Origin of the sequence: Streptomyces spinoverrucosus (genome assembly GCF_006539505.1) — a bacterium.
Lineage (GTDB): Bacteria > Actinomycetota > Actinomycetes > Streptomycetales > Streptomycetaceae > Streptomyces > Streptomyces spinoverrucosus.
In genome coordinates, this window is record NZ_BJND01000002.1 from 57131 (window position 1) to 97770 (window position 40640).

40 protein-coding genes (1 of these 40 cut by a window edge) are annotated in these 40640 nt (G+C 70.9%); 25 read left to right on the forward strand and 15 right to left on the reverse strand.

The window, feature by feature from the left end; translation table 11 throughout:
- Nucleotides 1-85, forward strand: partial view of a hypothetical protein gene (locus tag SSP24_RS00280; protein WP_141306480.1) — the 3' portion only. It extends 1289 nt beyond the left edge of the window; the window shows 85 of its 1374 coding nt (coding positions 1290-1374); the start codon falls outside the window, past its left edge; its stop codon occupies nucleotides 83-85.
- An 86-nt stretch (nucleotides 86-171) separates the two neighbouring features.
- Here the strand turns inward: SSP24_RS00280 and SSP24_RS00285 are convergent, their stop codons facing one another.
- The 3 genes from SSP24_RS00285 to SSP24_RS00295 are packed head-to-tail and all read right to left on the reverse strand — an operon-like array spanning nucleotide 172 to nucleotide 2081.
- Nucleotides 172-351: an alpha/beta fold hydrolase gene (locus SSP24_RS00285; RefSeq protein WP_218037058.1), complete on the reverse strand. Its 180-nt coding sequence runs from the start codon at nucleotides 349-351 to the stop codon at nucleotides 172-174.
- A 40-nt stretch (nucleotides 352-391) separates the two neighbouring features.
- On the reverse strand, nucleotides 392-1375 hold the full coding sequence (locus SSP24_RS00290; RefSeq protein ID WP_141306481.1) for an SDR family oxidoreductase: 984 nt from the start codon (nucleotides 1373-1375) through the stop codon (nucleotides 392-394).
- 34 nt (nucleotides 1376-1409) lie between these two features.
- A complete protein-coding gene (locus tag SSP24_RS00295; RefSeq protein ID WP_141306482.1) occupies nucleotides 1410-2081 on the reverse strand; it encodes a dienelactone hydrolase family protein in 672 nt (223 codons plus the stop codon).
- Between the two features lie 203 nt (nucleotides 2082-2284).
- Between SSP24_RS00295 and SSP24_RS00300 the strand changes: the two genes are divergently transcribed.
- The gene (locus SSP24_RS00300; protein WP_141306483.1) at nucleotides 2285-3433 is read left to right on the forward strand and encodes an amidinotransferase; all 1149 of its coding nucleotides are present in this window, start codon (nucleotides 2285-2287) and stop codon (nucleotides 3431-3433) included.
- On the opposite strand, the gene SSP24_RS00305 is transcribed toward SSP24_RS00300, so the two are convergent.
- Nucleotides 3371-4357 carry a GlxA family transcriptional regulator gene (locus tag SSP24_RS00305; protein ID WP_229864818.1) on the reverse strand — a complete coding sequence of 329 codons (987 nt, stop codon included), beginning with the start codon at nucleotides 4355-4357 and terminating at the stop codon, nucleotides 3371-3373. The two genes, SSP24_RS00300 and SSP24_RS00305, sit on opposite strands and share 63 nt — an antisense overlap.
- A gap of 474 nt (nucleotides 4358-4831) precedes the next feature.
- Between SSP24_RS00305 and SSP24_RS00310 the strand changes: the two genes are divergently transcribed.
- On the forward strand, nucleotides 4832-5461 hold the full coding sequence (locus SSP24_RS00310) for a hypothetical protein (RefSeq protein ID WP_141306521.1): 630 nt from the start codon (nucleotides 4832-4834) through the stop codon (nucleotides 5459-5461).
- 96 nt (nucleotides 5462-5557) lie between these two features.
- Nucleotides 5558-6367, forward strand: coding sequence for a universal stress protein (locus tag SSP24_RS00315; RefSeq protein ID WP_141306485.1), 810 nt, complete (start codon nucleotides 5558-5560; stop codon nucleotides 6365-6367).
- Nucleotides 6368-6413: 46 nt separating this feature from the next.
- Here SSP24_RS00315 and SSP24_RS00320 read toward each other — a convergent pair whose 3' ends face one another.
- On the reverse strand, nucleotides 6414-7463 hold the full coding sequence (locus tag SSP24_RS00320; RefSeq protein WP_141306486.1) for a lactonase family protein: 1050 nt from the start codon (nucleotides 7461-7463) through the stop codon (nucleotides 6414-6416).
- 271 nt (nucleotides 7464-7734) lie between these two features.
- On the opposite strand from SSP24_RS00320, the gene SSP24_RS00325 reads away from it, so the two are divergent.
- From SSP24_RS00325 to SSP24_RS00345, 5 genes are all read left to right on the forward strand, one after another.
- Complete coding sequence (locus tag SSP24_RS00325; protein WP_141306487.1) at nucleotides 7735-8784, forward strand: NAD(P)-dependent alcohol dehydrogenase; 1050 nt, start codon at nucleotides 7735-7737, stop codon at nucleotides 8782-8784.
- Nucleotides 8785-8832: 48 nt separating this feature from the next.
- Nucleotides 8833-10662, forward strand: coding sequence for a glycoside hydrolase family 15 protein (locus tag SSP24_RS00330; RefSeq protein WP_141306488.1), 1830 nt, complete (start codon nucleotides 8833-8835; stop codon nucleotides 10660-10662).
- Nucleotides 10659-12092 carry a glucose-6-phosphate dehydrogenase gene (locus tag SSP24_RS00335; protein ID WP_141306489.1) on the forward strand — a complete coding sequence of 478 codons (1434 nt, stop codon included), beginning with the start codon at nucleotides 10659-10661 and terminating at the stop codon, nucleotides 12090-12092. The genes SSP24_RS00330 and SSP24_RS00335 overlap by 4 nt, the downstream gene beginning before the upstream one ends.
- A gap of 41 nt (nucleotides 12093-12133) precedes the next feature.
- Nucleotides 12134-12625 carry a gluconokinase gene (locus tag SSP24_RS00340; protein ID WP_167529471.1) on the forward strand — a complete coding sequence of 164 codons (492 nt, stop codon included), beginning with the start codon at nucleotides 12134-12136 and terminating at the stop codon, nucleotides 12623-12625.
- Between the two features lie 105 nt (nucleotides 12626-12730).
- A complete protein-coding gene (locus tag SSP24_RS00345) occupies nucleotides 12731-13156 on the forward strand; it encodes a DUF7144 family membrane protein (protein WP_229864816.1) in 426 nt (141 codons plus the stop codon).
- Nucleotides 13157-13437: 281 nt separating this feature from the next.
- Here the strand turns inward: SSP24_RS00345 and SSP24_RS00355 are convergent, their stop codons facing one another.
- The 4 genes from SSP24_RS00355 to SSP24_RS00370 all read right to left on the reverse strand — a co-directional run bounded on the left by SSP24_RS00355 (nucleotide 13438) and on the right by SSP24_RS00370 (nucleotide 17431).
- Nucleotides 13438-14460, reverse strand: a complete 1023-nt coding sequence (locus SSP24_RS00355) for a hemolysin family protein (RefSeq protein ID WP_141306491.1) — start codon at nucleotides 14458-14460, stop codon at nucleotides 13438-13440.
- Nucleotides 14457-15824, reverse strand: a complete 1368-nt coding sequence (locus tag SSP24_RS00360; protein ID WP_141306492.1) for a hemolysin family protein — start codon at nucleotides 15822-15824, stop codon at nucleotides 14457-14459. The genes SSP24_RS00355 and SSP24_RS00360 overlap by 4 nt, the downstream gene beginning before the upstream one ends.
- 278 nt (nucleotides 15825-16102) lie before the next feature.
- Nucleotides 16103-17038 carry a M56 family metallopeptidase gene (locus tag SSP24_RS00365; protein ID WP_141306493.1) on the reverse strand — a complete coding sequence of 312 codons (936 nt, stop codon included), beginning with the start codon at nucleotides 17036-17038 and terminating at the stop codon, nucleotides 16103-16105.
- Nucleotides 17039-17044: 6 nt separating this feature from the next.
- Nucleotides 17045-17431 carry a BlaI/MecI/CopY family transcriptional regulator gene (locus tag SSP24_RS00370; protein WP_141306494.1) on the reverse strand — a complete coding sequence of 129 codons (387 nt, stop codon included), beginning with the start codon at nucleotides 17429-17431 and terminating at the stop codon, nucleotides 17045-17047.
- 122 nt (nucleotides 17432-17553) lie between these two features.
- Between SSP24_RS00370 and SSP24_RS00375 the strand changes: the two genes are divergently transcribed.
- From SSP24_RS00375 to hypE, 11 genes are all read left to right on the forward strand, one after another.
- On the forward strand, nucleotides 17554-17787 hold the full coding sequence (locus SSP24_RS00375; RefSeq protein WP_141306495.1) for a twin-arginine translocase TatA/TatE family subunit: 234 nt from the start codon (nucleotides 17554-17556) through the stop codon (nucleotides 17785-17787).
- 86 nt (nucleotides 17788-17873) lie between these two features.
- A complete protein-coding gene (locus SSP24_RS00380; protein ID WP_141306496.1) occupies nucleotides 17874-18359 on the forward strand; it encodes a cation:proton antiporter regulatory subunit in 486 nt (161 codons plus the stop codon).
- Between the two features lie 6 nt (nucleotides 18360-18365).
- Nucleotides 18366-19607, forward strand: a complete 1242-nt coding sequence (locus SSP24_RS00385) for a cation:proton antiporter (RefSeq protein ID WP_141306497.1) — start codon at nucleotides 18366-18368, stop codon at nucleotides 19605-19607.
- 164 nt (nucleotides 19608-19771) lie between these two features.
- Nucleotides 19772-20524 carry a DUF4142 domain-containing protein gene (locus SSP24_RS00390; protein WP_141306498.1) on the forward strand — a complete coding sequence of 251 codons (753 nt, stop codon included), beginning with the start codon at nucleotides 19772-19774 and terminating at the stop codon, nucleotides 20522-20524.
- A gap of 157 nt (nucleotides 20525-20681) precedes the next feature.
- Complete coding sequence (locus SSP24_RS00395) at nucleotides 20682-22406, forward strand: hydrogenase maturation protein (protein WP_141306499.1); 1725 nt, start codon at nucleotides 20682-20684, stop codon at nucleotides 22404-22406.
- Nucleotides 22403-22945, forward strand: coding sequence for a hydrogenase maturation protease (locus tag SSP24_RS00400; protein WP_141306500.1), 543 nt, complete (start codon nucleotides 22403-22405; stop codon nucleotides 22943-22945). The genes SSP24_RS00395 and SSP24_RS00400 overlap by 4 nt, the downstream gene beginning before the upstream one ends.
- Nucleotides 22946-23083: 138 nt before the next feature.
- Entirely contained in the window at nucleotides 23084-23779 is a 696-nt protein-coding gene (gene hypB / locus SSP24_RS00405; RefSeq protein ID WP_141306501.1) for a hydrogenase nickel incorporation protein HypB, read from the forward strand.
- Nucleotides 23776-26133: a carbamoyltransferase HypF gene (gene hypF, locus SSP24_RS00410; RefSeq protein ID WP_141306502.1), complete on the forward strand. Its 2358-nt coding sequence runs from the start codon at nucleotides 23776-23778 to the stop codon at nucleotides 26131-26133. Before hypB ends, hypF begins: the two co-directional genes overlap by 4 nt.
- Before the next feature lie 10 nt (nucleotides 26134-26143).
- Nucleotides 26144-26443, forward strand: a complete 300-nt coding sequence (locus tag SSP24_RS00415) for a HypC/HybG/HupF family hydrogenase formation chaperone (RefSeq protein WP_141306503.1) — start codon at nucleotides 26144-26146, stop codon at nucleotides 26441-26443.
- Nucleotides 26440-27591 (forward strand): hydrogenase formation protein HypD, encoded by a 1152-nt coding sequence (gene hypD, locus SSP24_RS00420; RefSeq protein ID WP_141306504.1) that lies wholly within the window; start codon nucleotides 26440-26442, stop codon nucleotides 27589-27591. The genes SSP24_RS00415 and hypD overlap by 4 nt, the downstream gene beginning before the upstream one ends.
- A 19-nt stretch (nucleotides 27592-27610) precedes the next feature.
- Nucleotides 27611-28651: a hydrogenase expression/formation protein HypE gene (hypE, locus tag SSP24_RS00425; protein ID WP_174864557.1), complete on the forward strand. Its 1041-nt coding sequence runs from the start codon at nucleotides 27611-27613 to the stop codon at nucleotides 28649-28651.
- A gap of 284 nt (nucleotides 28652-28935) precedes the next feature.
- Here the strand turns inward: hypE and SSP24_RS00430 are convergent, their stop codons facing one another.
- The 3 genes from SSP24_RS00430 to SSP24_RS00440 form a co-directional block, all read right to left on the reverse strand.
- Nucleotides 28936-29166 (reverse strand): hypothetical protein, encoded by a 231-nt coding sequence (locus tag SSP24_RS00430; protein ID WP_141306506.1) that lies wholly within the window; start codon nucleotides 29164-29166, stop codon nucleotides 28936-28938.
- Nucleotides 29150-29401 (reverse strand): DUF6400 family protein, encoded by a 252-nt coding sequence (locus SSP24_RS00435; RefSeq protein WP_141306507.1) that lies wholly within the window; start codon nucleotides 29399-29401, stop codon nucleotides 29150-29152. The genes SSP24_RS00430 and SSP24_RS00435 overlap by 17 nt, the downstream gene beginning before the upstream one ends.
- Before the next feature lie 107 nt (nucleotides 29402-29508).
- Nucleotides 29509-30903 (reverse strand): diacylglycerol/lipid kinase family protein, encoded by a 1395-nt coding sequence (locus SSP24_RS00440; RefSeq protein ID WP_229864815.1) that lies wholly within the window; start codon nucleotides 30901-30903, stop codon nucleotides 29509-29511.
- 268 nt (nucleotides 30904-31171) lie between these two features.
- On the opposite strand from SSP24_RS00440, the gene SSP24_RS00445 reads away from it, so the two are divergent.
- Nucleotides 31172-31612 carry a hypothetical protein gene (locus tag SSP24_RS00445; protein WP_229864814.1) on the forward strand — a complete coding sequence of 147 codons (441 nt, stop codon included), beginning with the start codon at nucleotides 31172-31174 and terminating at the stop codon, nucleotides 31610-31612.
- A 178-nt stretch (nucleotides 31613-31790) separates the two neighbouring features.
- Nucleotides 31791-32951, forward strand: a complete 1161-nt coding sequence (locus SSP24_RS00450) for a S1 family peptidase (protein ID WP_141306510.1) — start codon at nucleotides 31791-31793, stop codon at nucleotides 32949-32951.
- Between the two features lie 70 nt (nucleotides 32952-33021).
- On the opposite strand, the gene SSP24_RS00455 is transcribed toward SSP24_RS00450, so the two are convergent.
- Nucleotides 33022-35631, reverse strand: a complete 2610-nt coding sequence (locus SSP24_RS00455) for a PA14 domain-containing protein (protein ID WP_167529469.1) — start codon at nucleotides 35629-35631, stop codon at nucleotides 33022-33024.
- Between the two features lie 145 nt (nucleotides 35632-35776).
- Here SSP24_RS00455 and SSP24_RS00460 point away from each other — a divergent pair, with 145 nt between their 5' ends.
- The 3 genes from SSP24_RS00460 (at nucleotide 35777) to SSP24_RS00470 (ending at nucleotide 39041) form a co-directional block, all read left to right on the forward strand.
- On the forward strand, nucleotides 35777-36865 hold the full coding sequence (locus SSP24_RS00460) for a LacI family DNA-binding transcriptional regulator (RefSeq protein WP_141306511.1): 1089 nt from the start codon (nucleotides 35777-35779) through the stop codon (nucleotides 36863-36865).
- Nucleotides 36866-37125: 260 nt separating this feature from the next.
- Nucleotides 37126-38301 (forward strand): Cmx/CmrA family chloramphenicol efflux MFS transporter, encoded by a 1176-nt coding sequence (locus SSP24_RS00465; RefSeq protein ID WP_141306512.1) that lies wholly within the window; start codon nucleotides 37126-37128, stop codon nucleotides 38299-38301.
- A gap of 131 nt (nucleotides 38302-38432) precedes the next feature.
- Complete coding sequence (locus SSP24_RS00470; RefSeq protein WP_141306513.1) at nucleotides 38433-39041, forward strand: hypothetical protein; 609 nt, start codon at nucleotides 38433-38435, stop codon at nucleotides 39039-39041.
- On the opposite strand, the gene SSP24_RS00475 is transcribed toward SSP24_RS00470, so the two are convergent.
- The gene (locus SSP24_RS00475) at nucleotides 39035-39241 is read right to left on the reverse strand and encodes a hypothetical protein (RefSeq protein ID WP_141306514.1); all 207 of its coding nucleotides are present in this window, start codon (nucleotides 39239-39241) and stop codon (nucleotides 39035-39037) included. The two genes, SSP24_RS00470 and SSP24_RS00475, sit on opposite strands and share 7 nt — an antisense overlap.
- Nucleotides 39242-39276: 35 nt before the next feature.
- Nucleotides 39277-40640, reverse strand: a 1364-nt coding sequence (locus SSP24_RS00480; protein WP_141306515.1) for an IS200/IS605 family element transposase accessory protein TnpB, incomplete at its 5' end; no start/stop codon positions are given.

A 40640-nucleotide genomic window follows, 5' to 3' on the forward strand; every position in this document is an offset into this window, starting at 1 on the left:
GCTGGACGAGTTCCTCGCCGAGCAGCGGCACACGGACGCCTGCCGACTGGTGGGGATCGAAACCGTCGGTACGGCCGCGAGCTGAAAGGTCCGCTCAGGGCGTCTCTTGCGAACCTGCCCCGGGGCAGCAGCGTCGTGACCTCCTCCGCCCAGGCTCGCAGCACGAGGGGATCACGGCTGCCGCGCACGCCGCTCCCGCGTGCGTCGCGCAGGGGTGGAGTCCGCGACCAACGGCGCCGGGCCCCGGCCGGTGGCCCGCAGCCAGTCGGCCAGCGCCAGTGACAGCCCGTGCACATCCAGCGGCCCGGGCGGGCCCGGCGTACGCCCGAAGCCGGGCAGGTCCACCGCCACGGCACACCACCTGGCGTCAACTCGTGTGCGTGCCAGTCCCTCACCGGGAGGCGGCTCGGCGGCAGGTGCCCACGGCCACGCCCACGCCGACGACGGTGGCCGCGAGGGCCAGGCGGCGGACCGCGGTCCTGCGCCGCCCGCCCCAGCCGCCGCCGACCGAGCCGGTCCCGGGCGCCGGTACGTGCAGGTTGCCGTGCGTCGCCGGGGCCGGGTCCTCGGTGAGGTGAGCCCGGTCCACCTGGCGCGCCGCCGCCCGCTCCATCCACCCGGGAGCCGTCCGCGACTGCAACGCGATGGCCCGCCCCATCGGGCCGACCACCACCTCACGCCGTGGTACGCGGACGACGTCCACGATGGCGTGGGCGACCCGCTCGGCGCTGTACACCGGCGGCATGGCCACGACCTTGCGGCCCGTGTAGTTGGCCGCGTGCTGGAACAGCGGGGTGTCGATGCTGGCCGGCAGCACCGTGCACACGTGGATCCTCCCGGCCTCGCCCGCGATCCGCAGCTCCTGCCGCAGGCTCGCGCCGAGCGCCCGGACGGCGTGCTTCGACATGACGTACGCGTGGGTGTACGGCTGACTGACCAGCCCGGCCACGGACGAGACGTCGACGAGGGTGCCGCTGCCCTGCTTCCGCATGGTGCGCAGCGCTGCCCGCGCCCCGTGCACGTATCCCATGACATTGACGTCGATGACCTTGCGGAAGTCCTCCAGCGGCACCTCCTCGAACGGCCCGAACACGCTGACGGCCGCCGCGTTGACCCACACGTCGATCCGCCCGAACCGCTCGACCGCGCGCCGGGCGAGAGCGTCGACCGCCGCGACGTCCGTGACATCGGTCGGAACGACCAGCGTCTGGGCGCCCCGGTGCCGCTCGCACTCCCGTGCGGCCGCCTTCAGGGCCTCCTCGCCCCGGGCGGCCAGCACCACGGCACAGCCCTTACGGGCGAACGCTTCGGCCGTCGCCCTTCCGATACCGCTCGACGCCCCCGTGACCACCACTACCGCATCGCGCACGCGCATCCTGCCGCCTCCTCGGGAATGACCGGGCCGGAGTTCATTCGCCCTGCTCCGACCCCCTCTCAGCACGTAGACGCTCGTCGCACCACCGCCGGGCGGCGTCGGCGACGTCCTCAAGCGCCCCGGGCTCTTCGAACAGGTGGGTGGCGCCCGGCACGACGTGCAGTGAGTGCGGGGCGTTGAGTCGTCGGGCCGCCTCCTCGTTGAGCCGCAGCACCTCCCGATCCTCGCCCCCGACGATCAACAGCACCGGCGCCCGTACGGCGTCCAGGGCGTCGTCGGCCAGGTCGGGCCGTCCGCCCCGTGACACGACGGTCAGCACACGCTCCGGGCGTTCACCGGCGGCGACCAGGGCCGCGGCGGCACCCGTGCTGGCGCCGAAGACGACGATCGGGAGGCCTCGGGTGTCGGGCTGCGCATTCAGCCAGTCGATCGCGGCGACCAGACGGCGGCCCAGGAACGGAATGTCGAAGCGGTGCTCGCCCGTCAGCGCGTCATGCCGTTCTTCCCGCTCGCTGAGCAGGTCCATCAGCAAGGTGCCCATTCCGGCGGTGCGCAGCTCGGCGGCGACCATCCGGTTGCGCGGGCTGTGCCGGGAACTGCCGCTGCCGTGTGCGAACAACACCACCGCCCGCGCGGGCGTCGGCACGACGAGATCGCCCGGGAGCATCGCGTCGTCGGTGGGTACCAGAACCATCTCGGAAATCATCGACACCAACTTCTTCCCCGGCCCGTCGGCCTTGCGAATCGATGGATCCACTTCTCCCCGACCGCGTACCCGCCTCGCCGCACGACGATCGCCACCTGCGCAACCGTCGTCTCTCGGAGATCCGGACGGCTACTTCCGTCCACTTTGGGTAACATGATGAACATATTGAGTTACTACCACCCTGTGATCGAAAGCGGTTGAGCATGGCGGTAGCGCAGAGGACCGGCATATCAGCGGCGGCGGGGGACGCCAACGCCGCGGCGGACGAACCGCTCGTCTCGCCGGTGAATTCACACAACGAGTGGGATCCGCTGGAGGAAATCATCGTCGGGCGTCTCGAAGGCGCGACGATCCCTTCCGGACATCCGGTCGTGACCTGCAACATCCCGCCGTGGGCAGCGCGATTGCAGAAGCTCGCCGCCGGTTTCAAATATCCGGACATCCTGATCGAGCGGGCGCAGCAGGAACTCGACGAGTTCATCACCCTGCTGGAGTCGCTCGACATCACCGTCAGGCGCCCGGACGCGGTCGACCACAAACGACGCTACGGCACCCCCGACTGGTCGTCGCGCGGTTTCTGCAACACCTGTCCGCGCGACAGCATGCTGGTGATCGGCGACGAGATCATCGAAACGCCGATGGCCTGGCCGTGCCGGTATTTCGAGACCCACTCCTATCGCCCGATCCTCAAGGACTACTTCCGGCGCGGTGCGCGCTGGACGGCGGCGCCGAAGCCGCAGCTCACCGACGAGCTGTTCGAGCCGGATTTCCGTATCCCCGACTCGGACGAACCCATGCGCTACATCCTCACCGAGTTCGAGCCCGTGTTCGACGCGGCGGATTTCATACGCGCGGGACGAGACCTGTTCGTCACGCGGAGCAATGTCACCAACCGGATGGGCATCGACTGGTTGCGCCGCCATCTCGGGCCCGGCTATCGCATCCACGAGATCGAGAGCCGCTGCCGTACGCCCATGCACATCGACACGACCTTCGTCCTGCTCGCACCCGGCAAGGCACTGGTCAATCCCGAATACATCGACGTCGACCGGCTGCCCGACGTCCTGAGCTCGTGGGAGATCCTGGTCGCCCCCGAGCCCAGGCCCATCGACGAGCGCCTGCTCAAAATCACGTCGATGTGCGGCAAATGGCTCAGTATGAACGTGCTGATGGTCGACGAGAAGCGGGTCATCGCCGAGCGGCATCACACCGACATGCTGCGCGCGCTCGAGACCTTGGGCTTCGAGCCGATCCCCTGCGACCTGCTGCACTACGCACCGTTCGGCGGCTCATTCCACTGCGCGACACTCGACGTCCGGCGTCGCGGCACGCTCGAATCGTATTTCCCCTGATGAATCCTGCGGGCGTGTGGTCGTGAAGCGTCTGCGGTATTCGGTCGGGGTGGTGCCCAGGTGGCGAGCGAAGGCACGGCGGAGGGTTTCGTCGCTGCCGAGCCCACTGTGGTGCGCTGCCGAGGTCACGCTGTGCCCGTCGAGGAGGAGTTGCTGCGCGCGATCGAGGCGGACGCGCTCGACCCAGCGAGCGGGTGTGGTGTTCAGTTCGGCCTGAAACAGCCGGGTCAGGTGCCGGGCGCTGACGGCGGCGGACGCGGCCATGGTGGGCAGGCTGTGGTCGGCGGCCGGGTCGGCGAGTATTGACGCGGTCAGCGAGCGCAGCAGGTCGCTGCGGGCCGGCGGGGTCACCAATGCCGTGGAGAACTGCGACTGCCCGCCCGGGCGCTGCATGAAGACGACCAGTTCGCGGGCAGCCGACCGGGCCGCTTCCGCTCCGTGGTCGTCCTCGACCAGCGCGAGGGCCAGATCGATGCCCGCGCTGATGCCCGCGGAGGTGACGTACCGGCCGTCCCGGATGTGGAGGGCGTCCGGCTCGACCCGCACCCGGGGGTAGCGGCGGGCCAGCGTCTTGGCGTGCCGCCAGTGTGTGGTCGCCCTGCGCCCGTTGAGCAGGCCCAGCTCGGCGAGGACGAAGGCGCCGCTGCAGACCGACGCCACCCGCGGCGTCCGCTCGGCGAGGACGGCGGCCGCTGCCAGCAGCTCCTCGCCCGGTGACTGTTCGGCGAGCAGGTCGGCTCCGGCGACCACGAGCGTGTCGATCGGCCCGACGTCGGCCGCCGCCATGGTCCGGGCCAGTGCCAGGCCCGAGGAGGTCGTGACGTCACCGCCGCGTGGGGAGGCCAGCACGGGCGTGTAGCGGTGACCGAGCCGTCCCGCCTGGTGCAGCACCTCCAAGGGGCCGCTGACGTCGAGCAGGGTCACCCCGCCGAAAACAGGAAGGCAACCCGATGTGTCATGTCCGAATCTGTGGGTTGTGTGGCGGCAAGGACATGGCAACAGGGTAGGCCACCGGGCGACTTTGAGGGAGATCACCGATCGCGCAAGGGAACGATCGAGTAGGGAACGCGAAACCGCAGCTCACGGCAGTCACTGGAGAGCCCGTTGCGATTAACGTCGCGACGACGGGTTCGGGAGGAGGCTGCTGGAAGAAGGGACAGCTCCGCTGCCACCTCGCCCGGCGGCCCACCTCACGTTCGCCGATCGGTAAATTCGGGGCATCGCCACCGGCGCCATGGGCGAACCCTCCAGGTGCGGATCACACAGCTGCCCGAGCCGATGGCCGACTCCGGCTCACCCGGACGCGCCGATCCGAACGGCCCACAGTCAACTCGCAAGCCGCACGCGCAGCGCCGACGATGAGTGCGATTGACCGCGCAAGGCGTAAAGGATGACAAGATGCCCCTCAGCCACCTCGGTCGCGCCGGCAAGGCCCACCATCGAGCCATCGTGTCCGCACTCAGCTGTGTCCTGGGGGCCGGGGCCCTCGTCGGGTGCGACGGCGGCGGCCAGGACACCGGCTTCTCGCCACGGCCCACCCCCACCAGTCCCGATACGGCAGCCTTTTCCGGAATGCCGCCGTCGGCCCTGGCTTCCGCAGCAGCCTCCGCGATCGCCTCCGCTCACGCCTCGGCCTCGGCAGCGGCCTCCTCCGCATATGCCCGCGCCTCGGAGTTCGAAGCATCCGTTGAGGCCGAGGCCGCCCGCGCCAGCGCCGCCGCGGAGAAGGCGCTCAAGAACGTCACGGGGCGCGGCAACGCTCTGTCCGAGGTCGGCATGACGGGCCTGCCCAGGAACCAGACCAGCGGGCTGCTCGCGGTCCTGGTCACGATCACCAACAAGACCGACCACAAGGCCTCGTACGCCGTGCAGATCGACTTCGAAGACTCCAACGGAAAAGTTGTCGAGACCGAATTTGTCGGCGCGGAGAACCTCGCCCCTGGCAAGAAGGAACAACCCATCGCCTTCAGCCGACAACCCCCGGAGGCAAAACTGACACCCCGCCTTGCCAAGGCGCAGCGGTACTGACCTGCGAGGCGACAGCGCGCCTCGCACGCCTGTCCAGGTGGCAGCAACGTATCGCCGGAGTGATGCTGGGAGGCCGAAGCAAGTGATGGAGGAGCGGTGGGCAACCTGGTCGTCGTCGGAGCGGACGGCTCGTCGTCGAGTCTTGCCGCGGCGGAAGCGGCGGCCCGGGAAGCCCGGCGGCGTCGTGCGGAGCTGCGTGTGGTGTACGCCTTCAGCTGGCCGGTCAGGCCCATGTATGCACCGCTGGACCCGTCGCCGTTCAATCGCCTGGTGCACGATGCCGCGCAGCGTGCCCGGAGCGTGGCGCCCGAAGTGGAGGTCACCGAGGCCGTGGTGACCGGTGACGCGGTGTCGGTGCTGGAGGCCGAATCGCGTGCCGCGGACCTGGTGGTGGTCGGCTCCCGGGGTATGGGGGGCTTCATCGGCATGCTGCTGGGGTCGACGGCGGTGTCCCTCGCCGCCCACAGCCGGTGTCCGGTGCTGGTGGTCCGCGAGGAACCGGCCGACGCCGGGCCGATCGTGCTGGGTGTCGACGGCTCCCCTGGTGGTGAGAAGGCGGTCGACTTCGCCTTCTCGGAGGCGGCGCTGCGGGGAGCTGAGATCGTCGCCGTGCACGCGTGGCTGCCGGACTATGCGCCGGTCGGTACGGGCGTCGAGAGCGCGGAGCGTCTGCTGGCCCAGGCGCTCGCCGGCCGTACGGAGAGGTATCCGGACGTCACCGTCAGACATGAAGTGGCGAGCGGCGAATCCCGCGAGGTGTTGATCGAGGCGAGCAGGACCGCGCAGCTCGTGGTCGTCGGAGCCAGGGGGCGCGGCGGTTTTGCCGGGCTGCTCCTGGGTTCGGTGAGCCAGGCGGTGCTGCACCACGCGCACTGCCCCGTCGCCGTCGTCCGCGGCAGGGCGTGACCAGAGCTTGCGTGGTGAGGGTCGCCCGTCGCGTGAGGTCCCGCCGTTAGACGAAGACGATGGTGGATGCCGCCGGGACCGACAGGGAACCAGCGCGGTGGGGGATGCCTGTCGTGGAGTCGACGTCCAGCCATGTGACGTCGCCTGAGCGCTCGTTCGCCGCATACAGGCGCGTGCCCGACGGGTGCAGGACCAGATCGCGCGGCCATCGACCCCCGCACGGCACCGACGCGACGAGGTCCGCCTGCTCGCCGACCGCGTCGAGGGTCAGGACGGCGATGGTGTCGGTGCCGCGTACCGCCGCCCACAAGTGGCGGCCGTCGTATGAGACGACCGGCGCCGAGGGAGAGACGGCATGGGGGGTGCCGTCCGGGAACAGCGATGTCGCCTTCACCGGCTCGAGCACCCCGGCGGTGGCGTCCCATCGGCACACGGTGACGGTGGGCTCGAGCTCGCCGAGGACGTACGCGTGATCTCCGGCCGGGTGGAAGGCGAGGTGACGCGGACCGGTGCCGGGCCGCAGTGCGGTCTCCCTGTGCAGCGTCAGCTTGCCCGCTGGTACGTCCAGGGAGCAGATCCGCACCGAGTCGGTGCCGAGGTCGACGCTGAGCACCCAGCGTCCCGAGGGATCGGGAAGCACCTGGTGCGCGTGCGGGCCCGTCTGGCGGGCGGGGTCCGGGCCAGTGCCCTGGTGGCGCAGCACGTCGCTGGCGGGCTGTGGGGTGCCGTCGGCGGCGAGCGGCAGCACGGTGACGCTGCCGGATTCGTAATTGGCGGTCAGCAGGTGCCCGCGAGCGACCGCGAGATGGGTGGGTGACTCCCCGTGCACGGCCACGGGTGCGCACATCGGGCGGGGCACCGGACCGGCGATGTCGTAGGCGGCGACCGCTCCCTGTGCCGTCTCGGAGACGGCGTAGAGGACCGGGCCCGCCTCCGGGTGCTCGACGGTGAGATACGACGGGTCGGCCACGGCATCGACGACGTCGGTCCCGGTCAGCGCTCCGGTCGCCGGATCCACGGTGGCCGCCATGATTCCGCGCCCGCCCGCCGAGGTGAACGACCCGATGAAGGCTCGCTCTGTGCTTTTGTCACCCACAGCGTCCTCCGCCCTTGCTCGCTCGCGAAACCGACGCTAGCCAGGTGTCGCCGGTGCGGCATCACGCGATGCGGCGTGTGGGCGGCAGGTTCAGCAACATGGCTGTGGGGGATGCGGAGGTGGTTTGCGCCTTGGTCGGGTCGCGAGCCGGCTCGGGCCTTGGGACAGTTGTAAGAGTGAGCGGCTGATGCCGGCCGCCGGATGCCAGGAGCCGATTCGGGGCGTGCATGGCGTTGTTGCGGCAACGGTGCGCCAGGAAAGGGGCAGACAAGTGAAGGCATTCGTGATGAAGGAGATCGGGCGTGTGGGCTTCATGGAGAAGCCCGATCCGCAACCGGGTCCGGGCGATGCCGTCGTACAGACGACCAGGGCTCTGATCTGCACGTCCGATTCCCACACCGTCCAAGGTGGCATCGGTCCGCGGGAGAACCTGACGCTGGGCCACGAAGCGGTGGGCATCGTGCATGCCGTGGGAGACGAGGTGAAGGACTTCCGGCCCGGCGACCGGGTGCTGGTCGGTGCCATCACCCCCGACTGGGGTGACCTGGCCTCGCAGAACGGGTATCCGTCGCAGTCCGGAGCGCCGCTCGGGGGGTTCAAGTTCGCAAATTCCAAGGACGGGGTCTTTGCCGATTACTTCCATGTGAACGAGGCCGACGCCAATCTCGCGAAAATCCCCGACGCCATCAGTGATGAAATGGCGGTCTACTGCGCCGACATGCTGTCGACCGGCTTCATGGGGGCGGAGAAGGGGAACATCCCGATCGGCGGAACCGTGGCTGTTCTCGCCCAGGGGCCGGTGGGTCTGATGGCGACCGCAGGGGCCAGGCTCCGTGGCGCCGGCCTTGTCATCGGGGTCGAATCGGTTCCCGACCGGCAGAAACTCGCGCGCATGTACGGTGCCGGCGAGATCGTCGACTTCACCAGCGAGGACGTTGTCGAGCGGATCCTTGACCTGACGCGGGGCGAGGGAGTCGACACCGCCATCGAGGCGCTGGGCGCGGATGTGACGTTCCAGACCGCAGTAAAGATCACCAAGCCCGGGGGCACGGTCTCCGTCATCGGATATTTCGGAGAGGGAGAATTCGTGCGCATTCCCCGCGTCGAATGGGGCGTCGGCATGGCCGACAAGACGATCGCGACGGGACTGTGCCCTGGCGGCAGGCTGCGCATGGAGCGACTGCTGCGGGTGCTGGAAGCACAGCTTGTCGACCCCTCGCACATGACGACCCATGAGTTTCGCTTCGACGACATGGAGCGGGCTTTCGAAGTTTCCGACAAGAAGCTCGACGACGTCGTGAAAGTAATGATCACCTTCTAGCCGGGTGTTCCGGTGGCCGACTGACGGCGCTGCGGGAAGAGAGACGGCATGTACGATCCCGACCCCCCCTTCCGGCCGGTTCACAGGCGGAAGGGATACCTGCCGCTGGAAGATCTCGGCCTCATCGGGGACGGTGCGACGGCTGCGCTGGTCGGCCTGGACGGATCCATTCCGTGGATGTGCCTTCCTCGATTCGACGACGAACCCCTGTTCTGCGGATTGCTGGATCACACACGCGGCGGGCATTTCACCCTGGCCCCGGAGGACCTGGTCGAGGCGCGGCAGCGTTACGAACCCGACACCGGCATCCTGACGACCGAGTTGCGCAGCACCACCGGCCTGGTCCGCGTCACCGATGCGCTGGCCCTGCGCTCCGGGGCCGACCTCACCGACGACGCCCCTGCCGACCGGGCCGAGCTCGTCCGTACGGCTGTGGTCCTGAACGGGAGGGTACGCCTGCGGATGGACCTGGAGCCCCGGGGCGGCGGGCAGGCGCAGGCCTTGTTCAGCGGGCTGGAGGTACGACCGTCCCGGCGTCCGGACCTGCGTCTGCACCTGCGCTCCAACCGTCCCCTGACCGCTCTGCACGGCACCCATGACCTCCGGCAGGGCGAACGCCTCGATCTCGTGCTGTCCTGGGGGCGCTTCCATCGCCACCACCGGTTCGACGTGGACGCGATGCTGCGGGGCACCGCCGACGCGTGGCGCCGCTGGATGCAGCACTTCGAGTACGACGGTCCCGAGGAACCGCTGGTCCGACGCGCGGCCATCACACTGAAACTGTGCGACGACTGGGACAACGGGTCGCTCGTCGCGGCCCCCACCTCCTCCCTGCCTGCACCGATCGGCGGTATCCGCAACTGGGATTACCGCTATGCCTGGATCCGGGACGCCGCGTTCGCCGTGTTCGCGCTGCGCCGCATCGGCTTCGGCGGTGAGGCCGACGCCTTCCTGGGTTGGGTTCTCGACGCCTTCGAGTACAGCCGGCGCCCCCGGATCATGTACGCCCTCGGCGGCAGCCCGGTGCCGGACGAGGTGGAGGACCACGAACTGGAGGGCTACCAGCGCTCCGCCCCGGTGCGCTGGGGCAACGGAGCGGCCGACCAGCGTCAGCACGACGTCTACGGGGAGATCCTGGACTGCGCCGACCAGTGGCTTCGCTCCGGCGGAGACATCCAGCCGGCGCTGTGGGCCAACCTGGCCAAGCTGGCCGATGCAGCTCAACAGGCGTGGCGACAGCCGGATCAGGGGATCTGGGAGGTGCGCAGCGAAGGCCGGGTGTTCACGTACTCGGCCGGGATGTGCCAGGTGGCCCTGGACCGGGCTGCGACGATCGGCGAGAGGCACGGCCTGCCAGGAGACGTCGCCAAGTGGCGAGACTCGGCCGACGAGCTGCGCCGGCTCATCCTCGACAGGGCCTGGGACGAGGAGGCACAGACCCTGAGCGCGCATCTCGACGGCGGCGGCGCTGTCGACGCCAGCCTGCTCGCGCTTCCGCTGCGCCAGGTCGTCCCGGCCGATCACCCGCGGATGGTGGCCACCGCCAGGGCCGTAGCCGAACGCCTGTCGGCCGGAGACGGCCTGCTCTACCGCTATCTGCACAAGGAGTCACCCGATGGCCTGGCCGGCGACGAGGGCGCCTTCGTGCTGTGCAGCTTCTGGCTCGTCGACAACCTCATCGGCCAGGGCAGGATCGACGAGGCGGAGGAGCTGTACGCCTCGCTGTGCGCCCGCGCGAGCCCCCTGGGACTGCTGTCGGAACAGATCGACCCGTCCACCGGAGGGTTCATGGGCAACTTCCCTCAGGCATTCAGCCACATCGGGGTCACTGCCAGCGGTGTGAACCTCGCCCGAGCGAAAGCAGGCGTCAACGCGTGATCAACCGGCTCGTGATCTTCGGCGCGACAGGTGACCTCAGCGCACGCTACCTGCTGCCGGCACTGGTCGCGTTGCGTGCGGAAGGGCACCTCGGCGACCGGTTCCAGTTGACCGGCGCGAGCCGGGAGGACTGGGACAGCGAGCGATACCGGGCATGGGTGACCGAGCAGATCGATCGCCATGGTGGGCATCATCCGGCCGACGCCAAGGCGGCGATCGCGGGCACGGCCCGCTATCAACGGGCCGACGTCACCGACCCGGCCGACCTCGCCTCGGTCATCGCCGGTGAGGGGCCCGTCGCCGTCTACCTCGCTCTGCCCCCGGCTCTCTTCCCCCGCGTGGTCACCGCGCTGCACCAGGCGGGCCTGCCGGCTGGCAGCCGGATCGTGCTGGAGAAGCCCTTCGGCGAGGACCTGGCCGGCGCGCAGCAGCTGAACCAGCTGCTGGCCGACCTCCTCCCCGAGCAGGCCGTGTTCCGAGTCGACCACTTCCTGGCCATGACGACCGTCCAGAACGTGCTCGGCAGCCGACTCGCCAACCGTGTCCTGGAGCCCATCTGGAACAGCACCCACATCGCCGAGGTGGACATCGTCTGGGACGAGACCCTCGCACTGGAAGGCAGGGCCGGCTACTACGACACCGTCGGGGCGCTGAAGGACATGGTGCAGAACCACCTGTTGCAGTTGCTCTGCCTGGTGGCCATGGAACCGCCCCTCACCCTCGGCGAGCGCGACCTCCGCGACCGGAAGGTCGACGTGCTGCGGTCCGTGCGGCTCCTCACCGAGGACGACGTCGTACGCCGCACACGCCGTGCACGCTACCTGGCCGGCCGGATCGCAGACCACGACGTCCCCGCCTACGTCGACGAGGAAGGCGTCAACCCACAGCGCCGTATCGAGACTTACGCCGAGGTGGAACTGGAACTGGACAGCTGGCGCTGGTCGGGAACAACCTTCCGGCTCCGCAGCGGCAAAGCACTCCGTGCGGACCGCAAGGAGGTCGCGGTGCGCTTCCGGTCCGTGCCCCACCTGCCCTTCGGCCACAGCGGAGAACCCCGCCCCAACGTGCTCCGCTTCGGCCTCGAACCGGAAGGCCTGACCCTCGACCTGACAGGCATCGGCGCCCACACCAACACCCTCGCCCCGCTGTCGCTGACGGCGCGGATGGAACCGCCCCACCTCCCCGCCTACGGCCGGCTGCTGCTGGACGTCCTGACCGGGGACCCCGCCATGTCCATCCGAGGCGACGAGGCCGAAGAGGCCTGGCGCGTCCTGACACCCGTGCTGAGCGCATGGGAGAGGGATCTGGTTCCGCTCGAGGAGTACCCGGCCGGCTCCGACGGGCCACCTCCCCGGCCATACGGAAGCGGGCAGCAGCGACGGGGTGACCTGTTGCACGCCGAAGCGGCGCCCCCGGGTGGTGCGCCCTGAACTCTGTGGTGTCCCGCAGCGCCGAGCGTCGAATCCCGTGCATCGTGGTCACAGGTGTCGCCGGGATCGGCAAGAGCACGGTGGCTCGCCTGCTCGCGGAGAGGCTGGGCGTGCCCTTCGCGGAAGGCGACGACTTCCACTCCCCGGCCGACATCGCCAAGATGTCCGCCGGCACTCCGCTTGATGACGCCGACCGTCAACCCTGGCTGGAATCCATCGGTCGCTGGCTGCACGAGCGCGACGCAGCGGGCACCGGTGCCGTGGTCGCATGCTCCGCACTCAAGCGACGCTACAGAAACACGCTGCGAGCGGCCTGCCCGGGCGCCTTCTTTCTGCACCTGACAGCCGACCGCGAGCTACTGGCAGACCGGCTCAGCCGGCGCACCGGCCACTTCATGCCGACGTCGCTCCTCGACTCGCAGCTCGCCACGCTCGAACCCCTCGAACCGGACGAGCGAGGAGCCGAGCTCGACGCAACGCCGGCTGCCGACACCGTCGTCGACATGGCCGCAGACCTGCTGCTGCGTCAGTAGCAGGGCACGGCCCCGTCACCCGGACAGCCTGGTGCAGTCGCGCCGCGAAGGCAGCAAAGCGAGGCTGAGGCTCTCAGGGAAACGCCGTTCGGAAAGGTCGTGACCATGGCGGAGACACCCGGCGGGGTCCGGCAGCGCACGACAGAGCCCCGCAGCAGCGACCGGGTGACAGGCCCGTCCCTTTTCGCCGGCTGGGCGCTGGAGTTGAGCGGGTCGCTGAGCATTCTTCTCGGCATCACCGGCATCGCACGCGACACCATCTTCAGCGCACCCCGCTACACCTACCGGTTCGACCTGACGACCTGGGGCTGGCTCCATCTGGTGATCGGGATCGCGCTCGTGGCCGCCGGCCTGGGAGTCCTGCTCGGCAAGAGCTGGGGCACAGGGGCCGGTGTGGCGCTGGGCGCGGTGAGCCTGGTCACCCAGTTCATGTTCATTCCGTACTATCCGCTGTGGTCGATCAGCGTGATGACGCTCGACCTCCTCGCCATCTGGACATTGAGCAGGTTCAGCGCGCCTTACGACACGTGAACACCGTGAGCAAGGCCTCTCCACCAGCGGCGAGGTCAGAACGCCTGGAACTCTTCGAAGGGCGGCTCGAACGAGGGGTCGGGCAAGCGAAGCGCCTTGCAGCGGGTCACTGGTCCGGCCTGGGGATCGGCGCCAACGGTCGTCGCCGTTCCACTGGGATCTTGCGCAGGAAGTAGAGATCGACGAAGACTTCGTGAAATCGGTGACTGCCGATTGGACCATTCGGTTTCTCAACGGTCGACAGACAACCGCGGGCGGCCGTCGCAAAGACGGCCGCCCGGTCAGGCCGTCGCCGGTGCCGGGCCGACCAGCTCCGAGAGCACGTCCTCCATCGTCACGAAGCCGAGGACGGTACCCGTCGCGCCGGTGACCGCGGCCAGGTGGCTGCCGTCGGCGCGCAGCGCGGTGAGGGTGTCGTCCAGCGGGGTGTCGATGCGGACCCGGGTGACCCTGTGCAGCGCGGTGCTCGGGAACGGCTGGTCGCGGTTTGTGACGCCCAGGGTGTCCTTGATGTGCAGATAGCCCAGCAGGCTGCCGTTCGGGCCGGTGACCGGGAAGCGGGAGTAGCCCGCCTCCGCCGCGATCCGCTCCAGCTCGGCCGGGGTGACCGTGTGGCCGACCGTGCGCATCCGCGGCACGGGGACCAGGATCTCGCCCACCGGGCGGGTCCCCAGCTCCAGCGCGTCACGCAGCCGTTCCCCGTCGGCGGGCGACAGCAGCCCGGCCTCGCTGGAGTCGACGACCATCCGGGCCAGTTGGTCGTCGGTGAAGACCGACTCGACCTCGTCCTTCGGCTCGACGCGCAGCAGCTTCAGCAGGGTGTTGGCGAAGGCGTTGATACCGAACACCGCCGGACGCAGGCCGCGCGTGACGGCGACCAGCGGCGGTCCGAGCAGCAGGGCGGTCGGGACCGGCGCCGCGAGGGCGATGTTCTTCGGGATCATCTCGCCGATGAGCATGTGCAGATACGTCGCCACGGTGAGCGCGATGACGAACGCGATCGGATGCACCAGCCCGTGCGGGATGTGGGCCGCCTCGAAGGCGGGCTCCAGCAGATGCGCGATGGCCGGTTCCGCGACCGCGCCCAGCACCAGCGAGGAGGCGGTGATGCCGAGCTGGGCGGTGGCCATCATCGCGGAGAGGTGCTGAAGGCCCCACAGGGTCATCCGGGCCCGCGTGTTGCCCGCTTTCGCGCGGGGCTCGATCTGGCTGCGGCGTACGGAGATCAGGGCGAACTCGGCGCCTACGAAGAAGGCATTGGTCAGCAGGGTCAGGGCGCCGATGGCGAGTTGCAGCACGGTCATCGGGACGCCTCCCCCATCGCATTACTCCTCGCTGCCGCGGGGACCGCCTGGACCGGGAGCCGGGCGGGTGCGGTGATGCGGACACGGTCGGCGCGGTGGTGGTCGACGTCGAGGACGTCCAGGCGCCAGCCGTCGTCCAGGTCCAGGACGTCTCCCTTGGCGGGGATGCGTGCGAGACGGGTGGCGACCAGACCGGCCACGGTCTCGTACGGCCCCTCAGGGGCCGTCAGTCCTATCCCGGCGAGCCGGTCGATGCGGACGGAGCCGTCCGCCTCCCATGCCGGGCGCCCGTCCGGGGCAGCGGGGGTGGGCAGCAGGTCGGGCACTTCCACGGGGTCGTGCTCGTCGCGGACCTCGCCGACGACCTCCTCAACGATGTCCTCCATCGTCGCCACGCCCGCCGTGCCGCCGTACTCGTCGATGACCACGGCCATGGTGCGGGTGGCGCGCAGCCGCTCCAGGAGCCGGTCGGCGGTCAGGCTGTCGGGCACCAGCAGGGGCGCGGTGGCCAGCTCGGTGATCGGGGTGACCGCCCGCTTCGGCGGTGCCAGCGCGAGCACGTCGCGGATGTGGACGGTGCCGATGACGTCGTCCAGGCTGTCGCGGTAGACCGGGAAGCGGGACAGGCCGGTGGCGTGGGTGAGGTTCGCGGCGTCGGCGGCCGTGGCGTGTGCTTCGAGGGCCTTGACGTCGACGCGCGGGGTCATGACGTTCTCGGCGGTCAGCTCGCCGAGGTGCAGGGTGCGCACGAAGAGCTCGGCGGAGTCGGCTTCCAGCGCGCCCTCGGCGGCGGAGTGCTGGGCGAGCGCGACCAGCTCCTCGGGGCTGCGGGCGGAGGCCAGCTCCTCTGCGGGCTCCAGGCCAAGGCGGCGTACGAAACGGTTCGCCGTGTTGTTCAGGTGGCCGATGAACGGGCCGAAGGCGGCCGTGAAGCCGCGCTGCGGGCCCGCCACCACCTTCGCGACCGCGAGGGGTCGGGAGATCGCCCAGTTCTTGGGTACCAGCTCGCCGACCACCATCAGCACCACGGTGGACACGGCCACGCCGAGCACGGTCGCGACGGAGGACGCCGCGCCGCCGAGGCCGACCGCCTCCAGCGGGCCGCGCAGCAGCGCCGCGAGCGACGGCTCGGCGAGCATGCCGATCACCAGCGAGGTGACGGTGATGCCGAGCTGGGCGCCGGACAGCTGGACCGTCAGGCGGCGCACGGCCTTCAGCGCGCCCTCGGCGCCGCGCTCACCCGCGGCGGCGGCCCGCTCCAGGTCACCGCGCTCGACGGTGGTCAGGGAGAACTCGGCGGCGACGAACACCGCGCAGGCCAGTGTGAGCAGGAGGGCCAGCAGGAGCAGCAGGATCTCGGTCACCGTGCCACCCCCGTTTCCTCACTCACATACGGCGGGCGGGGCATGGCACGGCTGGTACTGGGAGGCTCACCCATTGCGGGACCGTGGCTCCTTTTCGTTCTCGGTACGTCGGACGGGAGGGCGTCGGATCAACGCTCCCCTATGGTAAAGGACAAGCAAAGCACGCTGGTCAAGTCAAGGGCCGCGACACCGCCTTCGATGCCTGCGTCCACCCTATGCTTCTACTCGCCTGTAGAGAACGTCCGAGCGTCGCCGGATGTTCCACGTGACGGACGTGATCAGAGCGGTGTCGCCGCGTGCAGGATGAAGACCAACGTCACCGCGGAGTTGGCGGACGACATCGCGGACACCGCCGTACCGGCGGCCGCCGTCCACGCCGCCACTCCCACGCCGGTGAACACCGACGGCCAGGTGCGTGTCGCGGGCGCCGGGCCCAGCAGGGCGGCGACTCTGCGCGGCACCGGGCCGGGTGCGGCGAAGCCCGCGAGTGTGGGTACCGGCGCCCCCTGAGCGACCAGCGCCGCCTTCCCGATCGCGCGCGCCACGGTCCGGCGGTCGCCGACGGCCCGGGCCGCCTCTTCGTCAGCCCAGCGTTCCGTCGTGTACGACACCGCCGTACGCAGCGGGCGCAGGAAGGGGTTGGCGCGCGCCGCCAGCTGCGCTACGAGCAGGAACCGGTGATGACGAGCGGCCAGGTGCGCCCGCTCGTGCGCGAACAGGGCGCGGCGCTCGGCGGGTTGCAGGCCGTGCAGCAGTGCCGTGGTGACGACGATCCGGTCACGGGTGCCGCGGCCGGGCAGGGCGTACGCGTAGGGCGCGTCGTCGGGGAGTACGGCGACCTCCGTGGCGGGCAGTGCGGCAAGTGCCCGGTGGGCGCGGCGGCGTACCCGCGCGTGGCGCCACAGCGTACGACCGCACACCACAGCCACCGCCAGCAGCGCGGGGATGGCCGCCTTGCCGGCCACCTCGTCGTAGGGGACGGCCGCGCGGACCTCCGGGTCGGACCAGCCGTCCGGCAGCGGGTTGCCGGGCAGTTGCGCGGTGCCGACCACCATCAGCAGCCCGAGGCACACCGTGCTGCACACCGCCATCACGCCGGCCACGCCCGTCAGCAGCCGGGTGGCGACGCGCGGGTGGAGGTGGTGCTCGGCGAGCCGGGCGACCGGCCAGGCCGTGAGCGGCAGCACCAGCGGCAGGAAGACGAACACCCCCATGAGGCTTCAGTCTCCCCCTTCGTCCTTCGCCCGACCCAGCAGCTCGCGCAGCAGCCGCTCGTCCTCCGGGTCGAGGGCGGTGACGAAGCTCGCGAGCACTGCCTCGCGGTTCTGCTCGGCGTCCAGCACCTTGCGCATCTTCCGGGCCGCGAGGCCCGCCTCGTCCGAGGCCGGCGTCCAGGCGAAGGACCGACCGGCACGCTCCCGGGTCACCGCGCCCTTGGCCAGCAGCCGGGTCAGGATCGTGATCACCGTCGTATAGGCGAGGTCGCCGCCGAGCCGCTCCTGCACCCAGCCGGCGGTCGCGGGCCCGTCCGCCTCCCGCAGGGCGGCCAGGACCTGCACCTCCAGCTCGCCCTGCCCCCGTCGCCGGGGACGCCGGTGATCCGTCACGCCCTGTCTCCCTTCCCCTGCCGCGCACTTCACGGGCGGTCCATCGTACGGACACCCGCCCCTCTCCCACGTACCCTATGCTTCTACAGTCCTGTAGATTCGACCAAAGGGGCGGCACTCACATGTTCGGACTCAGTGAACTCGCGATCATCCTCATCATCGTCATAGCGGTCCTCGCCGCCAAGAAGCTGCCCGAACTGGCCCGCTCGGCGGGCAAGTCGGCGCGAATCCTGAAGGCGGAAGCCAGGGCGATGAAGGAACAGGAGACTCCGGCCGGGGAGCAGGCGGCCGCGCCGCGCGTGGTCCAGGGAGAGACGATCACGCCCACAGCCCAGGATTCGGCTCGGCGGCAGTGAACACACCAACCCCTGCTTGAAGGCGAACGGCACCTTGTCACCGGTTTCCGGCGCGAACCCTACGATGGTTCTCAGAGGTGGTCGCCATGGATGCTCCACGCCTCAGCAGTACGCCGCTTCCGGGCATCGGTGTCCGTTACGACCTGACCACTCACGAGCACCGGCATCTGTCGGTGGTCGCGCACCGCGACGGGGAGCGGACCCTGAGCGCGTACCGCAAGGACGACCCGGACGACTGCGCCCTGTCCGTGCGGCTGACGGCGGAGGAAGCGGCCACGCTCATCGACGCGCTGCTGCCCGCGCCCCACCTGCCGAACCTGCTGTCCACCACCGAGCTGGGACTGGTGGCCGAGCGGATCGAGCTGTCCGGGAACTCGCACTGGAACGGGCGGCTGCTCGGCGAGACCCGGATCCGCACCACGACCGGCGCCTCGATCGTGGCCGTCCTGCGCCGGACCGAGGCGATCTCCTCCCCCACACCGGACTTCCGGCTGGCCGGCGGCGACACGCTGATCGTGATCGGTACCCGCGAGGGCGTGGAGGCCGCCGCCGCGATACTCGGGCGGGAGTGAACCGCCGTGCAGTCCTCGGCCGTGTTCCTGATCGAGTTCGGAGCGATCATCCTCGCCCTGGGACTGCTGGGCCGGTTCGCCGGGCGGCTGCGGATGTCGCCGATACCGCTGTACCTGCTGGCCGGGCTGGCCTTCGGCGAGGGCGGGCTGCTCCCGCTGGGCGCCAGCGAGGAGTTCGTCGCCGTCGGCGCCGAGATCGGCGTCATTCTGCTGCTGCTCATGCTGGGCCTGGAGTACACGGCCGGCGACCTGGTCTCCAACCTCCGCGCGCACTACCCCGCCGGGCTGGTCGACGCCGCCCTCAACGCCCTGCCGGGTGCCGCCCTGGCGCTGCTGCTCGGCTGGGGTCCGGTCGCAGCCGTCGTACTGGCGGGCGTCACCTGGATCTCGTCCTCCGGTGTGATCGCCAAGATCCTCGGCGACCTGGGGCGGCTGGGCAACCGTGAGACCCCGATCGTGCTGAGCATCCTGGTCCTCGAAGACCTCTCCATGGCCGTCTACCTGCCGATCCTCACCGCCCTGCTGGCGGGTGTCGGCCTGGTGGCCGGAGGTATCACTCTGGCCATCGCGCTCGGTGCCGCCGCCGTCGTGCTGGTCCTCGCGGTGCGGTGCGGCCGCCACATCTCCCGTTTCGTCTCCAGCGACGATCCGGAGAAGCTGCTGCTGGTCGTCCTCGGGCTGACCCTGCTGGTCGCCGGGCTCGCCCAGCAGGTGCAGGTGTCCGCGGCCGTGGGTGCCTTCCTGGTCGGCATCGCGCTGTCCGGGGAGGTCGCCGAGGGTGCGCACAGTCTGCTCGCCCCGTTGCGGGACCTGTTCGCCGCCGTCTTCTTCGTCTTCTTCGGCCTCAGCACCGACCCGGCGAGCATCCCGCCCGTCCTGGTGCCCGCCCTCGCCCTGGCCGCCGTCACCGCGCTGACGAAGATCGCCACCGGCTACTGGGCCGCCCGACGGGCGGGCATCGCCGCGAAGGGCCGTTGGCGGGCGGGCGGCACGCTGGTGGCGCGCGGCGAGTTCTCCATCGTCATCGCCGGACTCGCCATCACGGCCGGGATCGAGCCCTCCCTGGGCCCGCTGGCCACCGCGTACGTTCTGATCCTGGTCCTGCTCGGCCCGCTCACCGCCCGCTGCACGGAGCCGGTCGCCACCCGACTCGCGCGTCGGCGCCGTAGGTCCGCGTCGACGTCCGAGGCCGGGAAGAACCCCACCCCCGCGCACCTGAACGACCAGGACACCGTCGGCCGGGCATGACCGACTGGGCCGTACGGCCGCGTGCTTCAGGTCGCGACCGTCGAGATGTTCGGGCCTGTGACACACAACACACGTCAGCGGGCAAATTTTGACCAGCGCAATGATGGATCCGACCGGCTCATCCGTACCTCCTGACGTACCAACCGCTCGCGTCAGGAGGCTCCATGCCCGTCTCACCCAGCAAGTTGGGGAGCATCTTCGTGTTCGGTGCGCTGGGTCTGACCCTCGCCGCCCTCGCGTACCCGGCCATGCTCGGGATCGAGAACACCGCCGGCTCGCAGGACCGGATCATCGCCAACACGCCCTACGGTCCGCTGACCGAGGCCGACCGTGACTTCGTCGTCAAGGTCCGCTCGGCGGGGCTGTGGGAGTACCCGCTCGGGGAGATGGCCATGGAGCGGGGCACGACTCCGGAGATGAAGGAGGCCGGCGCACACCTCATCGTCGGACATGCCGGACTCGACGCCACCTGCCGCAGGATCGCCCCCGAACTCGGCATCACCCTGCCCAACCAGGCGACACCGCAACAGCAGCAGTTCGTGGCGACCGTGGACGCGGAGACGGGCCAGCAGTTCGACATCACGGCGGTCAACATCATGCGTGTGACCCATGGCCAGATCTTCCCGGCCATCGCCAAGATCCGCGCCAACACCAAGAACAGTCTGGTCCGTACGCTGGCCGACCAGGCCAATGACACCGTGCTCGACCACATCACCGTGCTGGAGAAGACCGGCATGGTCAACTACGAGCAGGTCCTCCTCCAGCAGACCACGCCGCCGAAGCTGCCCAAGGACCAGTTGACCCCGCCACCGCCGCAGCCGGGCTCTCCCGTGCTGGCCCTCAAGCCCCGCCCGGACCTCAACGTGAACACCACGTCGCCTACGCCCAGTCCGTCGGCCGCGGGGGAGGTGCGGTGACCGCTTCCTGAGCTGGAGTTCTTCCAGTTCAGCGTTCACTCTCCCCATAGCGCACTCGGTCCGGCCGCCGCCCATATGGCGGGAACCCCAACCCCAACGAGTGACCGGCGGGATTCGCGTCGACGTCCGTGATGGCGCCTGTATGACCATCGCAGGCATGCTCATCCTGCTCATCGGCAGCGCCTACAACAGCCTCACCCAGCGCGTGCACGCCGAGTTGCGTGAGCGTGGGCACGGCGTCGCCGTCGAGGTGACGCCGTGCGGCGACGACGTGCGGGCGGCCGTCCGGCGGCACGCCCCGGACCTGGTCGTGGCGCCGATGCTGAAGGCCGTCGTACCGCGCGACGTGTGGTCGAGCCACACCTGTCTGATCGTCCACCCCGGCCCCGTCGGCGACCGGGGGCCCTCCTCGCTGGACTGGGCCATCCACGACGGCGTCGAAGAGTGGGGCGTGACCGTGCTCCAGGCGGACGAGGAGATGGACGCCGGGCCGGTGTGGGCGACGGCCGTATGCCCCGTCCCGTGCGTGGGCAAGAGCGATCTGTACCGGAACGAGGTGTCCGACGCGGCCGTCGAGGCCGTGCTGCTGGCCGTGCAGCGGTTCGCCTCCGGCCGGTATGTGCCGCTGGAGCAGGGCACACTGCCGAGGGCGCCCGGTGCGCGAACCAGGCCCGTGATGCGGCAGCAGAACCGCCGTATCTCCTGGGCCGACGACTCCACCGACACCGTGCTGCGCACCCTGCGCGCCGCCGACTCGCAGCCCGGCGTGTTCGACGAGTTGCTGGGCGGGGAGTGGTACCTGCACGGCGGTCATCCCGAGTTCCGGCTGCGCGGGCGGCCCGGGGAACTGCTGGCGACCCGGGCGGGTGCCATCTGCCGGGCCACGACCGACGGCGCGGTATGGATCCCCGAGCTGCGGGAGCGTACGGCGGCCGGTGCGCCGCGCGCGTGCAAGCTGCCCGCCGTGACCGCGCTGGGCGAGCGACTGCCCGCGCTGCCGACCGCGCAGGACGCCACCTGGTCCGACATCCGGTACCGGGAGGACGGGCCCGTCGGTGTCCTGTCGTTCTCGTTCCCGGGCGGGGCGATGTCCACGGACCAGTGCCGGCGCCTGCTGGCCGCCTACCGGGCGGCGTGCGAGCGGCCGACGTCCGTGGTGGTGCTGGGTGCCGGGCGGGACTTCTTCTCCAACGGGATCCATCTGGGGGTCATCGAGGCCGCCGCCGATCCGGCCGCGGAGTCCTGGGCCAACATCAACGCGATGAACGACCTCGTCGAGGCGGTGCTCACCACGACCGACCGCGTCGTCGTGAGCGCCGTCGGCGGCAACGCCGCGGCGGGGGGCGTGATGCTGGCGCTGGCCGCCGACGAGGTGTGGTGCCGTTCGGGCTCGGTGCTCAATCCGCACTACCGGCGCATGGGGCTGTACGGCTCCGAATACTGGACGTACAGCCTGCCCCGCCGGGTCGGTACGGCCATGGCGGAGCGGCTCACCCAGGAGGCGCTGCCGGTCACCGCCGCCCGGGCCAGGGACATCGGGCTGATCGACCGGGTGATCGAGTGCGCTCCGGCACGGTTCACGGCCGAGGTCACTCTCCTGGCCCGTCGGCTGGCGGCGTCCCCACTCGTCCAGTCGCGCCTCGCCGCGAAGAAGGCGGAGTGCGAGCGCCGGGAGGCCGTCACTCCGCTGGCGGCCGTCCGGGAGCGGGAACTGATCCGCATGCGGAGGATCTTCTCGGACCCCGGCGCGCCCTATCACGCGCTGCGCAGGGCCTTCGTACGCAAGGAGCGGGCACCGGCCGGGCCGGATCCTACGAACGAGTCGAGGGCCGTACTGGACCCGGCGGCCACGGACATCGACGGGATCCGGGAGGACGCGTGAACGCCACCACCCCACCCGGGCCGCGCACCCTGGTCGCCGGGGTGGGCAACCTCTTCCTCGGCGACGACGGCTTCGGCGTCGAGGCCGCCCGCCTGCTGTCCGGGCAGGAACTGCCGCCCGGCGTCGAGGTCGCCGACATCGGCATCCGCGGGGTGCACCTGGCGTACCAACTGCTCGACGGGTACGACACCCTCGTACTCCTCGACGCGACGGCGCGCGGCGGGCAGCCCGGGACGCTGTATGTGATCGACGCGACCGAACCGGGGAGCCGGCAGCCGCCGACGAGCCTCCCCCTCGACGGCCACCGGATGTCACCCGACGCCGTCCTGGCCCTGCTGGACACCTTGTGCGCGGGCACCCGTGCGGTGCCGCCGCGGCGCACGCTGGTGGTGGGGTGCGAGCCCGCCGCCGTCGAGGAAGGCATCGGCCTCAGCCCAGCCGTCGCCGCCGCGCTGCCGGAAGCGGTGCGCCTGGTCGTCGGTCTGCTGCGCGATCCGGCGACCGGCCCGGTGCACCGAACGGGCCAGGCATTCGTGTGACCGCGGCGCGCCGCTCGGGCGGCCGTCGGACCGCCGCCGTGTAATGGGCGCCCGCGTGCCCATCACCGAGGTGCGCCGGGCCGACCGGACCGACACGCCCGAACGGCCCCGCGCCACCCACCTCAAGGAGAGCTGACCATGTGCCGCACAGTCGACCTCCGGCAGGCGGTGCTCGCCAAGAACACGATGGCGGCCCGCGTCCTGCGTACCGAACTGACGGCCCGGGGCACGACGGTGGTCAACCTCCTGTCCAGCCCGGGCAGTGGCAAGACGGCCCTGCTGGAGCGGGAGCTGCTGCTCGCCCGGCAGCGCGGCATCCCGACCGCCGCCCTCACCGCCGACCTCGCCACCGAGAACGACGCCGCGCGGCTGGCGCGTTCGGGTGTGCCGGTCAAGCAGGTGCTCACCGACGGGCTGTGCCATCTGGAGGCGGACATGCTCGCCGGACATCTGCACGAGTGGCTGCCCGACGACACCCGCCTGCTGTTCGTGGAGAACGTCGGCAACCTGGTGTGCCCGGCCTCGTACGACCTCGGCGAGTCGCTGCGGGTGGTGCTGGCGTCGGTCACGGAGGGCGAGGACAAGCCGCTGAAGTACCCGACGGCGTTCGGGCTGGCCCAGCTGGTGCTGGTCACCAAGTCCGACCTGGCCGGACCGGCCGAGTTCGACGAGGTCGCCTTCCGGGCGCATGTCCAGCAGGTCAACCCGGGCGTCGAGGTGGTGCTGACGTCCGTACGCAGTGGTGAGGGCGCCGGTGTCCTGGTCGACCGGGCGCTGGCGGCGGCCGAGGGGCAGTCCGTCCACGCACCGGTGATGGCCCGGGCCGAGGCGTGAGCACGACGCCGGAGGTCCGCGCGGTCCCGGACGTCCGTACCGCCGCCGTGCGGCGGGCCCGGGTCGTCGTACGGGGTGTGGTGCAGGGCGTGGGTTTCCGGCCGTACGTGTACGGGCTCGCCACGGATCTACGGCTCGCCGGTCACGTCACCAACACCGGTGACGGCGTGCTCGTCGAGGTGGAGGGCGCGCCGGAGGCCGTCGATCGGTTCTGTACGCGGATCGCTTCCGACGCCCCGCCGCTCGCGATGGTGGAGGCGGTGGAGGCCACCGACCTGCCCCCGATCGGCGGCAGCGGCTTCACCATCGTTCCCTCGCGCAGGACCGGTTCCGTCCGGACCCTGGTCGCCCCCGACACCGCGACCTGCGCCGACTGCCTCGCCGAACTCACGGACCCCGCCGACCGGCGCCACCGCCACCCCTTCATCACGTGCACGCACTGCGGGCCGCGCTTCACCATCGTGACCGGTCTGCCGTACGACCGTGAGCACACGACGATGGCGGGCTTCCCCCTGTGCCCCGAGTGCAGCCGCGAGTATCACGACCCCGCAGACCGCCGCTTCCACGCCCAGCCCGTCGCCTGCCCCGACTGCGGGCCGCGCCTGAGTCTGGCCGTGGCCTACGGCGAGGCCCCCGGCGGCGACCCCGTCGAGGCGGCGCAGAACCTGCTCGCGGCGGGGGCCGTTCTCGCGGTCAAGGGCGTCGGCGGCTACCACCTCGCCTGCGATGCGACGAATCCGGACGCGGTCGCCGGGCTGCGCCGTCGCAAGGCACGCGGGGACAAGCCGTTCGCGCTGATGGCCGGGGAGGTCACGGACGTCGAGCACCTGGTGCACGTCGGGCCCGTCGAACGGGAGTTGCTCACCGGCCGGGTGCGGCCGATCGTCCTGATGCGGCGGCGGCTGGGCGTCCGGCACGCACCGCCGGTGCCCGCCGACGCCGTGGCGCCCGGCAGCCCGGACCTCGGCGTCATGCTGCCGTACACGCCGGTGCACCACCTGCTGTTCGGGAGCGAGAGCGCTCCCCGGCTCCTGGTGATGACGAGCGGCAACCTCTCCGGCGAGCCCATCGTCACCGACGACGGCGAGGCCCTCGAACGGCTCGCGGGCTTGGCCGACGCGTGGCTCACGCACGACCGGCCCATTCACGTGCCGTGCGACGACTCCGTCGTGCGGGTGTGCGACGGCGAGCCCTTGGTGCTGCGCCGCTCGCGCGGATACGCGCCGCTGCCGGTCAGCCTGCCCGTCCCCGTGTCCGCCGCGCTCGCCGTCGGCGGCGACCTGAAGAACGTCTTCTGCCTCGGCCAGGGCGACAAGGCCTGGCTGTCCGCGCACATCGGGGACATGGACGACCTCGCCACACAGCGGGCGTTCGACCGCGCGGAGCGGCAGCTGGAGTCCATCACTGGCGTACGACCGGCCCTCCTCGTCACCGACACGCACCCGGCGTACCGGTCGGGCGCGTGGGCGCGGCGGCAGGCGCGCGGGCGCCCCGTGGTCCGGGTCCAGCACCATCACGCGCATGTCGCCGCCGTGATGGCCGAACATGGCCTGGAGGCGGGCAGCAGGGTGATCGGGGTCGCCTTCGACGGCACCGGGCACGGGGACGACGGGGCGGTGTGGGGCGGTGAGTTCCTGCTCGCGGGCTACGACGGCTTCCGCCGGTTCGCGCACCTGGCGTATGTGCCGCTGCCCGGTGGGGACGCGGCGGTGCGGCGGCCGTATCGCATGGCGCTGGCGCATCTGCACGCGGCGGGCGTCACGCTCGGCCCGGACCTGCCGTGCGTCGCCACCTGCCCGGCCGGGGAACTCGCCCTGATTCGACGGCAGTTGGAGCGGGGGCTGAACTGTGTCCCCACCTCCAGCATGGGGCGGCTCTTCGACGCCGTGTCGTCTCTGGCGGGGGTCTGTCACCACGTCGGTTACGAGGCGCAGGCCGCGATCGAGTTGGAGGGGGCCGCCGTGTCCGCCGGTGTCGTCGAGGACGACGACCCGCGGTACGCCTTCCGGCTGGCAGACGCGGAGCCCGTCACCGCCGATCCCGGGCCCTTGCTGGCGGCGGTCGCCGACGACGTACGGGCGGGGGTTCCGGTGGGCGTGATCGCGGTGCGCTTTCATCTGGCCGTCGCCGGGCTGGTGCGGGCGGTGTGTGGTGCGGCGCGTGAGGCGACGGGGCTCACGACCGTGGCCCTGAGCGGCGGAGTGTTCGCCAACACGCTGCTCTCCTCGGCCTGTGCGCGCGGGCTGCGCGCGGACGGGTTCACCGTCCTGCGGCACCACCGGATCCCGCCGAACGACGGCGGGCTGGCCCTCGGTCAGCTCGTCGTGGCGGCCCGACCCGCATCAAGTGAGTGAGGAGACACGTATGTGCCTGGCAGTACCCGGCAAAGTGCTGGGCATCGAGGAGCGGGACGGCACCCGCATGGCCAGCGTCGATTTCGGCGGTGTGGTCAAGGAGGTGTGCCTGGAGTACCTGCCGGACCTTCAGGTCGGTGAGTACGCCATCGTCCATGTCGGGTTCGCCCTGCAACGGCTGGACGAGGAGTCGGCCCGCCGGACGCTGGAGCTGTTCGCGAACCTCGGCATGCTCCAAGAGGAGTTCGGCGATCCGTGGGAGCAGGCCGCGCAGGCGACGCAGCCCGAGGCCGGGGAGGTGCGGCAGTGAAGTACATCGACGAGTTCCAGGATCCCGAGCTGGCGGCGCGGCTGCTGGAAGACATCAGGGCCACGGTGAGCAGGCCGTGGGCGTTGATGGAGGTGTGCGGCGGTCAGACGCACACCATCATCCGGCACGGCATCGACCAACTGCTGCCAGAGGAGGTGGAGTTGATCCACGGGCCTGGCTGTCCGGTGTGTGTGACACCGCAGGAGGTGATCGACAAGGCGCTGGAGATCGCGTCGCGGCCCGAGGTGATCTTCTGTTCCTTCGGTGACATGTTGCGGGTTCCGGGGACCGGGCGTGATCTGTTCCAGGTGCGCGGGGAGGGCGGTGACGTGCGGGTGGTGTACTCGCCGCTGGACGCGCTGCGGATCGCCGAGGAGAACCCGGACCGGCAGGTCGTGTTCTTCGGCATCGGCTTCGAGACGACCGCCCCGCCCAACGCGATGACGGTCCATCAGGCCCGCAAGCGCGGCATCCGCAACTTCAGCCTGCTCGTCTCGCACGTGCGGGTGCCGCCCGCGATCGAGGCGATCATGCAGTCGCCGGACTGCCGGGTGCAGGGCTTTCTGGCGGCGGGCCATGTGTGCAGCGTGATGGGGGTCGAGGAGTATCCGGCGCTCGCGGAGCGGTTCCGGGTGCCGATCGTGGTGACCGGGTTCGAGCCGCTGGACATCCTGGAGGGCGTACGGCGGACCGTGCGGCAGCTGGAGCGCGGCGAGCACACCGTCGACAACGCCTACCCGCGTGCGGTCCGGCCCGAGGGCAACCCGGCGGCGCGGGCGATGCTGGACGACGTCTTCGAGGTCACCGACCGGGCCTGGCGCGGCATCGGCGTCATCCCCGACAGCGGCTGGCGGCTCTCCGAGCGTTACCGGGACTTCGATGCCGAGGACCGCTTCCAGGTCGGGGACATCACGACACGGGAGCCTGCGGAGTGCCGCAGCGGTGAGGTGTTGCAGGGGCTGCTGAAGCCGCACGAGTGCGAAGCGTTCGGTACGACGTGCACTCCGCGTACGCCGCTGGGGGCGACGATGGTGTCCAGCGAGGGGGCCTGCGCGGCGTACTACCTGTACCGGCGGCTGGACCTGCCGGAGCGGGCGACGCCGGTGACCGTGACGGCCCCGAGCCAGGAGGGCAGCTCCCTTGTCTGAGACCAGCGCCGAGCCGGACATGCTCTCCTGGACCTGCCCGGCGCCCCTGCGGGACCGGCCGCGTGTGGTCATGGGCCACGGCGGGGGCGGTGCCATGTCGGCCGAGCTGATCGAGCAGGTCATCGTGCCCGGGCTCGGTGGGCAGGAACCGGCTCCGCTGACCGACTCCGCGACCGTCGAGCTCGGCGGGGCGCGGCTCGCCTTCTCCACCGACTCCTTCGTCGTACGGCCGCTGTTCTTCCCCGGCGGCAGCATCGGTGACCTCGCCGTCAACGGCACGGTCAATGACCTCGCCATGAGCGGGGCCGACCCGGCCTTCCTCTCGTGCGGGCTCATTCTGGAGGAGGGAGTCGAGATCGACACCGTCGCCAAGGTGGCCGAGGCGCTCGGTGCCGCCGCACGGGCCGCCGGGGTCCGGGTCGTGACCGGCGACACCAAGGTCGTCGAGGCCGGGCACGGCGACGGGGTCTACATCAACACCTCCGGAATCGGCCTGATCCCGGCCGGCGTCGATCTGCGCCCGGAGCGGGTCGTCCCCGGGGACGTGGTCATCGTCAGCGGGTTCGTCGGCGTGCACGGCGTGGCCATCATGAGCGAGCGGGAGAACCTGCGGTTCGAGGTCGAGATCGTCAGCGACTGTGCGCCGCTCGGCGGGCTCGTCGAGGCGATGCTCGCCGTCACACCGGACCTGCATGTGCTGCGCGACCCCACCCGCGGGGGCCTGGCCGCCTCACTCAACGAGATCGCCACGGCCGCCGGGTGCGGGGTCGTCGTCCAGGAGCGTGCCGTGCCGGTGCCGCCTCCCGTGGCCAGCGCCTGCGCCATGCTGGGCCTCGACCCGATGTACGTGGCCAACGAGGGCAAGCTCGTCGCCTTCGTCCCCCGCGAGCACGCCGACGCGGTCCTCGCCGCGATGAGGGCCCACGAGCGGGGATCCGAGGCGGCGATCATCGGTGAGGTGGTCGCGGACCACCCGGGCATGGTGGTGGCCCGCACCGGGCTCGGCGGGACGCGGGTGGTGGACATGCCGCTGGGCGAGCAGCTGCCGCGGATCTGCTGAACGGCCCGAGGTGTAGGTGCAGCCGGGCATGGCCGTGCCCCGCACCCGGCTCGGCGGGACGCCGGTGGTGGACATGTCGCTGGGCGAGCAGCTGCCGCGGATCTGCTGAACCCCGGGCGCTGCGTCAGCCGGTCGGGGCGCGTCGGCCCGGGCGGGTGTCGAGGGTCCAGGTATAGGTGCAGCCAGGCATGGCCGTCGCCCGCACCCGGCTCGGCGGGACGCCGGTGGTGGACATGTCGCTGGGCGAGCAGCTGCCGCGGATCTGCTGAACCCCGGGCGCTGCGTCAGCCGGTCGGGGCGCGTCGGCCCGGGCGGGTGTCGAGGGTCCAGGTATAGGTGCAGGCGGGGCACTGGAGGTGGACGCGGGGGCCGTCGTTGCCTATGAGGTAGCGCCAGTGCGTCGGGCAGGTGCGGCGCGCGGCGCAGGTCACGCAGTCGCGGGCGTCGTCGCAGGCTGGGCAGGGCACCCAGGCGCGGCGGGCCCGGTCGGCCTGCGGATCAATGGGCAGCCGCATCGCCCGCGTCCCGTTCCGGCAGCACACCGGCCGCCACCAGCATGGCGTACGTCCGCTCCTGTTCCTCGCTGAGGTCGGAGTACAGCAGGGCGTGGGCCGCCTCCTCCGACCGCAGCGCGGCCACCGGGTCCCAGTGGGGCCCGAGCGCCGCCACCACCTCGGCCCGCCGGCGGGCTTCCTCCCGCGTCAGGTCGATGGTGAACGGCACGAGGTCGGGGGTGGCGCTGTCATCCATGGGGGGCGGTGCTTTCACGGGGGAACGTACTGGCCCAGCCACGTCTACCAGGCGTGATGTCCCGGGTGAAGCGGATGTGACGGATGCCATCGCTGGGACGGAGGAGGTCAGGCCGCCTGATCGTCCCGGTGTGCCGGTTCGTCGCGGTGCGGGCGGCTGGTCGGCCAGGGGCGTGCGGGTACGGCCGTACGACCCACCGCGGCCGCCAGCTTGCGCAGTCGGCGCCAGTCCAGGCGGGGCGGCAGGTCGGGGACGCCGGGCCGCTCGCGGGGGACGCGTACGCGCAGGGCACGGCGTTCGATGCGGCAGCGCACGGGGGTGCTCAGGGTGATGGCCTCGCCGTCGAGGCCGACCTCCAGCTGCGGCGCGTCGGCGTCGATGATCACCTCGTGGGCCGTGAACGCCCCGAACCCCTGCGGGTCGAGCAGCAGCTCGGCCGCCTCGATGGCGCTGTCCACCTTCACGGAGAGCACGCCGAGCCTGCCGGAGTTCAGCCGCTGGCGCCGGCCGAAACCGAGGGGGTCGTCGATGCGGTACGGGTTGTTGCTCACCAGCACGGCCTGCGGGTCGGTGAACGTCGTGCCGTCGGCATGGGCGGTCAAGCGTGGCCCGCGCTGCCGGGTGAGCAGGTCGGGCAGCAGCTCCAGCGCCGTACCCACCTTGTCGTCGCGGTAGCCGGGGCTCTGCACGACCGCGCCGTACACCCCGAACGAGGCGTTGTTGACGAACGGGCGGTCGCCCGCGAAGCACAGGTCCACGCGGAGTTCGACGCCGTCGGTGAGCGCGTCGAGGCAGGTGGCGGGGTCGTCGCGGTCCAGGCCGAGGTCCATCGCGAAGTGGTTGCGGGTGCCGGCCGAGATCACCAGGAACGGCAGTCCGTGCTCCGCGGCCACCGCCGCGACCAGCGCCTGGGTGCCATCACCGCCCGCGACCCCCAGCAGGTCGGCGCCGTCGGCCACGGCCTGTCGCGCGAGTGCGGCGACGTCCTGGTGGTGCTCGGGGTCCAGCAGCACGACCCGGGCACCGAGGCTCTCGGCCTTCTCGCGCAGCGCAAACTTCTCCACCTTGCCACCGCCGGAACGCGGATTGAGCAGGAGGAAGGGGCGCTGCGGGGGCGGGGTCCGGTACTCCTTGAGCCGCCCCTGCCGCAGACCGGTGCTGCGCAGCGCGTACCGGCCGCTCCACACGGCCGCGCACCACAGCAGCCCGGAGACGGTGACCACCCACAGGAGGTTCGCCCGCTCGAACATCGCGATCACGCCGACAGGGGTGGCTATGGCCAGCAGGGCGGCGGCGACCCGTGCGGGCCCGCGGCGGGACAGGGCCCACCACAGTGCGGCACAGGTGAGACCGAGGCCTGCGAGCCCCACGACGAGCAGGACCAGGCCGCCGACGCCGCCCTGCACCAGCGGCAGCAGTACCGCCAGGCCCGCCGCCGCGAGGGCTCCCCTGGCGGCCCAGATCTGTTGGTTGTGCCGCCGCTCCACCGATGTCGATCCCACAGGTCCCCTCCACACGCGACCGTTCGGCGCCGGCCGGCGTCGCCGTCCGTGCGGTTCCCAAGGTCTCATGCGGGTGAAGGGCCGCGTAGAGGGGACAGGGGGCGCGTGCAGGGCCGTGACGGCGCATCTCTGCTCCGTTCGAGTGGTGCATTCCTCCACACGGTCGTAGCGTCGGAACGAGTCGACCCGGAAAAGACGGCACACTGACGCAACGCAATGCAGCGCGGACGCGGACCAACGGCGGGGAGCAGATATGAAGAGGCACAGCATGAGGGCGGCCATCACGCTCTGTGCCGCGGCAGCGCTCGCAGCGACCCTGGGCACCGCCTCCGGCGCCCCGTCGAAGCCACGCCCGGTCCAGCAGGAGTCGAAGGATCCGGTGCTGGTCGACTGCTTCTGGCGCCCCGAGGTGCGTCCCGCCGAGTTCATGCTGGCCTGCGGTGACGGCAACAGCCGTCTCGACCTCCTGGAGTGGTCGCGCTGGGATGGGCGCGCGGCGGTGGCCAAGGGGGTCAACTGGGTCAACGACTGCAAGCCGTACTGCGCGGCGGGCCGGTTCCACTCGTACCCCGTGACCGTGCGGCTGGACGACCCGAAGCCGTGGAAGAAGAACCCGGACCTGCGGCAGTACGGCAAGATCAGCCTGACCTACACGGACGGCAGGCCGGAGGGGTTCCCGAAGGTGGTCACGTACCCCCTGTGGAGCTGAGCCGAGGACAGCACCGGCAGTAGGAAGGTCCACGCCAACAAGGCCCGTACCAATAAGGCCTGCATTGGCATGGACCTGATAGGCATGCCTGGCTAAGCTCTGCCCAAACCCTGTGAGAGCGCTCTCAGTTTGCGGTTGTTCCACCCCCACCTTGCTGGAACGACGAAGGGCAACTCCCTTGAGACGCAAGCGACTCATGCATGCCGGTCTGGCCGCTCTCCTCATGCTGGGCAGCTGGACCGCCGCAGGAACCCTCCCGGCCTCGGCGAACGACTCCGCCCCCACGGCCGACGCACCGCAGGCCTCCGCGGGACTGATCCGGGCGATGCAGCGGGACCTCGGCCTGACCGAGGCCAAGGCCGAGGCGCGGTTGGCGGCCGAGGCCGACGCCCGGGACATCGCGCCCGCCGCCCGCCGGGCCGCCGGAGCCGCCTACGGCGGTTCGTGGTTCGACGCCGCCAGCGAACGGCTGACCGTGGCCGTCACCTCCGACGCCCCGGCCGCGACCGTACGGGCCGTCCGCTCCACCGGCGCGAACGTCCGCACCGTGGAGCACAGCGCACGCGAGCTCGACGCGACGTCGGCGCGTATCGACCGGCTCAACGCACCCCAGGGCGTGAGCAGTTGGCACGTCGACCCGGCGGCCAACTCGGTCGTGGTGAACGTCGTCGAGAGCCGAGGATCCGACAACGATGTCCGGCGTTTTGTCGCCCGCGCCCGTGAGGCCGGTCCGGTGACCGTGCAGACGGTGCCGGCCGCGCCACGCACGTTCGCGGCCGGTACCGTCGGCGGCGACCCGTACTACACCGGCAACGTCCGCTGCTCCATCGGCTTCTCGGTGCACGGCGGGTTCGTCACCGCCGGACACTGCGGCGGGGTCGGCGGCGCCGTCCGGGGCTGGGACGGCACGCACATCGGTTCGTTCCAGGGGTCCTCGTTCCCCGGCAACGACTACGCCTGGGTCAACGTCGGCAGCGGCTGGTGGACCGTCCCGGTGGTGCTCGGCTGGGGCACGGTCCCCGACCGGCTCGTGCGCGGCTCGGCCGAGGCGCCCGTCGGCACCTCCATCTGCCGGTCCGGCTCCACCACGCACTGGCACTGCGGCACCGTGCTGGCCAAGAACGAGACCGTCAACTACAGCCAGGGCGCGGTGCACCAGATGACGAAGACCAGCGTCTGCGCCGAACCCGGCGACTCCGGCGGCTCGTTCATCAGCGGTGACCAGGCGCAGGGCGTCACCTCCGGCGGCTGGGGGAACTGCTCCGGCGGCGGGGAGACCTGGTTCCAGCCGGTCAACGAGATCCTCAACCGGTATGGGCTGAGGCTGCACACGGCCTGAGGCATCGGAAAGCAGCGAGGGTTCCGCCGGGCGACCGGCGGAACCCTCCTGTGTCTGTATCTGGCTTACGTCACACGCAACCGGCCGGTGTCGCCCGGGACGCGTCCTCGATCAGTGCCTCGTGCGCCGCCGCGAGCCGTCGTACATCCGGCTTGACGACCTTGCGGTCGTACGTCAGCAGGCCGTTCAGCTCACCCTCGACGTCCGAGATCTGCGTGTAGACGGCGCCGTTGCTCCCCCGGCACACCAGGGCCCGCACCTCGGCGAGTTTGTCGAGGTAGTCGTCCGTGTACGTGGCCGGGTCGACGTCGATGTACGACTGCTGCACGGGCCAGGCGTGGCCGGGTACCGCGAGGCCGAGGCCGCCGTACTCGCCGCTGACCAGGGCCCGTTCGCCGTCGGGGTGGGGCGGCAGGGCGGGGCTGGGATAGCCGTGTTCGTCCATGATGTCGCCGGTGCCGCCGTCGGCGCCGAGGTTGAGGCCGGACTGGTTGTTGACCAGGCGGGTCGGGTCCCAGACCTTGGCCTGGGCGGCGATGCGGCCGACGTCGTACTGGCCCCAGCCCTCGTTGAAGGTGACCCACATGACGATCGAGGGGCTGCTGATGTGTTCGTCGATCATCTCCTTCATCTCGTGCTCGTACTGCGCGCGGGCCGCGGCGCTCGGGTTCACCCCGGCCGTCATCGCGGGCATGTCCTGCCAGACGAGGAGACCGAGGCGGTCGGCCCAGTAGAACCAGCGGTCGGGTTCGACCTTGATGTGCTTACGGACCGAGTTGAAGCCCATCTTCTTGTGCATCTTCAGGTCGTACGCAAGGGCTTCGTCGGTCGGGGCGGTGTGCAGGCCGTCCGGCCAGAAGCCCTGGTCGAGGGTGGCCATCAGGAAGACGGGCTCGCCGTTGAGGAGGGTGCGGGGGACGCCGTCGATCTTCCGCACCTCGACGGAGCGCATCCCGAAGTAGCTGCCGACGCGGTCGCCGCCGACGCTCACCTTCAGGTCGTACAGGAACGGATCGTCGGGTGACCACAGGCGTGGGCGCGGGATGCGCAGGGTGAGGGGTTCGCCGCTGCGGCCGCGGGCCGTGGCGACGCGGCGGTCACCGACGTACGCCGTGGCGGTGACCGGGAGGCCGGAGCGGATGCCCTGCGGCTCGACGGTCAGGGTGCCGGAGTCCACGTCCGGGGTGAGCTTGAGGCCGTCGACGTGGTCGGCGGCGACCGGTTCCAGCCACACCGTCTGCCAGATGCCGGACGAGGGTGTGTACCAGATGCCGCTCGGGTCGAGGCGCTGCTTGCCGAGGGGCGGGTTCTCGCCGTTCGCCGAGTCCGTCGGGTCGTAGACGCCGACGATGAGTTCCTGGGTGCGGCCGGGGACGAGGGCGTCGGTGATGTCGGCGGAGAACTTGTCGTAACCGCCCTTGTGAGAGGCGACCTTGGTGCCGTTGACGTAGACCTCGGACTGCCAGTCGACGGCGCCGAAATTCAGCTGGAGCCGCTTTCCGCCGCCGATCCGCCAGTCGGACGGGACGGTGAAGGTGCGGCGGTACCACATGCGGTCCTCGTGCCGTTCGATCCCCGACAGCTGGGACTCGACGGGGTACGGGACGAGGATCCGCTCGTCGAGGTTCCGGCCGAACGGCGGCTCCTCCCCCGCGCTCGCGGCCGCGAACTGCCAGGTGCCGTTGAGGTTGCGCCAGGCGTTCCGGGTGAGCTGGGGGCGGGGGTACTCGCGGTGGGCGTTGGCCGGGGTGACGTCGTCGGCCCAGGGGGTGCGCAGCTGGTGGGTGGAGCGGTTCGGGCCGCTGCTCCAGAAGGCGTTGACAACGTTGCCGTCCCGCGCGGTCAGGCCGCCCTCGCCGTCGTAGCGGACGTCCGCGAGGCCCGGAGCGGTGCCGGTCTTGTTGCCGACGACGGGTTCGTCGAGGGTGACGAGCAGGGAGGTCGGGGCCGTTGGGTCCACCCGGGCCGCGCCCAGTGGCCAGGTGGCGCCGCCGATCACGGCGTCGAGGTGGTCGGTGAGGCCGGCGGGCGGTGCGGCGAGTTCCTGGGCGAAGTCGAGTCGGAGGGTACGGCCGTCCTGTAGGACGGTGGTGGCGATGGCGCCGTCGTAGTCGTAGCCCTCGGGGAGGCGGAAGGCCGACTGCGGGACGGCCGTCTTGGTGCCGTTGGGCGGGGTCCAGCGCAGGTGGAGGTTGGAGCCTCCGTAGTGCTCGAAGTACTCGACCTTGATGTCGTACGACCGGCCCGCCGTCAACTCGACGGGTGCGCTGGTCTGTTCGCGGTCCCAGTCGTCCACCCAGTGGTCGATGACCGGCTTGCCGTCGATCCACAGCCGGAACCCGTTGTCACCGATGATCGAGAAGGTGGTGGGTCCGGTCTGCTCCGGCACGAGACGACCGGTCCAGCGGACGCTGACGTCGTCGGACCGGCCGGTGGCGGCCTTGAGGCGGGACTCCAGGGAGTCGAAGTCGAGTTGCGGGTCGAAACCGGTGGCTCTGAGCTCGTGGAAGTCGAAGGTGCCGGGTGCCGAGTGGGTGTAGTACTCGCCCTTGAGGCCGTGGGCCTCGACGGGGTCGTCGGCCGCGGTGGCGGCGGGGGTGGCGGCCAGTCCCGCGGTGCCCAGCACGGCCGCTATCAGTAGCGCGAGGCGGTCTCTGAGTCTCAACTGTCCGATGCGCACGAATCCTCCTTGGCTGATGGTGATGCTGATGCTCAGGAAGGGTGGCGGCTCACTGCGTCGGTCTGTACAACGTTGCAAATGCAGCAGTTGGCATGACAGCACGGCTTCTGAGCGCTGTCCAGGTTCATGACAACGAGGAGACCTGATGCCGGTGAGCCTGAAGGACGTGGCGGAGCGCGCGGGCGTCTCGATCAAGACCGTGTCCAACGTCGTGAACGACCATCCGCACGTCACCCCCGCCACCCGGGCCCGGGTCCAGCAGGCCATCGACGCGCTCGGCTACCGGCCCAACCCCACTGCACGCCATCTGCGCAGGGGACGTACGGGCATCATCGCGCTGGCCGTGCCCGAGCTGGCCAACCCCTACTTCGCCGAACTCGCCGAGGCCGTGATCGACGCGGCGGGCGAGCACGAGTACACGGTCCTGCTGGACCGCACCGGTGGCCGGCGCGAGCAGGAAGTGCTGGCCAGTCAGGGGTTCCGGACCCGGGTGATCGACGGAATCATCCTCAGCCCGTTCGAACTTCAGGACGCCGACCTGGCGGGGCGGTCCGACGAGGTGCCGCTGGTGCTGCTCGGCGAGCGGGAGTACGACGCCCCCTACGACCACATCGCGATCGACAACGTGGCCGCGGCGCGCGCGGCGGTACGGCATCTGCTCGACCTCGGCCGCACCCGCATCGCCTATGTCGGCGCCGATACGGACTCGGCGAACCGTCCGGCCGAGCTGCGACTCGCGGGCTGGCGCGCGGAGTTGACGGCCGCCGGGGTGCCGGCGCCGGACAGCCTGGTGGTGCGCGGCAAGGGGTGGGGGCGGGAGGGCGGGGCGCGGGCGATGGCCCGGCTGCTGGACTCGGGGGTGCGGCCCGATGCCGTGTTCGCGTTCAACGACCTGATCGCCATCGGGGTGCTGCGGGCGCTGCACGAGCGGGGGTTGCGGGTGCCGGAGGATGTCGCCGTGGTGGGGTTCGACGACATCGCCGAGGGGCGGTTCGGGGCGGTGTCGCTGACCACGGTGTCGCCGGACAAGGGGGCTATCGCGCGGTTGGCGGTGGCGTCGGTGCTGGGGGCGTTGGCGGGGGGCTCGGGCGAGTCGAAGGGTTCCGGCAGGCGGGATCTGGCTCCTGGGTTCCGGTTGGTGGAGCGGGAGAGCACGGTGGGGCGGGGTGAGGCGGGGCGGCCCGGCGTCGCTGGGGTCCGGGATCAATTCGGTGGCGGGGCGGGCGGTTCGTGATTAGGGTCGGGGGCCATGTCCAGCCCTGAGGCATCCAGACGCTAGCCACCGGTTCTCCGGTGGCACTCTGCCGTACCGCGTGACGCGCCGCCGCTTCTTAAAGGGCCCCGCGCCGTCGTCCGTCGTACCTGCCGCCGGAGCACCGCGTTCGGGCTGTCCTCTTCCGGACGACGGACGACGCATGTCCTGCCGCGTGCATCCGCACGGGCGTGGTTCCGCGTGCCGTCCTCCGGTTCGTTCCTCTGCGCTGGAGTGCTGCTGTGCCTCTCGCTGTCTACATGCTCGGTCTTGCCGTCTTCGCCCAGGGCACGTCCGAGTTCATGCTGTCCGGTCTGCTGCCGGGCATCGCGCGTGATCTTCAGGTGTCCATTCCCGCCGCCGGGGCGCTGACCTCGGCCTTCGCCGTCGGGATGATCGTCGGTGCGCCGTTGATGGCCGCGCTGAGTCTTCGCCGGCCCAGGCGGCGTGCCCTGCTGGTCTTCCTGGTCGCCTTCATGGCCGTCCACGTCGTCGGCGCGGTCACCACCAGCTTCACCGTGCTGCTGGTGTCGCGCGTCGTCGGTGCGCTGGCGAACGCCGGGTTCCTCGCGGTCGGCATGGCGACCGCGACGAGCATGGTGCGTCCCGACGCCAAGGGCCGGGCCATCTCCGTGCTGCTGTCCGGGGTCACGCTGGCCTGCGTCGCCGGTGTACCGGGCGGCGCTGTGCTGGGCCAGATGTGGTCGTGGCGGTCGGCCTTCTGGGCGGTCGCGCTGATCTGCGTGCCCGTCGTCTTCGCCGTCATGCGATCGGTGCCCGGTCGGGCGCCGGTCGAGGAGGAGACCGCTGGTGAGGCGCCGAGTGCCGGGCGTGAGCTGCGGGCGCTGCGCCGCACCCGGTTGCAGGTGTTTCTGCTGCTGGCGGCTCTGGTGAACGCCGCCACGTTCTGCACGTTCACCTATCTGGCTCCGGTGGTGACGCAGGTCGGTGGCTTCGCTGCGGGCTGGGTGCCGGTGGTGCTCGCGCTGTTCGGGCTCGGGGCGTTCGCGGGCGTGAGCCTGGGCGGGCGGATGTCGGACGACAGGCCGATGCGTCTGCTGCTGCCGGGCGGGGTCGCGCTGGTTGTCGGCTGGGCGCTGTTCGCCGTCACGGCGGGCAACGCCGTGGCTGCGCTGACGCTGGTCGTGGTGCAGGGCGCGTTGTCGTTCGCCGTCGGATCGACGCTGATCACGCAGTCGGTGTACGCGGCGCCGGAGGCTCCGACGCTCGGCGGGTCGTTCGCGACGGCGGCGCTGAACGCCGGTGCGGCGCTCGGTCCGGTCGTGGGCGGGGCCGCCATCGAGGCGGGCCTGGGCTATCGCTCGCCGCTGTGGGTCAGTGCGGGGCTGGTGGGCGGGGCGTTGGTGGCCGGAGGCATCGCACGGGTCACTGACCTGACACGCCACACAAATCGGTGATCACGGCCGCTTGTTACGCCTTGATGACATATGAGACCGAGTTGTGACAACCGCGCAGGACAACGAAAGCCCGTTGAAGCGGGTCGTATGAAACGTAACGCCGCGAAAGCGCACGACACTCTGGGGGAATCATGAACGTCCGTGCCCGACTTGGCATCGCCGCCCTGACGGTCGGGGCCGCTGTCGCCCTGACCGCTGTCCCGGCGGCCGCCGGCCCGGCCGCCTCCGGCACACCCCGGTTCCTGGCGCCGGGCCAGCTGCCGCCGCACCCGACGTCGTCCTGGTACGCGGGGCCCGTCACCGCCGGGCAGCCGGATCCGCTGCCGATCTGCGTGGGCGAGGCGCTGCCGTCGATCGCCACGCACCGCACCTACTGGACAGAGTTCGACACCAACGCCCTGCAGGTCACGGTGGTGGAGCGGAACGAGCGGCGGGCCAAGGAGTTCGCCGCGCTGCTGCGCAAGGAGCTCGCCGACTGCGCCGAGAACCTGATGGAGCAGTACCCCGACGTGACGGCGGCCGAGAAGTACTACGGCCGGCTGAACGTCGAGGAGGGCGCCCACGTCTACGGCATCCACACGGTGTGGGAATGGGGTGCCTCCGACATCGCCCTGTTCTCGGTCGGCCGGGACGGCAGGACCGTGACAGTCGTCAAGTGGGCGCAGATGGGCACCTTCGAGCACGCCCAGGTCGCCGACTTCAAGGCCACGACCGTGAAGGCCGTCAACAAGCTCTACTGACCGGGCGGTTGGGCATCCTTTTCCTGCGCGTCTCCCCGCTTCCTGCTCAGCCCCCTCGGTCCGACGCACAGCATCACGAGGAAGAAGATGAACCCGAGCAGGCCTACGTCGTTCCAGAACGCCGGGTAGGACAGAGTGCTGGCCTGCTGCATGGCCGACAGGCACAACAGGAGTCCGATCGCTGACTGCCAACGCTTCATGGGGACAGGCTGGCATCGTCCGGTCGGGACCGTTCCTAGAGACTGAGCGGGAGTGAGTCCTGTTGCCAGGACCCCTGCTCAGCCGAATGCCCCGAACGGTGTTGGGCATTCTGGTCCACCGCGTTCTCGCCGCGTCCGGCGCGCACGGATCGTGTCCGTGGTCCGGGGATGCGGGGGCGGTTTCCCTCACGCCCGGGGATGCCCGGTCGGGCCTGGACGGTCCGATGCCCCACACGATCACTCCGGTCGTGTGGGGGCGGTGCCGTCCGTCGCCGGATCGGGTGCCCCAGGGCGCGTCTGCCGATCGCCACGGCGGCTGCGTCGTGGCGAGTGGCCTTGCGATTGTTGCTGGTGAGGGGTCTCTGCCAGTGCTGGGAGCCCCACTTGGAGGTGTAGGCCGGGTCGACGGCGACGATGGTGATGCCGAGTTCGGCCGCCATGGACACGAGCCGGGCCCGCAGCCTGGAGGTAGGCATGCCGGAGATGAGGTTGCGGAACCGCTTGCGGCGGCCGTGCTTCTCCCGGGTCTTCTCCGCTTGGAAGTCGAGGTCCTCGACCGCGACCGCGAGGCCATGGCGCTTGGCCCAGTGCAGCAGGCGGATCAGGGCGTGCCGGACTTGCGCGTCGCGATGGTCGGCGGTGCCGGTGAGGTCGTAGCCGAACCGGAGCGGCTCGCCGACGGGGTTGCCGTGTTCGTCGAGACGCCAGGCGGCCAGGTGGTCGGCGTTGGTATCCACCCCGATCAGGCCCCTCGCGCGGGCCGTGGCCAACGGCACCGTACTGACCGACGGAATCGTCCACGACGCGGTCAGGTACCAGCGGGCCCGGCCTACGTCTTCGTGGATGCGGTAGGCGACGGCCTGGTTGGCGGTGATCCGGTCGCGCCATTGCTCGCCCCGGTGCGGGAAGCTCACGCGGGCGGCGAGGACATAGCGGCCGTGCGGCGCGTTCGCCAGGTGCGCCAGGGTCGCGGGGAGCTTGAGGGAGACTTCGCCGTCGTCGGTGACGCGGATGGACTCGTTGCCGTACCGCTTCCCGGATTCGCCATCGGCCTGCAGGAACCGCCGCCCGGCCTCCCACCGGGCACGCCACTCGGCCTCGCTGAGCTGGGCGGCCTTCAGATGGTGGCGGGTGTTCAGCAGCCGCTTCCCGCCGCGCACCACGTGCACGACACCTGCCTCACGGTCTGCCCGGGCTGCCTGGAGCCGGTCTTCGAGCAGGTGCAGGCGGCGGGACTTGGCGAACCACTCCCGCCGGGTGTGGTAGCCGCCCGGCGCCTGCCTGGTGCCTTTCTCGCCAACGGGCCGGGACAGCCGGTGCGTGATCGTCGCGATCCCGGCTTGAAGGCTCTGGATGTGCGCAAGCTGGCCCCGCCGTGCGAGCGCCCACTGGTCGTGGG

Coding starts and splice junctions, on each gene's coding strand:
- SSP24_RS00435 (WP_141306507.1), bottom strand. CDS start 29,401: ATGGATGACAGCGCCACCCCCGACCTCGTGCCGTTCACCATCGACCTG.
- SSP24_RS00475 (WP_141306514.1), bottom strand. CDS start 39,241: ATGAAGCGTTGGCAGTCAGCGATCGGACTCCTGTTGTGCCTGTCGGCC.
- SSP24_RS00300 (WP_141306483.1), top strand. CDS start 2,285: ATGGCGGTAGCGCAGAGGACCGGCATATCAGCGGCGGCGGGGGACGCC.
- SSP24_RS00415 (WP_141306503.1), top strand. CDS start 26,144: ATGTGCCTGGCAGTACCCGGCAAAGTGCTGGGCATCGAGGAGCGGGAC.
- SSP24_RS00445 (WP_229864814.1), top strand. CDS start 31,172: ATGAGGGCGGCCATCACGCTCTGTGCCGCGGCAGCGCTCGCAGCGACC.
- SSP24_RS00330 (WP_141306488.1), top strand. CDS start 8,833: ATGTACGATCCCGACCCCCCCTTCCGGCCGGTTCACAGGCGGAAGGGA.
- SSP24_RS00365 (WP_141306493.1), bottom strand. CDS start 17,038: ATGGGGGTGTTCGTCTTCCTGCCGCTGGTGCTGCCGCTCACGGCCTGG.
- SSP24_RS00390 (WP_141306498.1), top strand. CDS start 19,772: ATGCCCGTCTCACCCAGCAAGTTGGGGAGCATCTTCGTGTTCGGTGCG.
- SSP24_RS00460 (WP_141306511.1), top strand. CDS start 35,777: ATGCCGGTGAGCCTGAAGGACGTGGCGGAGCGCGCGGGCGTCTCGATC.
- hypE (WP_174864557.1), top strand. CDS start 27,611: ATGCTCTCCTGGACCTGCCCGGCGCCCCTGCGGGACCGGCCGCGTGTG.
- SSP24_RS00295 (WP_141306482.1), bottom strand. CDS start 2,081: ATGATTTCCGAGATGGTTCTGGTACCCACCGACGACGCGATGCTCCCG.
- SSP24_RS00345 (WP_229864816.1), top strand. CDS start 12,731: ATGGCGGAGACACCCGGCGGGGTCCGGCAGCGCACGACAGAGCCCCGC.
- SSP24_RS00395 (WP_141306499.1), top strand. CDS start 20,682: ATGCTCATCCTGCTCATCGGCAGCGCCTACAACAGCCTCACCCAGCGC.
- SSP24_RS00380 (WP_141306496.1), top strand. CDS start 17,874: ATGGATGCTCCACGCCTCAGCAGTACGCCGCTTCCGGGCATCGGTGTC.
- SSP24_RS00470 (WP_141306513.1), top strand. CDS start 38,433: ATGAACGTCCGTGCCCGACTTGGCATCGCCGCCCTGACGGTCGGGGCC.
- SSP24_RS00355 (WP_141306491.1), bottom strand. CDS start 14,460: ATGACCGTGCTGCAACTCGCCATCGGCGCCCTGACCCTGCTGACCAAT.
- SSP24_RS00310 (WP_141306521.1), top strand. CDS start 4,832: ATGCCCCTCAGCCACCTCGGTCGCGCCGGCAAGGCCCACCATCGAGCC.
- SSP24_RS00430 (WP_141306506.1), bottom strand. CDS start 29,166: ATGCGGCTGCCCATTGATCCGCAGGCCGACCGGGCCCGCCGCGCCTGG.
- SSP24_RS00375 (WP_141306495.1), top strand. CDS start 17,554: ATGTTCGGACTCAGTGAACTCGCGATCATCCTCATCATCGTCATAGCG.
- hypB (WP_141306501.1), top strand. CDS start 23,084: ATGTGCCGCACAGTCGACCTCCGGCAGGCGGTGCTCGCCAAGAACACG.
- SSP24_RS00290 (WP_141306481.1), bottom strand. CDS start 1,375: ATGCGCGTGCGCGATGCGGTAGTGGTGGTCACGGGGGCGTCGAGCGGT.